This is a genomic window from Tistrella mobilis, from assembly GCF_039634785.1.
GTDB classification, from domain to species: domain Bacteria; phylum Pseudomonadota; class Alphaproteobacteria; order Tistrellales; family Tistrellaceae; genus Tistrella; species Tistrella mobilis.
Genome location: NZ_JBBIAB010000003.1, coordinates 341832 through 398508 on the forward strand (window position 1 = coordinate 341832; position 56677 = coordinate 398508).

Sequence of the window (56677 nt, forward strand, 5' to 3'; positions counted from 1 at the left end):
GAACGGCTGGCCGCAGCGCTTGCCGACGACATCGCCCGCGGCCGCATCGCCCCGGGCGACCGGCTGCCGGCCCATCGCGATCTGGCCTGGCGGCTGGAAATCGGCCTCGGCACGGTCACCCGCGCCTATGCCCTGCTGGAACGGCGCGGGCTGGTGGTGCCCGAACGCGGCCGCGGCATGTTCGTGGCGGTGCCGCCCGCCCAGCCCCCGGGGCCGGTGGATCTGTGCGTCAACACACCGCCGCGCATGCTCGATACCCAGGCGCTTCGTGCCTCTCTGGCCCGGCTGGCGGCACGGATCGACATGTCGGGTTTCGGCAGCTACACGCCATCAGCCGGCACGCCGCAGCATCGGGCGATGATGGCGCGCTGGCTGGCCCGCGACCGGCTGGAGCTGCCGCCGTCGCGGCTGATGCTCACCTCGGGCGCCCAGCATGCCCTGGCGGTGGCGATCGCCACCGCCACCGGCGGCCGGCCGGGCACGATCCTGACCGAAAGCCTGACCTATCCCGGCATCATCACCATCGCCCGCCATGCCGGCCACCGGCTGCAACCGGTCATGGTCGATGACCAGGGCATGTGCCCCGACGCGCTGGACCGCGCCCTTCACACGGCGATGCGGGATGGGCGCCCGGGACGACGGCTGATCTACATCACCCCCACCCTGCACAACCCCACCGCCGCCAGCATGAGCCGCGCCCGGCGCGAGGCGATATCGGGTGTCGCCGCCGCCCATGATGCGGTGATCGTGGAGGACGACGTCTATGGCGTCTTCGCCGCCGGGGACATGCCGCCGCTGACCGCGCTCGCGCCCGATCGCTGCCTCTATGTCTCGGGCCTGTCGAAGAGCCTGAGCCCGGGGCTGCGCATCGGCGCCCTGGCGGTGCCGCCCGCCTTCCTGGAAGCCGCGGCCGATGCGCTCGCCGCCGGCGCGACCATGGCCCCGCCGCTCGGCTGCCTGCTGATGGAAAGCTGGCTGGAAGACGGAACCGCAGAGGCCGTGGAGCAGGCCGTGCGGGCGGAAAGCCGCGCACGCACCGCCCTCGCCCGCCGGCTGCTCGGCAAACATGTCGCGCCCCAGGAAACACCCGGCTTTCACATCTGGCTGCCGATGCCGCGCCCGCGCGCCGAAGCCCTGGCAATGGCCGCCGCCACCCGCGGCATCCGCGTCACCCCGCCCTCGGCACCGATGGTCGATGATCGCCCGGGCGCCCCTGCGGGCCTGCGCCTCTGCCTGGGCGGGCCATCGCCCGAGGCACTGACCACCGCCCTCAACGACATCGCCCGTCTTGTTGAGGAACGGGACACGGATCCGGCTGCCTATGTTGCAGTTTAGGCCAGATAACGGGAAGAAGTGACGACTACTATACGTTATGATGCGTCGCAGGCCCCCGACGGATGGGACGATGAGCCCCAACAGCCTGCAAGGACATCATCATGCGCGGATCGATCAGACATCATGCGGCCGCAGCTGTCATGGGTGCGGCTGCATTCCTGCCGGCAGCCCCGGCCGATGCCAAAAGCCTGGATTTCGACGTCACCGCCTACACCGACAACCAGACGCTGCATCCAAGCTTCTATTGCGAGCAGACCGGCGGGTCCAACACCACCCTCTCCTATCCCTACAAGCCGTCGGGCATCGAGTTCATGGGGACCACAGAGTCGGGCACATGCGACGTCTCGACCTATCTGGAACCGCACAGCGCCTTCAATTTCCACGCCATGGCCGGCAACACCAGCGCCCGGGAAATCTCCTATCAGATCAATCTCTACAATGATGAGATCGAGGGTACCCAGATCACGCAGCAGGCGGCGCAGTTCTTCACCTACGGCAATGCGTCCTATGTGCTGAATTATGGCATCACCGACCTGCCGATGCCGTTCAACGACACCGCCTATCTCTATATCGGCAACGACCAGTCGGACTGGATGGCGGAACTGACCGGCAGCAGCGGCTATGCCGGCATCACCTTCGGTGATCTGCTCCTGCCCGCCGCGCATGATGCCGGCATGTTCCAGATTTCGGACAGCAACGCCGCCACCAGCAATCTGAAAGGGGTGTGCGGCACCAACGTGCCGGCCGAGTTCAACTTCCTGTGCCAGGAGGCGGAGTACGGCATAACCGCGCTTCAGAACGCATCGCTGACCCAGAAAGATGTGATTTACGACCAGCTGCGCATCGGCACCCGCTATTTCGACATCCGCCCGGGCTATCCGATCGGCGATGCCAAGGCCAACGACACCAACACCACCCATATCCACAATTTCATCCCCGGCGCGCCGCTTGCCGGCATGCTGGACGACGTCTCGCGCTTCCTGGGTGAACATACCGGCGAAATCGTCGTGCTGCGGATCCAGAGCAACGGCATCGATCACGGCTACTATCAATTCATCTCCAGCACGGATCTGACCGCGGCGCTGGATCGCCATATTGCGGCCGGCATCGGCTATCGCCTGGTCGATGACCTCTCGACCCTCTCGGCCCAGACGCTGAAATCCGTCGTCGGCGCCGGCAAGCGGGTGATCGTGGTCTATGGCGCGGAGAAATCCGCGACCAACCCGAACGGCATTCCCGACATCAACGACAGCTATAACGACAATGACTATCAGGCATCAATCCACAGCCCCACACCGGTCAACGGCGACGTTGCCACCACGCTGCAGGCCTGTTCCGGCGGTGGGGCCCAATACACGCTGCTGCAATTGCAGAACACCGCCAGCGGCGCATTGGTGCCTTTCTACACCCAGATACAGTACTCGCCGCTGATCCTCGATGCAGCAGAGGTGATCGGCAACAGCGATTTCGGCAACATCCTGCAGGGCACCAAGCCCTGGTTCGATGCCGTCAACTATCCCTGGCTGCAGAGCAGCGACGCGCTGGCAGGGCTGGTCGCCTGCCACATGCCGGTGGTGATCCAGAACGATTTCGTGGATGTGGCCCTCAGCTCGCATGCGATCGGCCTGTCCAAATACCGCCACGACAACTGAACCGGGCACCGGTCCTGGTGGTCAGGGCCCGCCGTCAGGACCGGTGGCACCGGGTGATCGCGCGATAATCCTTGCGCGGTCCCCGCACCCGGATGTCGGTGGAAAAGGTCTGCGGCAGGTTCAGCCGGATGGTCGCCTCGTAAAGATCGGCGCCGCAGAGATGGCTGTCGGCCGCCTGCAGGCCGCCCGCGTCATCGGCCGCGAAATCCAGCGTGACGAAGCGGGCGCCGGGGGTGGCGCCGTCGGCGAAATCGATCGCGATCCGGCCATCGCCCAGCAGCCGCCAGGTATAGGCGCGAAAGACATCGAGCCGGCGGCCATCGGGCAGTTCCAGCGTGCCGGTCTCGCGATACTGCAACGCCCTGCGGTCGTCGCCGGGGGTGAACACCGCCTCGCCGCTCATCCGGCCCTGATCGGGGATCTCTCGCGCCAGCCGCCAGAGCCCGGCCAGGCCTGCAAAGGCCGCCGCCACATCCACCCGTTTCAGTCCTCCTGCAGCCGACCGGCCCCTTCGTGGCCGAACACGTCCTGACCGAACAGCACCGCCACTTCGGCCAGGGTGCCGAGGGCGATGTCTGGCCGGGCATGCCGGCCGCTCAGCCGATATTGCGCCGGAAGCACCGGTCCATGCCAGAGGAAGCGGCCGAGCGCTGTGCCGTCATGAAGCAGATCGGGCATCACCCCCAGCTTTTCCGCCAGCGCATCACACATGGCGGGATAGTCGGCATGGGGGAATTGCGGCCGCGGCCGGGCATCGCGGATCGCCCGTTCCGCGGCAACGGCGCGCTCCAGGTCGAACGGATCGGGCCGGGGCAGTTTACCCGCCAGCACCGCCGCCGCCCAGCGGGCCTGAAGCTCCATCACCCCGAAATAGGGGCCGCGATACATGCCCACGAAGGCCAGATCGGGCACGCCCTCAGGGAAGACGCAATGGCCGAGCAGAACCGGCTGCAGCCGGTCATGAGGGTCGTGGCCGATCGCCTCCAGAATGCCTGGGGCCAGCATGGCGAGGGAGGGGCGGTAGCCGGTGGCGCAGATCAGCACGTCGAACCGGCTCTCGCGCCCGCCTTCCTGCAGGGTGAGCCTGGCCGGGTCGAAATCCGCCGCCCGCGCCAGCTCCAGCCGGCCCGACCGCACCGCCGCCGGCAGGGCATCCGAGATCACCATCGGCGCCGCCAGATCGTCCTCGGGCACATCGAGCAGCGGGTGCAAAAGGCGCTGATCACCGGCGATGCCGTCGAGCCAGGACCAGCGTTCCCGCCCGGCCGTCGCCCCGTCCAGCGCGGCCAGACGCTGGGCCCGGGCACGAGAATTGATCACCAGATCCATCGGCAGGCGCAGACGGACGCGGTCGTCGCCGGCATCGGCCGGCACGAAGCCTGCCTCGGGCAGCACCGGCACCGCCCGCGGCACATACCAGGCCGGCCGGCGCATCAGCATCACCGTGCGCTCGGCCACCCCGGCAATCTCGGCGGCGATGTCGGCCCCGGAAAAGGCGCTGCCCAGCACCGCCACCCGCTTTCCGGCAAAGGCGGCCGGGTCCCGATAGGCGGCGGCATGCATCACCGGCCCGCCGATCGTCAGCCCCTGGGGCATCAGCGCTTCGGCAAAGACGCCCGAGGCCACGATCACCGCATCGGTGTCGTGGGTCTCGATCCGTCCGTCCGCTTCGACCATCAGGCGGAAACCGGGGGTGCGCGGGATCACCGCCATCACCCGGTGGCCGGGGCGGATCGCCTCGTCCAGGCCGAAACGGGCAGCATAGCCGGCAAGATAGGCGGCAACCCGCCGCCCCTCGGGGAAAAGCGGCGTGGTCCGGTCGTGGGGATGGTCGGAAAAGACGCAGCTGTAGCGCGACAGATTGGTGCGGAGACTGTTCCAGACCAGACCGGGTTCTGTCCACAACCCGCCCGGCCGGTCCTTGGCTTCGAAGGCGACCGCTTCCAGCCCCTCTTCGCGCGCGGATTTGAGCGCGGCAAGACCTGCGGGCCCCGCCCCGATGATCGCGACCCTGCGTGCCAACTGCCCGTCCCTCATCCCTCGGTCGATGCCGTGTCCGGAAACCTCCGCCAAAAATCAGAGAGCCTGATCCTGAGGCGCGATCATCCGTGAACGATCATAAACCAGACGTCGCCAGAGATGCGAGAGCCGAGGGACGGGAAAGTTCAGCCGAGGCGCGCCAGGATCTGATCCTCGGCCACGGTGTCGCCCTCCGCGACCAGGATTTCGGTTACGGTGCCGTCCACCGGCGCATTGACCGGGATCTCCATCTTCATCGATTCCAGGATCAGGATCGGCTCGTCGGCCGCAACCCGGCCGCCGGCCGGCACCTCGATCTTCCACACCTTGCCGGCGATCTCGCTGCGGATCACTGTGTCAGCCATGGCACGTCTCCTCATTTCTTCTGGGGGGATAGTCTCTTCAAGCGGCCGGTCAGGACGCCAGGATCTCGGCCGTCAACCCGGTATGGACCCGACCGGCGCGGAAGGCCGGATGGCCGATGGCCCGGCGCAGGAAGGGGATGTTGGTCCGGATGCCTTCGATGACGAAGCCCGCCAGGGCGGCATCCAACCGGTCCAGCGCCTCGTCGCGGGTGGCGCCGCGCGCGATCACCTTGGCGACCAGCGGATCGTAGAACGGCGTCACCCGGCCGCCCTCGCGATAGCCGGAATAGACCCGGACGGCCTCGGCGACGGGGGGCACGAAGCGGGTCAGCCGGCCGGCCGAGGGCAGGAAGCGCACGGGATCTTCGGCATAGACGCGGGCCTGCACGGCATGGCCGCGCGCCTCGGGCCGTCGGGGCAGAACCTGGTCCAGCGGCTCGCCCAGGGCCAGGCGGATCTGGGCGGCGACGATGTCGGTGCCGGTCACCTCCTCGGTGACGGCGTGTTCCACCTGCAACCGGGTGTTGACCTCCAGGAAGGCGAAACCCGTGCCCTCTTCCCACAACATCTCGACCGTGCCGAGATTGTCGTAGCCGAGCGCCCCCATCATGCCGGCGATGCGATCGCCCAGTGCCCCGACCTCGGCCCGGTCGAGCCCGGGGGCCGGCGCCTCCTCGATCACCTTCTGGTGGCGGCGCTGCAGCGAGCAGTCCCGTTCGGACAGGCAGACCGCCCCGCCCCGGCCATCGGCCAGGATCTGGAATTCCACATGGCGCGGCCGTTCCATCAGCCGCTCCAGATAGATCTCGGCCGAGCCGAAACTGCGCGCGGCCATGGTCCGCGCCCGCTCCAGCGCCTTGTCGAGTTCCGCCGCATCGCGCGCCGCCAGCATGCCGATGCCGCCGCCGCCCTGGGCGGGCTTGACCAGCACCGGATAGCCGATGGCATCGGCGGCGGCACGGGCCTCGGCCGCGTCCGCGCCCAGAAGGCCGCTGCTCGCCCCCATCGGCATGCCCTGTCCTGCCATCAACCTGCGGGCTCCGGTCTTGTGGCCCATCGCTTCCAGCCAGCGGGCATCGGGACCGATGAAGCAGAGCCCGGCCGCGCGCACCGCGGTGGCGAAGGCGGGGTTTTCCGACAGGAAGCCATAGCCCGGATGCACCGCGGTCGCCCCGGTGGCGGCCGCCGCCTCCAGCAGTTTCGGGATCGACAGATAGCTGTCGGCCGGCGTCTCGCCGCCCAGCGCATAGACGTCGTCGGCCAGGTCCAGCCATGCCCCCTCGGCATCGGCATCGGAATGGACCACCGCCACGCCCAGCCCCAGGCGCCGGCAGCTTTCGATGACGCGCGGCACCACCGCGCCCCGATTGGCGATCAGGACCTTGGCAGACATGGGCGTTTCCCCGGCAGATTATTTTAAACGTTTGTTTGTCTTGAGAGGCTAGCCCATGCCCCGGGGTGAGACAAGCGCGATCCCCATCCCGCCACCGCCGGAATTGACAGAGAATATGTTATGTTATTACATTGCTCTTATGATCGATGCCACCGCCCTCCCCCATCCGGTTCCGCCCGGGGTCGCCATCCTGCATCCGCATGCAGGGGCGGCCTCGGCCCCGCTGCGCGCGCGACCGCCGCATCTGCCCGGCGTGGCGGTCACCGGCTGCGACCGGGCGCCGGGGCTGGCGCTGACCCTGCGCGACACCGCGATCGGCATCTGGTGGCGGGATCCGCCGCCGGTGGTGGCACTGCTGGATCAGGCCGCGGATGCCGCCCTGCCCGACGGGCGGCTGACCGTCGGGGCGGATCCCGCAATGATCGCCGCGGCCGCGGAGGACCTGGTCGGCACCGGCGGTCTGGCACTGCCGACGGCGCAGGCGCTGATCGCCGACCTGACCCAGGTGCTGACGCGCTTCGCCGCCGTCTCGCGGGCCCGTCATCTGGCGATCCGGCTGGAGGTGGTCTCGGGCCCCGCCTGCAGGCGCTTTCATCAGGACCATGTCCGGGCGCGGCTGCTGTGCAGCTATCGCGGCCCCGGCACAGAGCTGGCCCCACAGACGGTGGACAGGGATGCCGGGCCGGCGGCCCTGTGCCTCGGCACCGGCCATGTGGCGGTGCTGCGCGGCCATCGCCACCCGCTGGGCGCCGGCCGGGTGCTGCACCGGTCGCCCCAGGGGGTGAGCGCCCCCCGGCTGCTGCTGGCGGCCGATGCCGACCCGGACTGAAGCTGTTCCCCCGACTGCAGCTGTCAGTTGATCCGGGGCACCGGCTTCCCGAAAATGGCGGGGTCCGCCATCCAGGAAGGCCCCGGCATGAGTACCGCCCACGCACGGACGACGGCCCACAAGGCCGCCTCTTTCGGCGACCTGCTGCGCGACTGGCGCCAGCGCCGCCGGTTGAGCCAGCTGGCGCTGGCCAGCGAGGCCGAGATTTCCACCCGCCATCTCAGCTTCATGGAGACCGGCCGCGCCATGCCGAGCCGGACCATGGTCCTCAGGCTGGCCGAACAGCTGGAGGTGCCGCTGCGCGAGCGCAACGAGCTGCTGGTGGCGGCCGGCCATGCCCCGGAATTCGTCGAACGCCGGCTGGACGATCCGGCACTCGGCCCTGCCCGCCGGGCGGTCGAGCTGGTGCTGAAGGCCCATGAGCCCTTCCCCGCGATCGCGCTGGACCGGCACTGGACGATCATCGCCACCAATGATGCGGTGGCGCCGATACTGGAAGGGGTGGCGCCGCATCTTCTGACTGGCGCCATCAATGTGATGCGGCTGTCGCTGCACCCGGAAGGGCTGGCGCCGCGGATCCTGAACCTGGCCGAGGTCCGCGCCCATCTGCTCGACCGGCTGCGCCGGCAGATCGACATGAGCGCCGACCCGGTGCTGATCGATCTGATGGCCGAGGTGAAATCCTGGCCGGCGCCGATCCATATCGCAACCGCCGCCCTCGCCCACGACCCCTATGGCGGGCTGGTGGTGCCGGTGAAGCTGGCGAGCCCGGCCGGCCCGCTCACCCTGTTCAGCACCACCACCGTCTTCGGCTCGCCGCTCGACATCACGCTTGCCGAACTTGCGATCGAGACCTTCTTTCCCGGCGATGAAGCGACGGCCCGGGCCTTCCGCGGTCAGCGCCCGTAGCGCACCTCCAGCACGGCCTTGCCCAGCGCATGGGCGTTGGCGAAAAAGCCGATCAGCGCCGGCATGGCCTCGGGCGTCGCCACCGGCAGGGCCTCGATGCCCAGCGCCGTCAGCGTGAAGACATAGCGATGCTCGCGCCCCTCGGGCGGGCAGGCGCCGCCATAGCCGGGGACGCCGAAATCGGTGCGGGTTTCGACCGCACCGGCGGGCAGGCGTGTGGCATCGCCCGAGGCGCCGGTATCGAGGCCCTGCGCATCGGCCGGGATATTCGCCACCACCCAATGGGTCCAGCCGATACCGGTGGGGGCATCCGGATCATGCGCCGTCAGCACGAAGCTTCGGGTGCCCGCGGGCGCCCCCTCCCAGGTCAGCGCCGGAGACCGGTTGCCGCCGTCGCAGCCGAAGCCGTATGCGGCCGACAGCACCTGCGCGGCCGGCATCCGGCCATCGGGCATGTCGGGGCTGGTCAGGCGGAAGTCGCCGGCCGATGCAGGCATGGCGATCAGGGCCGCCATGGCGGCGGCTGCGACGGCGGAACAGATCCTGGCAGGCATGGGGGAGCACCTCACAGCGGGTTGTCATACTCGCGATGGTGCCCGTACATGCATGCCGTCGCGCGCCCGATCCGATCGTATCGCGTGCCGATCCGATCAGGCCGAGAGACGTGTCGGGGCCGGGGTCGGGGCCGAGGTCGGAGTCGGGGTCGGGGCCGGTACCGGCTCGGTCTGGTCGCGGATCGCTGCGGGCGGGTGGCCGAAGCGCTGGCGGAAACGGGCGGCGAAGCGCGAGGGGCTGTCATAGCCGACCAGGGCCGCGACGGTCGCCACCGGCTGGTCGGTCACCTGCAGCAGCATCAGCGCATGGGCCATGCGGGTCTCGGTCACCAGATCGGTGAGCGAGGTGCCCTCGGCCGCCAGCCTGCGGCGCAGTGTCGCCTCGCTCATGGCAAGCTGCGAGGCCACCTCCGCCGCCCGCCAGGGGGCCGCCAGATCGCCTGCGACCAGGACGCGGATCCGCTGCGCGATGGCCGGCGGCACCGGCGGCGGGAAGGCACCGCCATGATGGGCGATCCAGCCCAGAACCTCGCGCATCCGCTGCACGGCCACGGTTTCCGGCACCGCGGCCGGATCGGCGACCGCCGCCCGCGCCCGCTCATAGGCTTCCAGAAAATCCGGCGCCATGGCCGGGATGGCGAGGGCTCGGGCAATCGGCCGCACGGCGTCGGGCACCGCGAAGCCCGCGATCACGGCCTGATCGATGACCAGGAAATCGGCGGCATAAACCCCGCCGTCAGGCCGGTTGACCACGTCGAAGACCTCGCCGCCCGCAATCGCCGCCGCCCCGCCGGCCGGGATCACCGTCTCGGTCCCGGCCGCGCGCAACAGCTTGAGACCGCGGCGGACCACCATCAGGGTCGGCTGATCGACCGCGATCCGGGTCAGCAGCAATTCCCGGCGCTGCAGCACCCGGGCGATCACCCCCACCCCGTTGCGCAGAATCACCCGGCGATCCGTCAGCATGTCTTTCACCTCTCACCGCGCCTGCGATCGCCCCGGGGCGTGGCGACGGGGCTTCCCGTGCACGCCCGGCGCGCTATGCTGCGACCCCGACGAGATCCCTTGCCCGGGCCGATGCTGTCCGGACAGTCTTCCCCCGCCGGCACCGGCTTCGCAAGGCTTGCATGTTCATGGCGCTCTCCACACAGGCGCGCGGCACCGCGCTTGCCACCGCAGGCATTCTGACCCTTACACCAGACACGCTTCTGGTGCGGTTGATCGCCGCCGATCCCTGGCTGCTGCTGTTCTGGCGCGGCGGGCTGATGGCGCTGACCATCCTGATCGCCTGGTGGGCGGTGACCCGCGAACCGCCCTGGCGGGCGCTCACCCGCATCGGCCGCACCGGCTGGGCCTCGGGCATGGCGCTGGGGCTTGGATCCGTCTGCTTCATCCTGTCGCTGAACTACACCGCGGTCGCCAATACGCTGGTGATCATTTCCTCCGGCTCGCTGTTCGGCGCGCTGCTGTCGCGCGCCTTTCTGGGCGAGCCGGTGCCGCTGCGCACCTGGGCCGCCATCGGTGCGGCCCTGGCGGGCATCGCCCTTCTGGTCTTCGGCGGCCGGATCTTCGGCGACGATACGGCGGGCCAGACCGGCAGCCGGCTGGGCGACCTGATCGCGCTGGTCGCCGCCCTGCTGATGGCGATCCATCTGGTGATCCTGCGCGCCAGCGGCGGCCGCATCCCCTCAACCCCCGTGGTCGGGGTGGGCGGGCTGACCTGCTGCATCACCGGCCTTGCGGTCGCACTGGGCCTTGGCCTGCGGCCGCTGCTGCCGGATGCGGATGTCGTGCCGCTGGTGCTGGTCTACGGGCTGGTGGTGCTGCCGGTCTCTTTCGCGCTGATCTCGTCCGCGCCCCGCTACATTCCGGCGGCCGAGGTCAGCCTGATCATGCTGGCAGAGGCGGTGATCGGCCCGTTCTGGGTCTGGCTGGCGGTCGATGAAGTGCCGCCCACCGCCACCTTCGCCGGCGGCGCGGTGGTGCTGACCACCCTGGTCCTGCACGGCATCGCCGGTTTCCGCGCCGAGCGGCGCCGGCGTCTGGCCTGAGGGTCAGCCGGGGCTCCGGCGCATCAGCGCCGTGGCGAGCCCGGCCCCGATCATCAGCGTGCCGCCGGTGCGGTTGACCGCCCGCTGCACGGCCGGACGCCGGATCACCCGCCGCGCCCGCGCGGCCCCCAGCCCGTAGAGCGACACATTGAGGACGGCGAGGCCGATGAAAGTCGCCTCGAGGATCGCCATCTGCGGCAGCAGCGGCGCCGTGGGGTCGATGAATTGCGGCAGGAAGGCCACGAAGAACACGATGCCCTTGGGGTTGAGCGCGGTCACCAGCCAGGCATGCAGGAACACCCGGCCGAGCCGGGTTTCAGCGGGCGGCGCCTCGGCGACCAGCCCCGCCGCATCGACGGCGACCGGCGCCCGCCAGAGCTTCAGCCCCAGCCAGACCAGATAGGCGGCGCCCGCGATCTTCACGATGGTGAAGACGGTGGCCGAGGTGGCAAGCAGCGCCCCCATGCCGGCCATCGACGCCGTCATCGCGGTCAGATCCCCCAGCGCCACCCCGCCAACCACCGCACCGGCGGTGCGGCGGCCATGGGACAGCGCATAGGAGATGACCAGAAGCACGGTCGGCCCCGGCATGACGAGCAGCGCCGCCGAGGCGGCGGCGAAGGCGATCCAGGTTTCAGGCGACATAAAAAACTCCCCTCCCGATGGTCTCGGGAGAGGAGCAATCCACGGATCCGCGTCCGCGACAAGAGGCAGCTGGTCTCAGTCCGCGAAGGCAGAGCCCGGCCTCAGTCCGCGAAGGCAGAGCCCGGTCTCAGTCCGCGAAGGCAGAGCCCGGCCTTAATCCGCGAAGGCAGAGCCTTCGGGCCGCGGCTGGGTATAACCCAGGCGCAGGTTCAGCTTCTCCAGCAGGTCGATCGCCGCCTCGGCGATGACCGTGCCGGGCGGGTAGACCGCAGCGGCGCCGCCGTCCAGCAGGGCCTGGAAGTCCTGGGGCGGGATCACGCCGCCGACCACGATCATCACATTGTCCTTGCCCTGGGCATCCAGTTCCGCCCGCAGTTCCGGCACGAGCGTCAGATGACCGGCGGCGAGGGAGCTGGCACCCACGACATGGGCATCGGTTTCGGCCGCGGCCTTTGCTGCCTCTTCCGGGGTCTGGAACAGCGGGCCGATTTCGACGTCGAAGCCCAGATCCGAGAAGGCGGTGGCGATCACCTTCTGGCCGCGGTCATGGCCGTCCTGACCCATCTTGGCGAGCATGATCCGCGGCGCGCGGCCGTCCAGATCCTTGAAGGCGCGGATCATCTCGCGCGCCCGCTCGACCACCGCATTGCCCTCGCCCACTTCCGGCAGATAGATGCCGCTGTTGACGCGGATCTGTGCCGCATGGCGGTTGAAGACCTTCTCCAGTGCGAAGGAAATCTCGCCCACCGTCGCCTTGGCGCGGGCGGCCGCGACCGAGAGTTCCAGCAGGTTGCCATTGCTGCGGGCGCCGGCTTCCAGCGCGGCCAGCGCCGCATCGACATCGGCCTGGCTGCGCTCGGCCTTCAGCCGCGCAAGCTTTTCCAGCTGCTGGCGCCGCACACCCTCGTTGTCGACCTTCAGCACCGGAATGTCGTCTTCCTGATCCGGACGGTAGCGGTTGACGCCGACCACGCTTTGCCGGCCGCTGTCGATCCGGGCCTGGGTGCGCGCGGCGGATTCTTCGATCCGCAGCTTGGGCACGCCGGCCTCGATCGCCTTGGTCATGCCGCCCAGCGCCTCGACCTCTTCGATATGGGCCAGCGCGCGCTGCGCCAGATCATGGGTCAGCCGCTCGACATAATGGCTGCCGCCCCAGGCGTCGATCAGCCTGGTCAGGCCGCTTTCGGTCTGCAGGAACAGCTGGGTGTTGCGGGCGATGCGGGCCGAGAAATCGGTCGGCAGCGCGATCGCCTCGTCCAGCGAATTGGTGTGCAGGCTCTGGGTCTGGCCGGCGGCCGCCGCCATCGCCTCGACGCAGGTGCGCGCGACGTTGTTGAACACGTCCTGCGCCGCCAGCGACCAGCCCGAGGTCTGGCTGTGGGTGCGCAGCGACAGCGAGCGCGGATCCTTGGGATTGAAATGCTGCTTCACGAGCTTCGCCCAGAGCAGGCGCGCCGCCCGCATCTTGGCCGTCTCCATGAAGTAGTTCATCCCGATCGCCCAGAAGAAACTGAGCCGCGGCGCGAACCGGTCGACATCCATGCCGGCGGCGACACCGGCGCGGATGTATTCGATGCCGTCGGCCAGCGTATAGGCCAGTTCCAGATCGGCCGAGGCGCCGGCTTCCTGCATGTGGTAGCCGGAGATCGAGATCGAGTTGAAGCGCGGCATCTCCTTCGCCGTATAGGCGAAGATGTCCGAGATGATCCTCATCGACGGCGCGGGCGGATAGATATAGGTGTTCCGCACCATGAATTCTTTGAGGATGTCGTTCTGAACCGTGCCGGTCAGCTTGTCGTGCGGCACGCCCTGTTCTTCGGCCGCCACGATATAGAGCGCCATCACCGGCAGGATCGCGCCGTTCATGGTCATCGACACGCTCATCTGATCGAGCGGGATGCCGCTGAACAGGGTGCGCATGTCGTAGATCGAATCGATCGCGACACCGGCCATGCCGACATCGCCCTTCACCCGCGGATGATCGCTGTCATAGCCGCGATGGGTGGCAAGGTCGAAGGCGACCGACAGGCCCTTCTGGCCGGCCGCGAGATTGCGGCGGTAGAAGGCGTTGGAGTCTTCCGCGGTCGAAAAGCCCGCATACTGGCGGATCGTCCACGGATTGGTGGCATACATGGTGGGATAGGGGCCGCGCACATAGGGCGCCACACCCGGATAGGTGCCGGTGAAGTCGATGCCGGCCAGCGCATCGGGCCCGTAGGCCGGCTTCACCTCGATGCCTTCGGGCGTGACCCAGGGCTCGACCGCGGCCGCCACATCGGGGGCGGCGGCAGGGGTGACGGCGTCGAAATCCAGGGCGGCGAAATCGGGAAGCGTACGTGCCATCGGATCAGGCCTCCGTACCGGCGGAAGGGGTGGCCACGGCCGCATGGGCCTCGGCAAGCAAAGCGAGCGCATCCATGCCGGCGGCAAGGAAGCGCGAGACACCGGCCCCGGTCAGCGCCGCCTCCAGCTCGCCCGGGCGGCCGGCCAGCCAGACATGGGCGGCACCGGCCGCCTTCAGCGCGGCAGCCGCGGCTGCCGCCTCTTCGGCATAGCGGGCATCCGACGAGCAGAGCACGGCAAGGCGCGCATCGGCCGGCAGACCATCGATGCCGTCATGAATATCGGCATCGATACCGCCCGCGGCCAGCAGGTTGCGGGTGAAGGTCAGCCGGGCGGTATAGTCGGCCGGCGTACCCAGCGTCACCAGCAGCGCCTTCGGATACGAGCCGTCGGCCGTGAGGCCGCGGGCGGCCTCGCGCAGCCGCTCGTAAGGCTCGGCCAGGCGCATGGGGGCAAGCGGGGTGCAGGCGGATGCCGGGCCGTCGGCCGCGATCTCGGGCATCGGCCGGGCGAAGGACGCGGGGTCGACCTCGTCCATGGTGGGGGCGACATCGCCCAGATTGGGGAATTCCGAGACGCCGATCAGGCCGGTCTGGCGCTTCGCCACCGCGGCCTCGATCGCGGCCCGGGTGGCGGCGGCACGCTCCTGCACGATGCCGGCTTCCAGCGCCGCGATCAGGCCGCCGGCCTGCTCGATCGCCTGGAAGGCGGCCCAGCCGGCGCGGGCGAAGCCGTCGGTCAGCTGCTCCAGCGCCCAGGCGCCGGCGGCGGGGTCGGCAACCCGGCCCAGATGGCTTTCCTCCATCAGCACCAGCTGGGTGTTGCGGGCCTGGCGGCGGGCAAGCGCGCCCGGATGGCCGATCGCATCGGTGAAGGGGGCGAGCACGACCACATCGGCGCCGCCCACCGCACCGGCAAAGCCGGCCGCGGTCAGCCGCAGCAGGTTCACCCAGGGGTCGACCTTCGAAAGCATGCGTGCCGACGACCGCGCCTCGATCCGGGCCGGAACCTCCACGCCGGAGGCAGCGGTGATCCGCCCCCAGATCGCCCGCGCCGCACGCAGCTTGGCGAGCGAGGTGAAGTACTCGCCATCGACCGCAAGGCCAAGCGTGACGCGGGCGAAGGCCTCCTCGACCCCGAAGCCCGCCTCGACCAGCGCCTTCACGTAAAGCACGGCGGCCGCCGCCATCACGCCCAGTTCCTGGGCCTCGCCGCCGCCGGCCTCGTGGACCACCTGGCCCGAGGCGCGCAGGAAGCGGGCTTCCAGCAGATCCGGCGCCAGGCGCTTCGCCAGCGCCGCCGCCCGGGCGACCCGGGCCTGAACCGATCCGGGTGCGGTACCGCTGGCCGCAAAGGCCGAAACCGGATCCATGTTGAAGGCGAGCGGCGCGCGGATGGCGCCGGGCTGGCTGCGGGCGAAACCGGCGAGCCAGCCGGCCGCCTCGACATCGAGTGCGCCGGCATCGAGCCCGACCGGCGCCAGATCGATCATCACGCCGTCGAGCACCGTCGCCAGATCCTCGGCCGAGACCGCGGCGATGCCGTCGCGGCCGGTCGGGTCCAGGCGCAGCAGCACCGAGGCGGCGCCGTTCTCCAGATCCTCGAGCACCTGGGTATTGGCGGTGGCGGGATCGGGGTGGCGGATCAGCGTGCGCAGATCCCAGGGCCGCGCCGCATCACCCGTGGCGGGGCGCGGCAGCATCCGGGCGGCGATGCCGTCTTCGGGCGTGTAGAGCGGCTCGACGCTCAACCCCTCCCGGGTCTTCCAGCGCAGCTTCTTCTCGTAGGGTGCGCCCTTCAGCGTCTTCTCGACCAGGGCCATCCAGGCATCCCGCGACGGCGGATCGAAATCCGCGGCCAGCGGGGTGGCGGGTTCGAGGGGATTGCTCGTCTGCACAGGTTTCACCACGGTTTTTTCCGATCCGGCATCTTCTGGCGCCTTCGGACGCGGCCCCGCGGGCACTGCCTGCACGGGTCTGCCGAAGGCGGGTTCGGCGTTTCCTTATCCTTGCGTCCGGAACCGGGCAATGCACCGTCGTCCGGACATGGGTCGCAAGACATATACCGCAAAGCGGTAGCAGACTGGAAACACGAACCGCATCGCAGCAACACCCGGCACGTCGGGAACCGCGTGCGAATATGCACGGGCAGCGCGGCAGAGGGGGTCAGCGCAGCGTCGCCAGATCGGCTGCCAGCCCGTCCAGTGCCGCGCGGATCAGGGGGCCGCGCAGCCGCGCCTTGGTTGCGGCATAGGCGGCGGGCGACAGACGCTCGGCCAGATCCCGGGCCATGCGCTCCGCCCGGGCGACGGTGCTGGCGGGGTCGACCTCGATATCGTCGATCAGATTCTCGGCCAGCGCCGCCTCGGCCGAGAAGGCTTCGGCATGCAGCAGCGCCCGCGCCTCCAGATGCCGGGGCACCACGCTTTGCGCCACCATCAGCATCCAGGCCGGCAGCGGCATGCCGATCGCGGTCTCGTTCAATTGCAGCCGATAGGGGCCGGCGGTCATGCAGCGCATGTCGCAGGCATAGGCCAGGATCGCACCGCCGGCAATGGCATGGCCGGTCAGGGCGGCCACCGTCGGCAGGCCCAGCCCGTGCAGGCGCAGCACCAGCCGCGAGAACTGCTCGAAAAAGGCAATGAACCCGGGGCCGGACATGCCGGGCAGAATCTTCAGGTTCAGCCCGGCCGAAAACATGCCGTCGCGCCCGGCCAGCACCAGGGCGCGGGCCTCCGCCGCCTCGACCTCGTCCAGCGCCGCATCCAGCCGGGTGAACCAACCGACGTCGAGCGCATTGGCCTTGCCGTCGTCGAAGCGGACGGTGGCGACCCCGTCCCGGAAGCTGGTCTCCATGGAATGCGTCTCCTCCCTGACATGGCCTGAACGCCGATGGCCCCAACGACGGCGGCCCCCGCCCCGCCCTCTGATCCGGGGCGGGTTGCGGGGGCCGCTATCATAGCGCGTCCGGGTGGAAGCCGTCACGCGGGTGCGGGCCAAGTGGGTGCGGGCCAAGTGGGCGCACGCCAGGTGGGCGCACGCCGGAGAGGGGCCATCAGCTGCCGCGGCTGCGCGGCTGGATGCCCAGCCAGCCACCGCCGCCGGTGCCGCCGGCGCCGATGGTGTTGCCGTTGCCGCCGGTGCCTTCGACGCTGTCGGTCACGCCCTTCAGGATCGAGGTGGCGCGGTTGAAGCCGTCATCGGCGTGATAGGTGATGGTCACCACCTCGCCGCGCGCGACCTCGGTCATCCGCGGGTCGCCGATCAGGAAGGCGGTGCCGTCCATCAGGGTCAGGAAGGCGCCGTCGGCCTGATAGACCACGCCCTGCCTGGTGTGGGTGCCGGAGACATCGGCTGCCGCGGCGGTAAGCGGCGCGGCGGCGGCCTGCTCTGGCGTCACGGCATGGCGCTGATCATTGGCGGCACTGGCCATGCCGGCACCGGCAAGGGTGAAGGCGGCGACAAACAGGGGGAGGGACTTGCGCATGATCTTGGGTCCTCTGTTCCGGGGACGGTGCCGTCGGGCACCGCATGCCCCTCGAAACCACAGGCGCCCGCAGCCGTTCCCGGGGTCATGGTTTTGCCCCGATCTCGTCGCAGCCCCGCGCGCCGGCCATCAAAATGCCGCAGCCGACACGCGAACGCCCGCCATCCCGGGGGCAGTCCGGGATGACGGGCGTCCTCGATCGGCATCAGGGATGCCGAAAGGCATTGGCGGCTGACGGGTCAGCTGCCCTTGGCGCGGGGCTGGGCGCCCATCTGGCCGCCGCCGCCGGTCGCCGACGAGCCGGTGGTGGTCGAATCGGTGCCGGTGCCGCTCAGGCTGTCGGTCGCACCCTTGCGCACCGAGGTGGCCTTGTTGGTGCCGCCGTCCTGATTGTAGGTGACGGTGACCTTGTCACCGGCCTTCACGTCGCTCATCTGCGGGTCGTCGACCTGGAACTTCGTGCCGTCTTCCAGGGTCACGCTGTCGCCGCTGACGCTGGCGACGGTGCCCTGCCTGGTCATGGTGCCGGCGCCGGCACCCGTGCCGCCCGGAGCGGCAGCGCCCGAGCCGGTGCCGATGCCCGGCGTGGTGCCCGGATTGGTCGGATTGGCGTTCTGCGAGCTGCCGGTGGTTCCGCCGGCGCCGGACGGCGTGCCGGAGGTGCCGGCCGCGGTGGCGAGCGAGGCGCCGCCGAGCATGAGGGCGGTCACGAGAACGGGCAGGGTCTTACGCATCGGGGGAGGTCTCCATACTGAGCAAGGCAACTGCGTGCCTTGCCGGGGGTCTGAGGCGTGGCGGGGCGCCATCCGCCTCTTGCCCCCTTCAACGGATGGGGGCGACGACCGTTCCGCCCCCTGCCCGAATTATTCGCCAGGCCCCCTCCCCCCATCGACGGGCTTGGCATCGCCATCCTGCGCGAGTATGTTCACGCAATCTTGATAATAAGAATCATTCGCAATTTAGCGACGAGTCCCTTCCAACGAGAAAGGGATCGGTCCGAATGAACACCACACGGCTGACGAACGGCCTTGGCCATGGGCTGCTGGCCCTCTGCCTCACCCTGCCCGCCACCGCCTTCGGCCAGAGCGCGGCACAACCGGTGGCCGCAGAACGTGAAGACGACGACAGGACGGAAGGCGCAGACGCGCCGGCGGGCACAGGCGAAAGACTGCCGCCGCTGTCGGTGATCGCCACCCGCGGCACCCGGTCGGTCGACGACATCCCGGGTAATGTGACGGTGATCGACAGGCAGGAACTGGACCTGCGCATGGTGGAGGATATCGGCGAACTGGTCCGGCACCTGCCGGGCATCCAGGTCGACCGCCAGACCAGCGGCACCAACCCCTTCGGCGATCGCACCGGCTTCACCATCCGCGGCGTGTCGGGCAACCGCATCCTGACCCTGGTCGACGGCAGCCGGACCCTGGAGCGGATCACCGACAACACCCGCGACGTGGTCGAGCTGACCCATATGAAACGGGTGGAGATCCAACGCGGCCCGGCCTCGGCACTCTGGGGCAGCGATGCGCTGGGCGGCGTGGTGGCCTTCGAGACCATGGACCCGGAGGACTATCTGGCGGTCAGCGGCCGCGACACCGCCTTCCGCTTCGACACCACCCATTCGACGCTGGACGACGCGACCGGCGGCGTCGGGGCGGCGGCGCTGCGCTATGGCGATTTTGCGGCTTCGCTGTCGCTGGGCCGGCGTGTGGGCCACGAGCCCGAGAACCGCAATGCCCGCAGCTCCAAGGCGGCCGGGGCGGTCTGGGACTGCTATCGCAATCCCGGCGCCACGCCCTGCGGCCAGCTCGATCCGGCCGATATCCGCGCGGACAATGTGCTCGCCAAACTGGTCTGGACGCCCGGCAGCGATCATCGCATCGGCCTGACGCTGGAGCATTTCGAGCGCGAGACCGAGGTCGAGCAGCTTTACGACCACGGCTATGACGCGGCCGGCAATTTCGTCGCGAATTACGACCGGACCCAGACGCTCAGCCGGCAGCGCATCGCGCTGGAGCATGACTGGACGGTGGATTTCGGCCCGATCGAGACGATCCGCTGGCAGCTCTCGCATTCCCCGCAGAAGAGCAGGCGCGAGGGGACACGCGATCGCATCCTCGCCAACGGCAGCAGCGAAACCCGCCACGACTATCTGGAATACGAGGAAGCCTTCACAGAATTCGATGCCCAGTTCGATGGTGGTTTTGCGACCGGCCCGCTCAGCCACCGCCTGACCTGGGGTATCGACGGCGACTATACCGAAACCGATTACGAGCGCATCGACACCACGGTCAACCACACCACCGGCACCACCACGGTGGCCCGCGCCGGCGGCTTCAACTTCGCCAACGCCACCACGATCCGCGCCGATGCCTATGTCCAGGACGAGATCGGGCTCTGGAACGGAAGGTTGCGGGTGACCCCGGCGTTGCGCCTGGCGCATTACGCGATCGATCCCCATCCGAATGCCGATTACAAGCCGGTGGACGGGGCCGAACCGCGCAAGGTGACCGAGACCGAGCCGACCTGGAAACTGGGCGCGGTGCTGGATCTGGACGACAGCTATTCGGTCTATGCCCAGTATGCCGAGGGCTTCAAGATGCCGACGGCCCAGCAGCTTTATACCTCGCTGCCCAGCACGAGCTTCAACCTGGTCCCCAATCCGAACCTGCGCCCGGAATCGGTGAAGAATTACGAGGCGGGCCTGCGCGGGCGCTTCCGCGACGGCAGTTTCTCGGTGGGCGGCTTCTATGCCGACTATACCGATTTCATCCAGTCCTTCGTCTTCCTGCCCAATGGCGACATCACCTATGACAACCTGACCACGGTGAAGGTCTGGGGCCTGGAAGCCTCGGGCGAACTCTATCTGGACGATCTCTGGAGCGTGACCGGCGCGCTCTCGGCCCAGCGCGGCAAGCAGCAGGCCTCACCGGGTGAGGACACCACCGCCTTCGACGGCGCCATTCCGCTGGGTGGCACGCTGGGGCTGCATTACGACGACAGCGGGATGGGGCTGCGTGCCAGCCTTTACGGCACCTTCCAGCGCGGCGTGACCCGCACCGCCGGCAGCAATGCCTATAAGCCCGGCGGCTATGGCGTGTTCGATTTCGCCGCCGCCTGGACGCCCGCGCACTGGATCACGCTCCGCCTCGGCATCGACAACATCTTCGACAAGCGCTATTTCCCGAGTTCGGCCACGGCCTATGCCGCCCAGCCCTCCGGCACCTCGGTCGCCAACACCAACCCGATCGAGGCGCAGGTCCAGCCGGGCCGCGCGTTCTCGCTCGGCGCAACGCTGACCTTCTGACCCGATGACGGTCACCGCCGATCCCGGCCGCCCAGGCGGCCGGGCACGCGGCACCGCCCGCCGCCATCGCGGCGGGCGGCTGCGTTGTTTCCTGCGTCTGGCCCTGCCCTTCTTCCTCAGGCCTGCGGGCCGGGCGGCGGCGCTTAAATTCACCCTCGCCTTCGGCCTCGCCATCGCCGCGGTCTGGATCGGCTTCGAACGCAATGCCTGGAACCAGACCTTCTTCGGCGCGCTGGAGCGGCGCGATGCCGACGCCGTGTTTCGGGCGACGCTCGACTGGATCTGGCTGCTGGCGCTGCTGGTCGGTGTTTCGGTCCAGCGGGCCTATCTGGAACGCATGGTCGAGATCGAATGGCGGACCTGGCTGACCCGCCGCCTGCTCGACCGCTGGCTGGGGCGCGGCGGGCTCTGGCGACTGGAGAGCGCCGGCGGGATCGACAATCCGGACCAGCGTGTGGCAGAAGATGCCCGGCTGCTGTCGTCGCTGACCGTGGAACTGACGCTGCGGGTGCTGCTCGATGTGGTCGAGCTTGGCCTCTATATCGGCGTGCTCTGGTATCTGTCGGGCACGCTCGCTTTGCCGCTGCCGGGGGGCGGCAGCCTGGATCTGCCCGGCTATATGGTGATCGCGGCGGTGCTCTATGCCGGCATCGCCAATCTGGTCGCCCATCGTCTGGGCCGGCCGCTCGCCGGGCTCGCCGCCCGGCAGCAGCACCGCGAGGCCGATTTCCGCTTCGGCCTTGCACGGCTGCGCGATGCGGCGGTGGAGGTCGTCCTGCTCGGCGGCGGCCGACGCGAGGCCGGGCTTGCCGCCGGCCGGTTCGATGCCGTGCGCCGGAACGCGCTCGACCTTGCCCGCCGCCACCGGATCTATGCCCTGTTCCAGACCCCGTTCAGCTATACCGTGCTCAACATCTCGATGTTCGTAACGGCACCCGCCTATCTGGCCGGCCAGCTGGATCTGGGCGGCATGATGCAGGCGCGCGGCGCCTTCTCGACGGTGGTCGCAAGCTTCGCGACCCTGGTCTTCGTCTATCCGAAAGTCGCCGAACTGATGGCGGTGCTCGGGCGGCTGGAAGCCTTCGAACAGGCGCTGGCCGATCGCGGCCCCCGGCTCTGCCCGCATCCGGCCGGGCGTGCCGCAGCGACGGATGCGCTGATCCTGGAAAGGGTAGCCGTCACAACCCCCGACGGAAAACCGCTGACCCGGCCGATCGATCTGGTGCTGCGGCCGGGCGAGAAAGTCGCGCTCACCGGCGCGTCGGGCACGGGCAAAAGCCTGCTGCTTTCTGCCATCGCCGGCGCCTGGCCGCATGTCACCGGCAGGATCGAGCGGCCGCAGGCGGGCTGGCCGCCGGTGGTCGTGCCCCAGCGCCCCTATCTGCCCGGTCTCGCCCTCGGCGACGCCCTGCTCTATCCGGCAGAGGGGGGCAGCCGGGCGGACGCCGCAGGGCTGCTGGACGCCGTGGGGCTCGGCCGGCTGGTCGCCGATCTGGACGGCCCGCCCCGCGACTGGGACCGGCAGCTTTCACCCGGGGAGCGTCAGCGCCTGGCCCTGGTCCGCGCCCTGCTCCGCCGGCCGCGCTGGCTGCTGATCGACGAGGCGACCTCGGCGCTGGATGCCGAGGCCGAGACGCGGGTGCTGGCACTGATCGACCGGATGCACCCGCCGCCGGCGGTACTGATGGTGGCGCACCGCCCGGCGGCGATCGCCGCCTGCGACCGGGTGGTGGCGCTGCACCCGGCGGCAGATGTTCCGGCGGATCAGGCGCCGGCCTGATCCAGCGCCGTCATCTCTTCGGCGGTCAGCGACAGATCCAGCGCCTTAACCAGGCTGTTCAGCTGGGCGAGGCTGGTGGCGCTGGCGATCGGCGCGGTGACGCCGGGGCTGGCGATCATCCAGGCCAGCGCCACCTCGGCCGGGGTCGCGCCATGGGCCTCTGCGACCCGGTCGAGGGCGGCCAGGATGGCGAAGCCCCGCGGGTTCAGATATTTGCCGACCCGGCTGCCGCGCTGGCTCTGCGAGAGATCGGCCTCCGACCGGTACTTGCCCGAGAGGAAGCCCGAAGCCAGGCTGAAATAGGGAATGACGCCCAGCCCGCGGGCCATGCACAGATCCCTGAGCGGGCCTTCGAAGCTGCTGCGGTCATAGAGATTGTATTCCGGCTGCAACGTCTCATAACGGGCAAGCCCGCCGGCGGTGGAGATGTCGAGCGCTTCCGACAGCTGATCGGCCGTGAAGTTCGACGCGCCGATCGCCCGCACCTTGCCGGCCTTCACCAGCCGGTCGAAAGCTTCCAGCGTCTCGTCCTGGGGCGTGTCGGCATCGGGATAATGGGCCTGATAGAGATCGATATGGTCGGTCTGCAGGCGGCGGAGCGAGGCCTCGACGCAGCGCTCAATCCGCGCGGCCTTCAGGCCCTTGTCGTCGGGCCGCATCGGGGCGCCGACCTTGGTCAGGATCTTGACCTTCGCCCGCTTCGCCGGGTTGGCGGCCAGCCATCTGCCGATGATGGTCTCGGACTCGCCACCCTCATGCCCGTCGACCCAGACCGAATAGACGTCGGCGGTGTCGATCGCATCGATACCGGCATCGACCAGGGCATCGAGCAGGGTGAAGGAGGTCGGCTCGTCGGCGGTCCAGCCGAACACGTTGCCGCCGAAAACCAGCGGCACGATTTCAAGGCCGGACTGGCCGAGCTGGCGCGTCTGCATGGGGGAACCTCTCCTGATCCAGGAACGCCCGCAGATGCCGCCTCCCCGGAAAAGCTCCGGGGCCGGCTGCGGGCGACCCATGGTCGCGCGCCCCCGGCCCCGTATGCAAGCCGTCAGCGTCCCCAGCCCTCGCCACTCAGCATCGTCGGTCGCCGACGCGACCGACAAGCCGCCATTGCGGCGGCGGCCAAGGGTGCGGCAGCACCCGCCCGGCGAGGGTCAGACAAACTCACCCGCCCGGCGAGGGACCAGACAGACTCCTTCTCAGATGCAGCGCCCGCCATCGACTTCCATGCAGACGCCGGTCAGGAACGAAGCGGCATCCGAGGCGAGGAAGGCGGTGGCTTCGGCCACGTCGCGGGCCGAAGACAGGCGGCCGAGCGGAATGGTCTCGATGATCTTGGCGCGCGCCTCGGGCGTGTCGGGCTGGCCGAGGAAGGCGCTGGTCAGGCCGGTCGGGCCCATCACCGGGTTGACGGCGCAAACCCGGATGTTGTCGGGCGCCAGTTCCACCGCCATGGTCTTGGTGATGACCACGGCCGCGCCCTTGCTGCCGTTGTACCAGACCAGACCCGGGCGCGGACGCACGGCGGCGGTGGAGGCGATGTTGATCATCACGCCGCCCTTCTGGGCGCGGAACACCGGCACGGCATGCTTTGCCGCCCAGAACAGGCTCTTGACGTTGACGTCGAAGACCTTGTCGAAGGTCGCCTCGTCGACATCGGTCATGGGCCCGCGGTTGTGGGTATAGCCGGCATTGTTCACCAGCACGTCCAGCCGGCCGAAGGCATCGGTCGCCGCCTTGATCATGCCCGCGGTGCCGGCATCGGTCGCCACGTCGGCATGCACATAGACCGCCTCGGCGCCGGTCGCCTTGATCTCGGCCGTCACCCGCTCACCGCCGGCATCGTTGATGTCGGCGACCACGACTTTGGCGCCCTTCTCGGCGAACAGCCTGGCGATGCCCTCGCCGAAACCCGAACCGCCGCCGGTGACGATCGCAACCTTGCCCGTCAGGCTCATCTTCTGCTCCTCTCCTGGAACGATCGGCCGGTGCCCTACCGGCCACGGCATCCGGCCCCCGTCTGATGGTGCGGGCGGGGTTTCCGGACCGGCCTCCGATCTCCCGTCCACCTCCGGCGACGGGGCGTCCACTCTCGGAAAACGCGAGCGGACAGCGAAGACATTCGCGGACAATAGCACGTCGGACGGCGCTGGGAAGAGCCTGCCAGCGCCTCTGAACCCAAGGAAATCCGCCGATGCCCGCCTTGCGCGGAGCGTGCGGCGCACCATTCCCGCCGCAGTCCCTGGGCACAACTATTCGTTTCAAATTGACACAGAAACTTGCCGCCCGCACAGTCGACCGCAACGGCCCGAAGCAGCGGCCGGCAGAATAGGGAGAACACGTCTGATGGCGATCCGCGCCCCGCATTTCCCCACCGACGGCGTCACCTGGTTCAATCTCGCAGGCCCGCCGCCAACCCTGCAGGACCTGCGCGGCCGGCTGGTGATCCTGGATTTCTGGACCTTCTGCTGCATCAACTGCATGCATGTGCTGCCGGTGCTGGCCGAGATCGAGCGGCGCTATCCCGACACCGTGGCGGTGATCGGCGTCCACAGCCCGAAATTCACCGCCGAGCGCGACCCCGCCAAGGTCGCCGGCGCGATCGCCCGCTACGGCATCACCCATCCTGTGATCCACGACCCCGAGATGCGGATGTGGCGCGAATATGCCATCCGCGCCTGGCCGACGCTGGGTTTCATCGGCCCCGACGGCGCCTATCTGGGGGCGGCCCCCGGCGAGCCGGCGCTGGAGAAGCTGGTGGAACTGGTCGATCGGGTGCTTGAAGAGGCGCGCGAGGGCGGCAGTCTCGCGCCCGCCACGCTCGATCTGGCGCCGGCCCCCGAACCCGCGCGGCTGCTGCGCCACCCGGCGAAGCTCAAGGAATTCCGCTATGGCCGCGGCTCTGCCGGCTGGGCGATCGCCGATGCCGGCCATCACCAGATCGCGCTGTTCGACAATGCCGGCAACGAGATCCGCCGCGTGGGATCGGGCGAGCCCGGGCTGGTCGACGGGCCGGCCGAGAGCGCACGCTTCCAGCGGCCGCAGGGGCTGATCGCCGCCGATGGCGCGATCTTCGTCGCCGACACCTGGAACCACGCCGTGCGCCGGATCGATGTGGCGAGCGGCGAGGTCACCACCATCGCCGGCACCGGCCGGCGTGGCCCGATCCTGAAGGTCGCCGCCCCCGCCATCGATACCGCCCTGGCCAGCCCCTGGGATCTGGAATATCGCGAGGGCGTGCTGTATGTCGCCAATGCCGGCACCCATCAGCTGGCGCGGATCGATCTTGAGACCGGCGTGCTGGAACCGCTGGCCGGCACCGGCGCCGAGGCGCTGGTCGACGGCCCGGCCGATCAGGCGGCGCTGGCCCAGCCCTCGGCGCTGGCGCTGAAGGAAGATCAGCTCTGGTTCATCGATGCCGAAACCTCCAGCCTGCGGCGGCTGGATCTTACAGGCGGCATGGTCTCGACCCTGGTCGGTGACGGGCTGTTCGAGTTCGGCATGGTCGACGGGCCGGCCCGGACCGCGCGCTTTCAGCACCCGCTGGGCCTCTGTTTCGACATGAACGGCAACATCCTCGTCGCCGACGCCTATAATGATGCGATCCGGGTGGTGGATCCGGAAACCGGCATGGTCTCCAGCCTCGACGATCCGCCCTATGACTGTTTCGACGATCTCTGCCGCCCGCTGTCGGAACCGGCAGGCGTTGCGGTGGATGATGACGGGGTGGTCTTCGTGGCCGATACCGGCAATGACCGGATTTTCCTGTATCACGACGTGTTCCGGACCAGCCGGACGTGGGCCGAATGACGCAGACGGGGGGCGGAATGACGCAGACGGGGGCCGAATGACGCAGACCAGGCCCCGGGCGGATGACCTGCTGATCCGCCCCGCCCGCCCCGACGAGGCGGCGGCGCTGGCCGCGATCGAGGATGCCGCGGCGGCACAATTCGCCCGGATCGGGATGGATCTGGGTGCTGCTGCCTCGGATCCGGCCGCCATCGCCGCACGGGCGGCCGAGGGGGCCGTGCTGGCCGCAAGCCTGGGCGGCCGGCTGACGGGCTTTGCCATCGTCACCGTGGTGGACGGCAACGCGCATCTTGCGGAACTCGACGTGGCGCCGGATGTCCAGCGCCGGGGCATCGGCCGCCGCCTGATCGAGGCCGTGGCCGATCGGGCGCGTGCGGCAGGCCATCACCGCCTCACCCTCACCACCTTTCGCGACGTGCCCTGGAACGGCCCCTGGTACCGCCGGCTGGGGTTCACGGAGATTGCCCCCGCCGCCCAGGGGCCGGCGCTCAGACAGATCCGGCAGGACGAGGCCCGGCGGATCGACCCGCTCGGACCGCGGATCGCCATGGCAAGACCGCTCTGATCCGGCTCAGAGCCGGCCGAGCAGTTCGTCGACGAAAGCGGGGACGATCAGGCTTGCCGGGCCGTAGCGGGTTTCGGTGAACAGGCTGGCGCCCTCCGACGGCTCAAGGTTCAGTTCCAGCGTATGGGCCATGCCGCGATGGCGGACATCGGCCACGAAACCCGCCGCCGGATAGACCGTGCCCGAGGTGCCGACCGAGACGAACAGCCCGCACTCGGCCAGCGCCGCCCAGATCCGCTCCATCTCGAACGGCATTTCGCCGAACCAGACGATATGCGGCCGCATCCGCCCGGTCGATCCGCAGCCGCCGCAGGCCGAGGCCTCGTCGAGATCGGCCAGGTGATGGGCGACCGCCTCGCACTCCAGACAGCGCACCTTGGCCAGTTCGCCATGCATATGGATCAGATTGCGGCTGCCGGCCCGCTCGTGCAGGTCGTCGACATTCTGGGTCACCACCAGAACCCCGCCCGGCCAGGCCGCCTCCAGCCGGGCCAGCGCCTGATGCGCGGGATTGGGCTGAACGCTCGCCAGCTGGGTGCGCCGGCTGTTGTAGAAGCCCTGGACCAGGGCGGGGTTGCGGGCAAAACCTTCGGGCGTCGCCAGGTCTTCCAGGCTGTGGCGCCGCCACACCCCGTCGGCATCGCGGAAGGTGTCGAGCCCGCTTTCCTTCGAAATGCCGGCCCCCGTCAGCACCACGATCGGCAGGTCGGGGGTCACGTCGTCCAGGCTCGTCTCAGGGTCGAAACGGTCGATCCAGCGCATCGGGGCTCACTCGCGAGAAGAGGACGAGAGGAAAAATGCGGCACTGCGGCTCAACGCCGCAGCACCTGCCGGCAGTCGGGCCGGCGGTCCTGCCAGCCCTGGCGCTCCAGCTCCGGCACCTCCTGCTCATCGGCCGCCCGGCCGAGACACAGATAGCCGATGAAGCCCCAGCCGGCCGGCACATCCAGCAGCTGCACCACCGGTGCGGGATCCAGGATCGAGACCCAGCCCAACCCCACATCATGGGCACGTGCCGCCAGCCATAATGTATGGATGGCGAGCACCGCCGAATAGGCCACGGTTTCGGGCATGGTCCGGCGGCCGAGCCCGTGGCCCTGTTCAGGATCGGTGACCGCGAAGACCGCAAGCTGCAGCGGCGCCTTGTCGAGCCCTTCCAGTTTCAGCGCCCGATAGGCGGCGCGGCGCGGATCGGCCTGGGCGGTCGCCGCGGCCTCGTTCGCCTTCAGCACCTCGGCGCGGATGGCGGCACGCAAAGCCGGCGTGTCGACCCGCACGAAGCGCCAGGGCTGGGAATTGCCCACGGAGGGCGCGAGACAGGCGAGATCGAGCAGCCGGTCGATCAGCTCTTCAGGCAGCGGATCGGTGCGGAACCGGCGCACATCCCGGCGCCAGCGCAGCAGCGTCTCCAGCATCGCCTGGAAGTCGGGATCGAAAACCGGTGCTGCGCTCGCCATTCATCAGCTCTCCGTCAGTCAGCGCCCATCGACCCGTCAGCGCCCGTCGATGATCGACCCGCGGCGGACGCGGAACTGCGTGCCGTCATCCAGCTTGTGCAGCCCGTCCTCCAGCCGGCGGCGGGTGCCGTCGGGGTTCATCACCGTCGCCTGCATGCGGAACTCGGTCGCGTATTGCGAGGGGCCGATCATGACGGTGCGGCCGTCGGACAGCATGCGGATCACCGTGTTGGGCGGCAGCGGCGGCGGCACCTCGGCCTCGCCGGGCGCGGCCGGGCCTCCGGGGACCGCCGGCGTCGTCGGCTGCGGCTGAAGGTTGCGGTCCGGCGGGATCTGGGCGGCGGCAGGGGCCATCCAAAGACAGGTGATCGTCAAAAGTGCAGAAAAGATCAGCGGCAGGCGGCTCGGGGAGGAACCGGGACGGGCGAGCATGGGTGATGCGACCATTCGACAGACTTGGGGGCGCGGCAGGATCCGCCGGCGACCGGCGGATCAACCATTGATGCATAGCATTTAGATGTCGGCGCCGCGAATCTTCTGCAAGCTCTCGATCAGGGGATCGTCACCATCCTCGTCGCTCTCGTCCTCCTCGCCCCCATCCTCGTCGCCGTCATCCTCGCCGACAGGGGGCAGGCCACCGCCGGTTTCGGTCACAAGCCGCCAGGCCGGCAACAGCACCCGGACCGTGGTTCCGACCCCGGGCTCGCTTTCCAGCACCACCTCGCCGTCATGCAGGTCGACCATCGCCTTGACCAGCGACATGCCGAGCCCGGTGCCCTCGTAGCGGCGCGACAGCGAACTGTCGACCTGTTCGAAGGGCTGGAAGACCCGCGGGATATCGTCTTCGGCGATGCCGATGCCGGTATCGGCGACATAGAGTTCGATCGTGCCGCCCTCGCCCTCGGCCGCCCCCGGCACGGCCGGGCCGGGATTGCGGCGCACGCCCAGCTCGACCCGTCCGCCCGGATCGGTGAACTTCACCGCATTGGACAACAGGTTCAGCAGCACCTGGGTCAGCTTGCGCTCATCGGCCTTCAGATCGGCGCGGCGCAGTTCATCGGGCAGTTCCACCACCAGATCCAGACCGCCACGCCGGGCGCGCTCGGCCACCATCCGGCGGCTGCGCTCCAGCAGGAAGCGGATCGGAACCTCGCTTTCCTCGACCGCAAGCTTGCCCGCCTCGGCCTTGGACAGATCCAGGATGTCGTTGATCAGCGACAGCAGATGCTGGCCCGACTGGCGGATGTCGGCGACATATTCTTCCTGCTTGGCGCTCATCGGCCCGAACAGCCCCGACTGGAGCATTTCCGAAAAGCCCAGAATCGCATTCAGGGGCGTGCGCAGCTCGTGGCTCATATTGGCCAGAAACTCGGCTTTGCTGCGTGCGGCCGCCAGCGCCGCATCGCGGGCCAGACTCATGCCTTCGGCCAGTTCCACCAGCCGGGCGGTCTGCTCCTCCAGCCGCTCGCGCGTGTCCTGCAGCTCGTGCAGGTTCTCCTCGAGCTGGCGTTCCTTGACCTTGATGTCGGTCGCATCGACATGCACGCCGACCACCAGCCCGCCGCTCATCAGCCGTTCGCGGATCTGCAGCCAGCGGCCGTCGACATTGCGCTGCTCGATGATGCCGATCGGGTTGCGGTGCTTGCGCACGCGTTGGGCGATCCAGGCCTCCCGATCGGCCAGACCCACGTCGATCCGGCCGGAATCGATCTCTTCCCGCAGCATGTCGACGAAGGGCGTGCCTGGCCGGGTCAGGTGGTCCGGCACGCCATAGAATTCGCGATAGCGGCTGTTGCAGAACACCAGCCGGTCCTCGGCGTCGAACAGGACCAGCCCGGCCGACATGGCGTCCAGCGCCTCGTCGAGCACGCGATGGGTGCGCTCGGCCGCCTGGGTCTCGCGGCGCTGGTCGGAAATGTCGATCAGGGTCCAGGCGATGCGGTCCAGCCGGCCGTCCTGCAGACGATCGGCCATCGCGGTGATCCGCAGCCAGCGCACCTCCGTGCTGGCGCCGAGCTGGCATTCCACCGACAGCCGGTCGCGGGTGCCGCGGCGCATCTCGTCGAGCAGCCCGGCCAGCCGCTCGCCCACCACCCCCATGCGTGCCAGCAGATCGGCGAAGGATTCGGCCCGGCCCGCCCAAGACAACAGCGTCCGGGCCCGCTTGTCCGAAACCCGGACCCGCCCGTCGGCATCGGTGACGACCAGCCCCACCTCGGCGGCTTCCACGTCCAGCCCCATTTCGGGGTCGGCCAGAAAGTCCTGCGGGACGGCGGCGAGTGTCGAGGCCATGGCTTCGGGCAGGTCGATGGCGATACCGCGCAGCGTGGCGACACCGGTCGCCGACATCACCGGCGCGCCAAGCGCCACGATCACTCCGCCGCCCATCCAGCGCCGGGGCGCATCGGGCAGAAAGGCGCGGCGCAGCATGTCTTCAAGGTCGCCGGCCAGCACGGCCGGGCAAAGCCGGCGGGCAAGATCGGCCAGCGGCAGCGGGCGCTGCGGCTGATCGGCAAGATGACCGACGGGAACATCGCCAGCCACGCCCGGCCGGGCAACCAGCACAAAGCCGCAACCGGGCGCCGCCCCGCCATCGAGGCCGGAGCCGCCCGTCGTCGCCACCATGCGGACCTCGTCGGTCCGCGCCACATCGCAAGCCGTTACCGACGCTTTATCGCCCATGCCCTCGTTCACACCGTCTCACCCCAACCCACCGTGGCACGGCGGGGATCCGGATCACCTGACCGTTCATCCGCAAGTGTATTGTCCTTACGGAAGCGAGGCCACATGAACCGGAATGCGCGGGGGTGATTCCGGTCCCGTCAGGCCGCCCGGTCGCCGGATGCCAGGCGGCTGATCAGATAGTCGAGATTATCGCTGTCGATGCCCTCGACCTGGGTCAGCACACGCTCGATCAGGGTCGAGCGGTATCTGATCCGGTCTCCAGGCCGGCCGTCATACTGCATTTCACGCGCCACGTCGATGGCCGTCATCATCGCATGCGCCAGCGCGTCCGGAATCCGGGCGGTCTGCAGCAGGCGCTCCAGCCCCTTGCGGCCCGGATCGTCGATCAGCCGCTGGGCATTCATCAGCGCCACGCCGGCCAGACGCGCGATGCCGCGGTCGAAAAAGCCCCGATCGCCGATGCACAGCGCCCGGAACAGGATGGTGGGCGTCAGCCGGCGGGCGGCATAAAGCACGTCGATCAGCTCGTCCGGATCCTCGGCACGGGACGGATCGACCAGGCCGATCACCGCCCGTTCGCGGCCGGCGAGCGCCAGATCCAGCGCCAGGCCCGCAGGCACGTCGGGCCGCTTGACCAGCTGGGTGCGCAGCCGATCGGACACGACCGAGACCAGCCGCTCCGACACCTTCACCGGCAGCACCGGCCGGGCGATGACGCCAGCCTGAACGTTTTCGCTGGCCGGGAAACGGTCGATGGCGGTCAGCAGGGTCTTTTCGCCCAGCTCGGCCCCGGGATTGCCCACCACCGTCGCGACGGCGCCTTCGGCACCATGGCGGACGATCGTGTCCCCCAGTTCAGCCGAGATGGTCTTGCGACGGGCCACCGCTTCCTGTGCCGCACCGGTCTGGGCACGGACGATTTCGATCAGATCCTCGTCGGTCAGAACCTCCGAGAATTCCAGGATCGGCGTCGCCACCGGCACGACGTCACGCGCCAGCGTGCGGGCAACATCGCTGGGCACACCCGGATTGTCCTTCAGGGCCTCGGCGAGGGCGGAGCGGACCCGCACCTCGGCATCACGCAGCATCAGCCGGAAAATATCCTCGGCCAGCCGGCGCTCGCTGTCGCTGAGTTCTCCGTCGGCATGAACGGCGGCGACTTTGCGGGCAACGTCTTCGCGCCGCGCAGCCGTTGGCTCGGACAGCAGCTTGCGGATGTCTTCTTCGCTCAATTTAGCCATGACGACCTCCCCCGTTCCGTCGCGCCGCCGGACGATCTGCCCCATGCGGGCGGGCGATCCCCGGGCTTCGGTCACGGCGTGAACGCCTACAGCTTACGCGATTGGCCGGGACAGCGCCACGCAGGACAGGGTTAACACGTTCTTCACGATGTTTTCGTCAAGAATACCCGGCAAAAATACCCGGAAAACGGGTGTGCCGCCCCGCCCCTGCCGCCGCCCTGCGGTGATAGGACGCACAGTCGACCCCGATGGCTTATTCTAGATTGGCGCCCGAGAGACAGCCGTGATCCGCCGGGGCAACGGCGTGCGCGGCCGAGACGCAGATACATGAGGATGAGACAAGATCAATGAAGACCCGTTTCCGCATCGCAGCCAGCTTCCGCATCGCAACCAGCTTCCGCATCGCAACCCTGGCCGGCCTCGCCGGCCTGATGCTCGCCGCAGGCCCCGCCGCCGCCGAGGGTGACGCCGCCAAGGGCGAGAAGATCTTCGCCCGCTGCAAGGCCTGCCACACCATCGAGGCCGGCGGCCCCAACCGCGTCGGCCCCAATCTCCACGGCGTCTACGGCCGCGAGGCCGGCAAGGCCGAGGGCTTCAAGTATTCGAATGCCGTGGCCGAGTCCGGCGTGGTCTGGACCCCTGAAAACCTCGACACCTACCTCACGGCCCCCGCAAAGTTCATCAAGGGCAACCGCATGGCCTTCGCCGGGCTTGCAAAGCCGGAAGAACGCGCCGACATCATCGCCTATCTCGCCAGCCAGAAATGAGCCGGAGCGCCCCAAGCGGTCACCGGCCCGGAAGGATCATTGACCGACAGCGCCGGACCTGACGTCTTCACCGCCGCCGCCCTGGCCCGACATCTGGGCCGGGTGATCGCCGCCCCCACCAACGCCGATGCCGGGGCGCATGCCACCCTGGAGGCGGCGGTGACGGCGGCGCGCGGCTGTACGCTCTGTGCGCCGCATCTGCCGCGCGGCCCCCGCCCGGTGCTTCGGGCCGGCGCGAGCGCCCGCATTCTGATCGTCGGGCAGGCGCCGGGCACGAAGGTTCACGAGACCGGTCTGCCCTGGAACGATGCCAGCGGCGACCGGCTGCGCGACTGGACCGGGCTCGATCGCGAGGTCTTTTACGATCCGGCCCGCATCGCCATCATACCCATGGGGTTCTGCTATCCGGGCCGCGGCACCGGCGGCGACCTGCCGCCCCGGCCGGAATGCGCCCCGGCCTGGCATCCGCGGCTGCTGCCGCATCTGCCCGAACTGCGCCTGGTGATCCTGGCCGGCGCCTATGCGATCGGCGCCTATGCCCGGCCGCTGCTCGGCCCTGCCTTCGCACGTGCACCACTCTCGGACGTGGTCGCAGCCTGGGAAACCCTGCCCCCGGGCATCATGCCCCTGCCCCATCCCTCCCCCCGCAACCGACGCTGGCTGCGCGACCGGCCCTGGTTCGAAGACCGTGTGGTGCCGGCGCTAAAGCAGCGGGTGGATCATGCGCTCGGGCGATGACGCAGCGCAGTCTTTCGTGTCGCACTGCAAGAAAAACCGGTAACACGACGTCGTCACAGATCAGCCTTTTCCATTTATTTCAAGACCATGCATGCAGGCTTCTTGTGCCGTTTCTGTCGCACGGCGCCTGAAACTGCGTTAGGATTTCACCCAGAGAGAGACGATCGCCGGCATGACCGGCGCCACGTCTCCGATCCTGGGGAGGACCTACACGATGGTGGCCATGCATGTGCGGGACCATATCGAGGAAGTCGTGCGTGTCGTCTCGACCGAGACGCCTGAGCCCGGCACTGCGGCGCGGGTCCCTCGGGGCCTTGCCCGGCCGCAGCTGCGCGCCTCCCCCTTCCGTGATGCGCAGCGGGGCGACATCCCGCTGCGCGACGGGCTGATCCGCGACAGCTGGCGGCGCTGTGTCGCGACCCACGGCCTTGACCCCACCCGGCTGCAGGAAGCCCGCATCCTGCCCGAGGCACGGGTGCGCGAGCATCGCGAACGGCTGGAAGACCTGATCCGCACCGCCCGCTTCGGCCTGGAAAGCCTGCATCGTCGCATCGCCGGCCAGGGCTATGTGCTGCTGCTGTCGGATGCGCGCGGGGTGACGGTCGATTTCATGGGCGATCCCACTTTCGACAATCATCTGCGCCGGGCGGGGCTGTATCTGGGATCGGACTGGAACGAGGCCCATGCCGGCACCTGTGGCGTGGGGCTGTGCATCGCCTCGGGCGAGGCGCTGACCGTGCATCAGACCGATCATTTCGACGCCACCCATGTCGGGCTGACCTGCACCTGTGCGCCGATCCACGATGTCGACGGCCGCCTCGCCGCCGTGCTCGACATCTCGGCCCTGCGTTCCCCCACGCCTAAGGACAGCCAGCATCTGGCCCTGCAGCTGGTGCAGGACTACGCCCATACCATCGAAATGGCCAATCTGGAGCGGCGCTTCCGCGACCGCTGGCTGGTCCGCTTCAGCCTGTCGCCGGATTTCGTCGAGGCCGACCCGGATTGTGCGGTGGCGCTGGACGATGACGGCCGCATCCTGGGCATGACCGACCGGGCCCGCCGTCTGCTCGCCGGCCAGAGCGACGGCAGCGCCCGCGACCCTTCGGCAGTGATCGGGCGGCATTTCAACGAGTTGGTCGATTTCGACGTCGAGCGCCTGGGCGAGCTGGGCCGCGGGGCTGCGACCGAATCCTGCGGCATCGAGGTCCGCTCGGGCCGCATGCTCTATGCCCATGCCGCCCCGCCCGGCCCGGCCCCCGCCGCCCGCAGCCGCCCCGACACGCTCCGCCGCGGCACCCATGGCCTGCCGGCACCGCTCGCCGCCCTCACCGGCGGCGACCCTGCCATCCTGGCCATGCTGGGCCGCGCCGCCCGGCTGGTCGAGGCGCCGGTCGCGATCATGATCCGCGGCGAAACCGGCACGGGGAAGGAATATCTCGCCAAGGCGCTGCACCAGTCGCGCCGCAAGCCCGGCCCCTTCGTGGCGGTCAACTGCGCAGCCCTGCCCGAAAGCCTGATCGAAAGCGAGCTGTTCGGCCATGTCCCCGGCGCCTTCACCGGCGCCCGCGCCCGCGGCCATGCCGGACTGATCCGCGAGGCATCGGGCGGCACGCTGTTCCTGGACGAAATCGGCGACATGCCGCTCGCCCTTCAGGGGCGGCTGCTCAGGGTGCTGGCCGAACGCGAGGTGCTGCCGGTCGGCGGCGCCCGGCCGGTGCCGGTCGACATCCGGGTGATCTCGGCCAGCCATCGCGACCTGATGGCCGAGGTACGCGCCGGCCGCTTCCGCGAAGATCTGTACTACCGCCTGAACGGCGCCCTGCTGACCCTGCCACCGCTCAGGGAACGCGCCGATCTGGACTGGCTGGTCGGCCGGATGCTGGCCGACGGCGCGACCGATCCCGCCGGCCACCGCCTGGACCCGCAGGCCCGGCTGCGCCTGCGCGCCCATCACTGGCCGGGCAATCTGCGGGAACTGGCCAATGCGCTGGTCTGCGCCCGGGCGGTCTCCACCGGCGGCGTGATCCGGGTCACCGACCTGCCCGAAGACCTGCAGGCCCCGGCACTCAGCGCCCAGGCCCATGCCATCGGCCCCCATCCGCGGGCGCGGGAAGATGCCGAGATGCTGCGCATGGTGCTGAAATCCCACCGCTGGAACGTCTCGGCCGCCGCCCGGGCGCTCGGCATCGACCGCACCACCGTCCACCGCCGCATGCGCCGCCTGGGCATCCGCCCGCCGCATCGGGTGGAGGGGTGAGGCGCGGCAGGCCATAAACTCCTGCCCCGCCCGCAATCCGCCGCGGGAACAGCCTGCTTACAGCTCGTCGAGTGATACTCTGACGACCGGGGCATTCGCCCGTGCGTCTGCAATCGCGCCAAGTTCCAGATCTTCCAGACAGTCTTGCAACGCCTCGTAGCCGGCAGCCGACAGGCAATAGAACATCACCCTGCCGTTTTCCAGAACGGCGACGGGACGATCCCCATATGCAGCGATCGCTGCCTTCGGGTCCCTTTTCAGATCGCAGAGGGTGATCGTCGCGATATTGGTTTCCAGATCAGCCATCCGCATCCCCTCACCCCAAAAGCGCACATTGTTCTGCATGTCTCGCGTCGCGATTATGGCCCAGATCGGCGCGCCCGCCAACCTGCGGCACCCGCATCGCCCGTGGCGCCACAGCTGTGGCAGGGTGCACGCGACACGCCACAGCGGCATTCGCCCAAGCATTTGATTCTGCTCAAAACATAGAACTGGCCCGCCTTTTGCCACTCTCAGCCCGGACCGCACCGTCAGATGTGCGGCGTCAAGATGGATGAGGGGCATGGAAACGCGACGAGACGACGCAGCGCCGCCTGCGGGCGCGCCGCTGGTGGGTGTGATCGCCAATCCGGTCTCCGCGCGGGATATCCGCCGGGTGATCGCCAACGCCACCAGCCTGCAGATCGCCGACCGGGCCAATATCGTGCTCCGGATTCTGGCCTGTCTGCGCCATTTCGGCATCAGCCGGGTGGTGATGATGCCGGATACAGGCGGGGTGCGGTCGCATGTGAAGCGCGGCCTGCACCAATCGGCCAATCGTGGCGACGGCCGCTTCCCGGCGGTCGAGTGGCTGGACATGGCCGTCACCGCCACCGCCGACGACAGCATCGAGGCCGCCCGGCGCATGGCCGCCATGGGTGTGGCGGTGATCGTGGTTCTGGGCGGCGACGGCACCCATCGCGCCGTTGCCTCGGCCTGCGGCCGCGTGCCGATCGCCGGCGTGTCGACCGGTACCAACAACGCCTTTCCCGACACCCGCGAGGCCACCGTCACCGGGCTGGCCGTGGGGCTGGCCGCCGCAGGCCTGGTACCGGCCGAGGTGGCCTTCCGCCCCAACAAGCGTCTGGAGGTGACCGTCGCCGGCCGCACCGAAACCGCGCTGGTCGATGTGGCGGTGGTGGCAGAACGCTATGTGGGGGCCCGCGCGCTCTGGCGGACGGAAAGCTTCCGCGAGCTTTTCGTCACCTTCGGCGACCCGCGCACCATCGGCATGTCGGCCATCGCCGGGCTTTCGGCGCCGGTCGACCGCGAGGCCCCCTTCGGTCGCCATCTGCGCTTCGCCGACCCCGCCCATGCGGAACGGGTGCTGCATGCCCCGATCGCCCCCGGGCTGATCCTGCCGGTCGGCATCGATGCCATCGCCCGGCTGGATCCCGACCAGCCGGTGCGGGTGACGGCCGAGGCCGGCTCTCTCGCCTTCGACGGCGAGCGCGAAATCGCCTTCACCGCAGCGGACGCCCCCACCGTCACGCTGCGCACCGATGCCTTCCGCACCGTCGATGTCGAGGCCTGCATGGCCCATGCCGCGGCGGAAGGCCTGTTCTTCGACAGGATGCGGGCACCGGCTGCCAGCCCCCACACCTGACAACACCCCCCGCACCTGACGACACCCCCGCACCTGATCTCAACCACGAAGGCGGACACACCGCCACCATCCAGGGAGGATGACCGATGCCGGATTCAAAGCCCGCCCGTCCCGACGGGCCGCTGCCGCTCGATCACGACCGGCTGCTCCACGCCTACCGGATCATGCGCACCATCCGCGATTTCGAGGAACGCCTGCATGTCGATTTCGGCCGCGGCGACATCCCCGGCTTCGTGCATCTCTATGCCGGCGAAGAGGCGACGGCCGCCGGCATCATGATGCATCTGAACGATCAGGACCGCATCGCCTCCACCCATCGCGGCCATGGCCATTGCATCGCCAAGGGCGTCGACGTGATGGGCATGATGGCCGAGATCTACGGCAAGACCACCGGATCCTGCCGCGGCAAGGGCGGCTCCATGCACATCGCCGACCTGTCCAAGGGCATGATGGGCGCCAACGGCATCCTCGGCGCCGGTGCGCCGCTGGTCTGCGGCGCGGCGCTGGCCGCCAAGGTGCTGGGCCACAAGGGTGTCGGCATCAGCTTCGTCGGCGACGGCGCCTCCAACCAGGGCACCTTCCTTGAAAGCCTGAACCTGGCCGCCGTCTGGAATCTGCCGGCGATCTTCGTGGTCGAGAACAACGGCTATGCCGAAAGCACCGCCTTCGAATGGGCGGTCGCGGCCGACAGCTATGTCGACCGAGCGACCGGCTTCGGCCTGCCCGGCGTCACCGTCGATGGCACCGATTTCTTTGCGGTCTACGAGGCGGCGGGCGAGGTGATCGCCCGGGCGCGCGAGGGCGGCGGGCCGTCGCTGCTGGAATGCAAGATGGTCCGCTTCTTCGGCCATTTCGAAGGTGATGCCCAGACCTATCGCGCCAAGGGCGAGCTGGAGCGTATCCGCGCCGAGCAGGACTGCATCCGGATCTTCCGCAGCCGCGTCACCGGTGCGGGCGTGGTGACCGATGCCGAATGCGACGCGATCGATGCCGAGGTGGCAGAGCTGATCGAGCGCGCCGTGCAGGCCGCCAAGGACGCGCCGATGCCGTCCCCGGCGGATCTCCTCACCGACGTCTACGTCTCGTATTGAGCCGGTCCGGCTCTTCTTCCGGAGGATTTCCGTCATGGCCCGCAAGATCAGCATGAAAGATGCCATCAACGAGGCGCTGGACCAGGAGATGACCCGCGACCCCACTGTCATCATGATGGGTGAGGACATCGTGGGCGGCACCGGTGCCAGCGGCGAGGCCGACGCCTGGGGCGGCGTTCTGGGCGTCACCAAGGGGCTCTACGCCAAGCATGGCGACCGGCTGATGGATACGCCGCTGTCTGAAAGCGCCTATGTCGGCGCTGCGATCGGCGCCGCCACCTGCGGTCTGCGCCCCGTCGCGGAGCTGATGTTCATCGACTTCATGGGCGTGTGCTTCGACCAGATCTACAACCAGGCCGCCAAGTTCCGCTACATGTTCGGCGGCAAGGCCGAAACGCCGGTCACCATCCGCGCCATGGTCGGCGGCGGCTTCCGGGCGGCGGCACAGCACAGCCAGATGCTGACCCCGCTGTTCACCCACATCCCCGGGCTCAAGGTCGTCTGCCCGTCGAATGCCTATGACGCCAAGGGCCTGCTGATCCAGTCGATCCGCGACAACGACCCGGTGATCTTCTGCGAGCACAAGGCGCTCTACGGCCACGAGACCGACGTGCCGGCCGAATCCTATGCCATCCCCTTCGCCGAGGCGGCGGTGGTGCGCGAGGGCGGCGACGTCACCATCGTGACCTACGGCCTGATGGTCCATCGCGCCCAGGAGGCCGCCGCCCTGCTGGCGAAGGACGGGATCGAGGCCGAGATCATCGATCTGCGCACGCTCTCGCCGCTCGACATGGACACCGTTCTGGAAAGCGTCGAGGCGACCGGCCGGCTGGTGGTGGTCGACGAGGCGCATCCGCGCTGCTCGATCGCGACCGACATCGCCGCCCGGGTGACGCAGGACGCCTTCAAGGCGCTGAAGGCCGCGCCGCGCATGGTGACCGCACCCCATACCCCGGTGCCGTTCTCGCCCACCCTCGAAGACCTGTTCCTGCCCTCGGGCCAGGCGATCGCCGAGGCCGCCCGCGCGACCATCGGCCGCTGACCAGGAGACGAAACCGCAATGAGTGACGACCGCATCAAGCCGCTGGTGATGCCGAAATGGGGCCTGTCCATGCAGGAGGGCCGCCTCGCCGCCTGGCTGGTCGAGGAAGGGGCCGACATGTCGGTCGGCGACGAGATCATGGAGGTCGAGACCGACAAGATCACCAATGTCGTGGAGGCGGCCGATGCCGGCCGTCTCCGCCGCCGGGTCGGCCAGGAGGGCGAGGTCTATCCGGTGAAGGCCCTGCTGGGCGTGCTGGCCCCGCCCGAGGTCGACGATGCCGCGATCGATGCCTTCGTCGCCGCCTATGAGGTGCCGGCCGCGGGCGGTGACGACGAGGACACGGCCCCCGCCCATGCCTTCGTCGACACCCCGGCCGGCCGGCTGCGCCATGCCAGCCGCGGCGACAGCGGCCCCCATGTCGTGCTGATCCACGGCTTCGGCGGCGATCTCGACAACTGGCTGTTCAACATCGACGATCTGGCCGGCGCCGCCCGGGTTCATGCCCTCGACCTGCCCGGCCATGGCCAGTCCTCCAAGGATGTGGGGACCGGCGATCTGGAGGCACTGGCCACCGCGGTGCTCGCCTTCATGGACAGCCAGGAGATCGAGGCCGCCCATCTGGTCGGCCATTCGATGGGGGGTGCGGTCTCGGCCCATATCGCCACCACAAGGCCCGGGCGCGCCCGGTCCCTGACCCTGATCGCCTCGGCCGGGCTGGGGGACGACATCGACCAGGGCTATATCGACGGCTTCGTCACCGCGGCCTCGCGCCGCGATCTGAAGCCCGTGCTCTCCAAGCTCTTCGCCGACCAGGCCCTGGTCGGGCGGCGGCTGGTCGACGACCTGCTGAAATACAAGCGCCTCGACGGGGTCGATGCGGCGCTGGCGAAGCTCCGCGACGGGCTGTTCGCGGGCGGACGCCAGAAGACCCCGCTCGCCGGTGCCATCGCCGCCGCCGATCTGCCGGTGCTGGTGATCTGGGGCACAGAGGACCGGGTGATCCCGGCCGCCCATGCCACTGCCGTGCCCGGGGCCACGGTCGAGGTCCTGCCCGATGCCGGCCACATGGTCCAGATGGAAGCGGCTGCCCGGGTCAACGAACTGATCCGGCGCCATATCGGAGGATGATCCCATGACCGCCTCTCTCCCCCTTTCCGGTCGCCGCACGGTGGTGACCGGCGCCGGCCGCGGCATCGGTGCCGCCATCGCCCGCGGGCTTGCCGCCCAGGGTGCGGCGGTGATGATCGCCGATCTCAACCCCGACACCGCCGCCGGCGTGGCGGACGAGATCCGCAAGGCCGGCGGCAAGGCCGCCTCCACCGCGGTCGACGTGCGCGAGCGGGCCTCGGTCGCGGCCATGCTCGACCGGACGATCGCGGAATTCGGCGGGCTGGACGTGGTGTTCAACAATGCCGGCATCGCCCAGGTCCGCCCCTTCCTCGCCATCACCGAAGACGACTGGCGGACGGTGATGGACGTGAACGGGCTGGGCGTGCTGATCGGCATGCAGGAAGCGATCACCCGCCTGCGCACCCAGGGCACGGGCGGTGCGATCATCAACACCGCCTCCATCGCCGGCAAGCAGGGCTACGAACCGCTGGCCCATTATTCCGCCAGCAAGTTCGCGGTCGTCGCCCTGACCCAGGCGGCGGCGCGGGCCTTCGGGGCGGAGAATATCCGGGTGAATGCGATCTGCCCCGGCGTGGTCGCGACCGATATGTGGAAGCTGATCGATCAGGGCTTCCGCGACTCAGGCCTCACCGGCCGCGAGAACGAGGCCTTCGATCAGTTCGCCGCCGGCGCCGTGCTCGGCCGCCCCTCCAGGGCCGAGGATCTGGTGGGCGTGGCCTGTTTCCTGGCATCCGATGCCGCCGCCTTCATGACCGGCCAGACCCTGCTGGTCGACGGCGGGATGGTGATGGACTGACCTCCCGGATCCACACCTTCTTCCCCACCGCCGTCCCCGCCCCGCCCCGGCTCCACCCGGGGCGGGGTTTTCATGTCTTGTCCTTTAAACGACCGGTTCCCCACCTCGTCGCACAACGCTAATGTTGCGCTTCAATGACGCCGGGTGACGATGCGGCAACCTTCAGGAGCGCATGAATGCGGATCTTGCGACAGGGATCTCTGACGTTCCGGATCACCGCCGGCATGGCCACGGTGCTGGTGATCTCGGTCGTGGCCATCGCGGTCACCCTGCTCTCCCTGTCGCGTCAGGCCGCCGAAGACGCGGCCATGGCCCATCTTGCGGAACTCGCCACCGGTCAGGCGGCGGTGATCCGCGCCGATATCGGCCAGGCGGTCGACGACGCCCGCGCGCTCGCCCGTGCTGTCGCCGTGGAACAGGCGCGCCCCGCCCCCGACCGGCGGGTGGTCGATGCCCATCTGGCGCGCCTTGCCGGCGAACGGCCGGCCTATGCCGGTGTCTGGGTGGACATGGCGCCCGACGCCTTCGACCGCCGTGATGCCGAATATGCTGCGGCCCGTGCCGCGGCAGGGGATGCACCGGCGGAAATCCTGGCACTGCCAGGCACCGGCCGGATGAGCCTGCTCTGGTATCCGGACGAAACGACGGGGCGCCCGGTCGCCGATGCCACCGACGGCGCCGCCTTCGACGAGGTGATGACCAAGGAATATTACCGCGCCGCCGCCCGGGCCCGCGGCGCCGCCGTCACCCTGCCCTATCTCGACGACTTCACCAGGGCGCTGATGACCAGCACGGTGATGCCGGTGATGGCCGGGGGGAAAATCCTCGGGGTTGCGGGCGTGGACATCACGCTCGCCGGCATCGCCGAACGACTGTCGGCTATCCGGCCCTATGGCACGGGCTGGCTGGCGGTGGTGGCAAGCGACGGCAGCTATGTCGCCCATCCGGACCCGGCCCGGCTCTCGCATGCCGATGACGACCTGCCCGGCGCGCTCCGGCAGGCGATTGCGGCCGGCCGCAGCATGACTGCGGCCGCTGAACTGGATGGCACGCCCCATCACCTGCACCTTGAACCGCTCACCTTCAACGAGGCGGCGGGGCGCTGGACCCTGGTCGTCGCCGTGCCGCGCGACGCCTTCATGGCCGAGGCCGACCGGCTGCTGATCAGCTGCCTTGCAGCCGGCGGGCTGGCGCTGCTGCTGGGGCTGATCATCGCCTGGCTGCTGGGCCGCGGCATTTCGCGCCCGGTTCAGGCGATGACCGGCGTGATGGGCCGGCTGGCCGGCGGAGACCTGACGGTCGACATCCCGGCCCGCGGCCAGCGCGACGAGCTGGGCGACATGGCCCGGGCGCTCGACCTGTTCCGCGAGACGGCCCTGCATGCCCGCGATCTCGACGCCGCCGACCGCGCCGCCCGCACCCGGAGCGAGGCGCGGGCCGCCGCCCTTGCCGAGGCCCAGGCGGAATTCGACAGCCGGGCCGGCGCCCTGGTCGAGGTTCTGGCCCGCTCCGCGGCCGACCTCAACGATACCGCCCATGCCCTGTCGGGCATCGCCGAGGCCACGCGTGGGCGGTCCGACGAGGTGGCGGAGGAAGCCGAACGGGCGACCCGCAGTGTCGAAACCGTGGCCGGTGCCACGGCCGACCTTGCCCGGACCTTCGAAGACATCCGCCGCCGGGTCGACCGCTCGGTGGGTGATGCCGAAGCCGCCGAGGCCGAAACCCGGCGCACCGATATGGCCGTCGCCCGGCTGACCGAGAATGCCGGCCGGATCGGCGAGGTGGTCGATATGATCCGCGGCATCGCCGAGCAGACCAATCTTCTGGCCCTCAACGCCACGATCGAGGCGGCACGGGCCGGCGAGGCCGGCAAGGGCTTCGCGGTGGTGGCCGCCGAGGTGAAGCAACTGGCCGACCAGACCGCGCGGCTGACCGACGACATTCTGGTGCAGGTGACCGGCATCCGCGATGCCACGACCGAGACCGCCCGGTCGATTTCCGCCGTCGGCAGCGCCATCGACGGGTTGACCGGCACCGCCCGCGACATCCGCGCGGCCGTGGAAGAACAGGACCGCGCCACCCGCGACATCGCCCGCAACCTTCAGGACGCCGCCGGCGCGACCCGTCAGGCTGCCGGGCGCATGGCCGATATCCGGGCGGCTGCGGGGGAAACCGGCACCGCCGCCGGCCGCGTTCTGGCCGCCGCAGAGGCCGTCGGCCGCGATTCGGCCGGGCTTGCCGCGGAAGTCCGGCGCTTCGGCGAGATCACCCGCGATTGAGACGACGTGCCTTGTGACGTCGTCATCCGTTCAGATCAGGCTGGGAGGCCCGCCGGTCGTTAGGTGACCATCAGGCCGAAACCGACGCAATTCCCGCGGCGACGATATCCGCCTCGCTCATGCCCCTGCGCCAGTGGGAGAAGGCGATCATGCGATCGGCGGGGATGCCGAGCTCCGCCTTCAGAAAGCCGCGCATCTCGCGGAAGGCGGTGTATTCGGCACCGATCCAGGCGAAGATGTCGCCGTGATCGGCCGGCACCGCCACCTGCCGCAGGGCATCGATCAGCAGGCTTGTGGTCCCCGGCGCCGCGGCACCGCGATGCAGCCAGCGGATCTGCACCCCGGGCGGGGCGGCGATCGCCTGTTCCTCGGCGGCATCGGCGACCTCGATCAGCGCCACGCCCTCAACCGCGGCCGGCAGCCCTTCCAGGATCCGGGCCATGCCGGGCAGGCCGGTTTCGTCACCGGCCAGCAGATACCACCCGGCCGGCTTCGGCCCGTTGGCGGCCGGGCCCAGAATGCCCACGACATCCCCCGGCGCCGCATCCCGCGCCCAGGCGGCGCCGGGGCCCGCACCGTCATGGAGCACGAAATCGATGTCGAGCAGGCCGGCCGCGGCATCGATCCGGCGGATGGTGAAGATGCGAGAGGGCAGCACCCCGCTGTCGGGCCAGAGGATCCGGCCGTGATCGTCCAGTTCGGGCCAGCGCGGGGCGGTGACGCCCTTTTCCTGAAACAACAGCCGGCAATGGATCTGGTCGGGCACCGCGTAGCGGCCCAGATCCCGGCCGGCGAAGGTGATCCGGCGCATGCGCGGCGTCAGCTGCGCAACGGTGCGGACGGTCAGCACGCGCAGATCCTGCGGCAAAGCGGCGCCCACGGTATCGCCGGTCCAGGCGATCCGAAGCCCTTCGGGCCGGGCGACGAAATCGATCAGCCCGGTCAGCTCGTGCTTCAGGCGGTTGAAGGCCGCGGGATCCGAGGCTTCGACCAGCAGCCGCAGCACCCCCTGCCCCGGCATCAGCCGGGCCCGGCCGAAACCGGCCTCGACCACATGATCATTCCCCTCGGCCCTGAGCGTCATGTTATGGGCCGAGAGCGAGGCGATGATGGTGTCGAAATACCGGTCGAGACTGGCAAAGGCGATCTCGGCCTCGGCCTTGAAGCGTGGCATGGGGCTCGTCCTTCAGATTGTCTTGTTTTTCGAGCGGGTCTCAGCCCGCAAGGCTCACCCAGCAGGGGCCGGGCAGCGGTTCGGCAAGGAAGCGGCGGCCGATCTCGTCGAGCGTCGCCGCAGGGTCGAGATCGGCGAACAGCGCCGGATGCAGCCAGGTGGCGGCAATCTCGACGAACAGGATGTTGAGCGGAGCGACCGTCAGCAGCCCCGTCCACACCCCATGCACCCGCCGGTCGCGGACGGCCGGCAGCGTCTCGAAACCGGTGCGCGCGACCAGCCGGGCAAGGCCGGCGCGCGCGGCTGCCGGGTCGAGCCCCGGGCCGATGCCCGGCCGGATATCGCCGCCATAGGCACCGCCCGAGGCGATATAGACCGCCGGCGCCTCGGTCATCAGCTGCTCGATCGGCAGCTTGACGTACCAGGACGCCTGAACGGCCGAGAGGTTGCTGCCGCCGGCAAGGGCCAGAAGGTCGCCCCAGATCCGCCGCCCGGCCGCCCAGCAGCAATCGTCATAGGTCGACTGAACCTCCAGATAGGCGCGGGTCGGCGCCACGCCGGCAAGGCGGCCGGTCACCCGCGCCAGGCGGTCGGCGACGAAATCCGTGAAGGCGCGGGCGCGGGCGGGCACACCCAGCACATCGCCCCACATCCGCATCGCCCGGCCCATGTCGCCGATCGGGTCGCCGGCCGCACCTGCCGGCGGTGCGGCATTGCTGGCGGCATTGCTGAACACCACCGGAATGCCGGCGGCGGCCAGCTGGCCGACCAGCCGCCCCTCGCCCAGCTCCGGCACCATAAAGGCGGAGGCGACCACCAGATCGGGGGTGAGCGACAGGATATGCTCCACCGACAGCGTGTCGGGCGTCTGGCCGCCGACCTCGGCGATCAGGCTGCCATCGGGCCGCGTTTCATAACGCCGGCGCAGAAGATCGCTGTCGAACCTGGCCACATCCGCCCAGCCGACCACCAGCCGCGACGGATCGGGGTGCAGCAGGGCCATGCTGATCACGTCGCGCGCATCCAGCAGCACGATGCGCGCCACCGGCCTCGCCAGTTCGACCCTCCGGCCGATCACGTCGGTGACGACCATCCCGCCGCCTGCGGCGCGGGCGAGCGTCGGGGCTGCGGCAGCCGCCCCCAGCAGGGCCAGAAAACTGCGGCGATCGAGATCCATCAGAGACCGGCCCCTCACCAGCTGTAGCGCAGCCCGGCCAGCACCTCGGTGCCGTTGCCGTACTGGCAGTAAAAGCCGCTGGTGCAGCTCGTGTAATAGGTCTTGTCGAACAGGTTGGTGGCATTCAGCGTCACCTGGGTGCCCTGCAGCGACGGGGACAGCCGGGCCAGATCATAGCGCAGCGCCACATCGACCAGGGTGAAGCCGTCGGCCTTGAAGCTGTTGATGTCGTCGGCATAGCTGCTGCCGACCACACGCACACCCGCCCCCAGGGTCAGACCGTCGAGCGCGCCGGCATCGACGGCGTAATTGGCCCAGACCGACCCGTGATAGGCCGGCACCGCCTGCGGGCGCTTGCCGATATTGGCAGCGACCGTCGATTTCGTGACCTCGGTGTCGAGCAGGGTGAGGGCTGCGATCACCTCCAGACTGGCCGTCACATTGCCGCGGGCTTCGAACTCGACGCCCCGCGAACGGACCTCGCCCTGCTGGACATTGAAGCCGGGCGTGCTGCCGGGGGTGAGAACATTCTCCTGCCGGATCTGGAAGGCGGAGACGGTGAACAGCGCCTTCATGAACTCCGGCTCGTACTTCACCCCCACTTCCCACTGCTCGGCCTCGGTCGGATCGAAGGGCCGGCCCGACGCATCGACGCCGATCACCGGCTCGAACGAGGTCGAATAGCTGACATAGGGGGCGATGCCGTTGTCGAACCGATAGAGCAGGCCGGCCCGATAGCTCGGCGACCGGCTCGACTGGTCGCTGGTGGTGCCGGCCAGGCGGTTCCGGCTCTCCTGCTCCGTCCAGTCATAGCGCGCGCCCAGCAGCAGGCGCCAGCCGCCCAGGCTCATCTGGTCCTGCAGATAGACGCCCGTCTGCTCCAGGGTCTGGCGGCTGTCGATGACGGCCGCAAGCGCCCCCACCGGCAGGCCATAGCGCGGATTGCCCAGATCCAGCGGCTCGGCCGCCCCCATCTCATAGGTCCAGTCGCTCACCGCATGCTGATAGTCGACGCCGATGATCGTCTGATGCCCCACGGCACCCGTGGCGAAATCGACCTGCGCCCGGTTGTCGGTGGCGACACCTTCAACCGTTTCTGTCGAGCGCAGGGCGACGCGCGGCAGCAGCCCGCCCGCCGTGATCCCGCCCGCCATCTGCAGGCTCTGGAAATCCAGGTCGATTTCGGAATAGCGGGTCTTCGAGCTGACGCTCACCATGTCGTTGATCCGATGGTCGAAACTGTAGCCGATGGCGCGCTGGGTGCGGTCATAGCTGTCGAAAGCCGGATCGCCGACATTGTCGTCGCGGCCGAGCCCGCCCTTCCAGGCATCCGGCGCCAGTTCCTGCGGATAGGTGGAGTTGAAATAGCCGCCCTTCGGATCGGTCTGATAAAAGCCCTGAAGGGTGAGCTGCGTCTCCGCATCGGGCTGCCAGCGCAGCTGGGGCGCGATGGACAGCCGCTCCTCCTCGACGTCGTCATAGCGGGTGTCGGCCCGCCGGCCCATGGCGGCGATGCCGTATTGCCACTGCCCCTCGGCATCGATCCGGCCCTGGCTGGCGATGCCGCCCTGCAGCCGGCCATGGCTGCCGCCCTCGATCCGGGCCTCACCCGATGCGGTGGCAGAGGGGCTGCGGCTCAGCTGATTGACCAGCCCGCCCGGGCTGGTCTGGCCATAGAGCACCGCCGAGGGCCCCTTGAGCACATCGATCCGGTCGAGCAGGAAGGGATCGATCGAGGGCAGCGCAAAGGCCTGGCCGCGGGGCAGGCGCAGCCCGTCGAGGAAGTCGACGATCCGGGTCGAGGTGCCGAAACCGCCGAAACCGCGCAGGAACAGGCTGTCATAGCGACCGGTGGCATCGGGGGTGGACAACACCCCGGCGCTATAGGTCAGCGCATCCTTGACCGTGCGCGCATTCTGGTCGTCGAGCTGCCGGCGGGTGACGGTGCTGATCGATTGCGGGGTCTCCAGCACGGGGGTGCCGGTCTTGGTGGCGCTGGTGGCGACCGGCGCCAGATAGGCATCGGCCGTGGTCGCCGCCGGTGCCTCGCCTTCGATCTGGAGCGAGGGCAGCGTGGTCGCCGTCTCGTCGGCCACCGCACCCATCGGTGCCAGCACGGCCGCTGCGGCGATCACCCCGGCGCCACCCCGTCTTGAGAACACCCCCGTCATGCCTCCGTCCTTCCCCGTCTCCGTCGCCCGCCCGGGCGGATCTGCCCCCGAGCGGATCTGTCAATCAATGCGAATGCGCATCATTCGCGATAACCGCAGCTATAAAACAAACGGGACGGTCCCGTCCAGTTAATTGATGCCGCGTTCGGAACTGGTCGGGATCGGTCCGGGTGAGGTACAACTGTCCCGTCCGACCCAGGGTGGTTTCGCCGCCCCGGTCATGCGGACCAGCCCCGGCGCGACCCGCAGGCAGACCGGGGCAGACGCAGACACGGGCGGGAGATGAGGATGACATCGGGACGATGACCAGCGCAGCGCCGCAGCAGCAGGCGGGCCAGCCGGATCGGAACCGGCCCCGCCGGGGCCGGCCGTCGAAGGAGGATGCGGCCGAAACCTCGGGCCGGATCATCGAGACGGCGGCGCAGCTTTTTGCCGCGCAGGGTTTCGCCGCGACCTCGATCGAACAGGTCGCGGCTGCGTGCAGCGCCGGCAAGGACACGATCTACCGGCGCTTCCCGTCGAAAATGGCGCTGTTCGAAGCGGTGGTCGACAGCCTGCGGACCCGGACGCTGGCACGGCTGGAGCAGGAAATCCGCTCGGCCGGCGGCGCAGGCGACGCGCTGGCACGGCTGAAGCGCATCGCCCGCTGGTTTCTGGACGTCAACCTGGATCCGGAGATGATCGCCTTCAACCGCATCGCACTCAGCGAGGCGGTGGTCTTCGGCGACGGCCGGCACGATCAGTGGGAAACGGATCCGATCCTGGACCGGCTGGTCGCCCTGGTGCAGGAAGCCCAGGGCGCCGGAGCGCTCGCCACCGGCGACGCCCGGATGATCGCCACGCATCTTCTGCATGCGATCGTCTTTGGCCCCGCCACCGACGCCATGATGGGCCGTACCGGCTGGTCAACCCCCGCCGCCCGCGACCGGTTCTTCGATCAGGCCTGGACGCTGTTCCTGCGCGGGGCCGGCAGCTGACGGCCGGCCATCAATCCTCGGACATCACCCCCCGGCCGTGACCCAGCGGGCGACGTCCTGCCAGACCAGCGGGCCGTGCAGGTCGCGCAGCAGCATGTGCCAGCCCTGGGGGTAGGTATTAATCTGCAGGTCGTCGCGGCCATGGGCGATCAGCTTTTCGCGGAAGTTCTTCACCGCCCGGCGCGGCAGCACCTGTTCGTTGCGGCCATAGAGCGCCAGCACCGGCAGGTCAAGCGAGCCCGCCGCCTCCGTCGCCCGTTCCATCAGGTCGACCAGGCCGAAGATCGCATCGGCACGGGTCGTCTTCAGCACCAGCGGGTCGCGGCCCAGCGCATAGAGCATGGCGTCGTTGTCCGACGGCCGGATGCCGAGCCCGCCGCCATCGAGCGGCAGCCAGGGCATGGCATGGGCGGTGGTCCACAGCATCCAGCGCTGATAGGGCTGAAGCGTCGACCAGCCCCAGACCGCAGGCGCGACCAGGATCAGCCCGGCGGGCCTGAGTTCGGCGGGCAGTTCACGGGCCATGCGGGCCGCGGCCGACATCACCACGGCCCCGCCCATGCTCTCGCCCAGCCAGTAGACCGGTACCCCCGGATGGCGGGCGGCGATGGCGCGGGTGGCGTCTTCCAGATCGCGGATCAGGGCAGAAGTGCCCGGCCAGATGCCGGCACGCGGCGCCTCGCCGAAGCCGCGCTGGTCATAGGCATAGGTCTCGATCCCCCGGGCGGCCCACCAGGGGGCCGGCAGGGCGAAGGCGCGGCGATAATCGTTGAAGCCGTGCAGACCGATGATCACCGCCCGGGTCCGGGTGCCGGCCGGCGGGGCCCAGTGCCAGAGCGGCAGGGCCGTGCCGTCGGCCATGGTCAGCGTCAGCGCCTGCGGCGCCACCTCCGCCCCGGCCGAGATCGCCGCCGGGCTGGTCGGCGTCGCCAGCACCAGCTGCGTCTCTTTCCAGGCGATCGCCGCCGCCTCGGGCGAGGGATGGCGGCCCTTCAGAGAGGCCGGCGGCATGTCGCCCGCCGCATCGATATCGCCCACCGCCGGCCGCGGATCGGCTGCGATCGCGACCGCATGACGGTCGGGGCCGCGGCCGATCGCAAGCGGGGCGCAGCCCGCCGCGGCGGCCGCCGCCATCAGGAATGCCAGCATCAGACCCCGCCTCCCAGAACGGCCACGCCGCGTCACCCCATCCGCTGCCCGCGGCCCCCCACCCGCTGCGCGCGGTACCATCTTCAGCGGCCTTCGTAACCCGGCTTGCGCTTGGCCAGGAAGGCGCCCAGACCCTCGTCGAAATCATGGGTGCGGCTGTTGGCGACGAAAGCCTCCTGCTCGCGCGCCAGCTGCTGGCCCAGCGGGTTGTCCAGGCTTTCCGAAACCAGGCGCCGGGTGCGGGCATAGGAAAGCGTCGGGCCGGCCGCCAGCTTCTTCGCCAGCTTCATCGCCTCGGCCGGCACCTCGGCCGCGGGCACGATGCGGTTGACCAGGCCCCAGGCCCGGGCGGTTTCGGCATCGACCGGCTCGTTCAGCAGCAGCATTTCCATCGCGAGCTTGGGCCCGATCAGCCGCGGCAGCGCGAAGGTGGAGCCGCCATCGGGCGTGGCGCCGATGCCGGTATAGGCCATCACCAGCTTGGCCTCTGCCGCCATCACCACCAGATCGCAGGCCATGGCCATGGAAACGCCCGCGCCGGCCGCAACGCCGTTGATGCCGGCCACGATCGGCTTCGACAGCCGGGCCATGGCCAGCACGATTTCATGGAAGGCGCCGACCAGGGCATTGGCGGCCCGCGGCCGTTCCTCGCCCGTGGCACCATGCAGATGGGCCAGATCGCCGCCGGCCATGAAAGCGCGCCCCGATCCGGTCAGCAGCACCGCCCGGACCGCGGTATCGCCGTCGACGGTCAGCAGGGCTTCGAGCAGATCCGCCCCCATCGCCGGGTTGAAGGCGTGCAGCACCTCCGGCCGGTTGAGCGTGATGGTCGCAACACCGTCGGCGACGGCGAGGGTGACGGTTCCCGAACCGATCGGGCGGGCGGTCTCGGTCATTGGGGCGCTCTCTCCGGATCAAGGTCCCCCGGCGATACGGCATCCGCCGGCCGCCGGGGGCTTCTTCTACTTCAGGGCGAGCACTGTATCAGCACTCGCGCGGGTCGTCAGCGGGCGACGTTTTCGTACAGCACCGCCATGCCCTGCCCGGCGCCCATGCACATCGAGACGATGGCATAGCGCTGGCCGGTGTTGACCAGATGGTTCATCGCCGTGATGGTCATGCGGGCACCGGTCGCTCCCGGAGGATGGCCGATCGAGATGCCGCTGCCATAAAGGTTGGTGACGTCGCGCGGGATGCCCAGCTTCGCCTCGGCATGCAGGTTCACCGCCGCAAAGGCCTCGTTGATCTCGTAATAGTCGATATCCGAGACCTTGAGACCGCGCCGGTCGAGCAGCGCCTGAATGGCCGGCACCGGGCCGCAGCCCATGATGCGCGGCGGCACGCCGACGATCGCCCAGTCGACCAGACGCACCACCGGGGCGACGCCCTCGGCTTCCAGCGCCGCGCGATCGCCGACCACCACGAAGGCGGCACCGTCGGTCACGCCGCTCGAATTGCCGGGGGTGACGCGGCCGCCCTTGCGGAAGACCGGGTTCAGCTTCGCCAGCTTCTCAAGCGTCACGTCCGGGCGCGGGAACTCGTCCATCTCCATCAGACGGGTCTTGCGGCCCTCGGGCACCTCGATCGGCTTGATCTGGGCGGCCAGGAAGCCGCTCTTCATCGCCTCGCCGGCGCGCTGCTGGCTCATCAGCGCCCATTCGTCCATGGCCTCGCGGGTATAGCCATAGTCGTCGGCCAGATTCTCGGCGGTCTCACCCATCAGCTCGCGGCTGAACGGGTCGCGATAGGCCCAGTCCAGGGTGTCGATCACCTGGCCGGGACCGCGCTTCATGCCCCAGCGCGCGCCGGTCATGACATAGGGCCCGCGGCTGAAATTCTCGCCGCCGCCGGCCAGCGCCATGCGGCCATGGCCCGAGATGATCTGCTCAGCGGCGGTCAGGATCGCCTGGGTGCCCGAGCCGCAGGCGCGGCTGACGTTCAGCGCCGCCGAATGCTCGGCCATGCCGACCTTGAGCGCGATCGCCCGGCTGGCGAAATAGCCGTCATGATCCACGGGCAGCACATTGCCCCAGACCAGATGGTCCATCTTGTCCGCGCCGATGCCGGCCTTTTCAAGGCAGGCGCTCGCCGCATGGACGCCGAGGTCGACCATCGGCACGTCCTTGAGCGACTTGCCGTAGTCGCCGAACGGCGTGCGCATGCCGCCGGCCAGCACGATCTCGGTCATCGGTTTCTCCCTGAGTTTCTGGTTCATGATCCACGGATCACCCGGACATGCGGGAGTCCGTTCCGCGGCAGAGCATCCGCCAGCCGGCGCCCGAGGGCAACCCCGATGAATCCGCATTCATCGCGGGCGTTTTCGCCCCCGTCAGGTCGTGGCCGCGATCGTACTTCAAACACTCGTTTGTTTGAAGTAGGCTGACCCACAGCTTCGACAAGCGCCCCGCGGCTTCTACCGGGGCGCGATGCCCACCCCTGACGAGAGACGAGAGATGACCCAGAACCGCCGCATCATCCTGGCCTCGCGCCCTGTCGGCATGCCGACCTCCGCGAACCTGCCGATCGAGACCCAGACCCTGGCCGAGCCGGCCGAGGGCCAGATCCTGGTCAAGGTCATCTACCTGTCGCTGGACCCCTATATGCGCGGCCGCATGAATGCCGGCCGGTCCTATGCCGCCAATGTGGCCGAGGGTGACGTGATGGTCGGTGGCGCCGCCGGCCGGGTGGTCGCCTCGAAGAGCCCGAAGTTCAAGGAAGGCGACTACGTCTTCGGCATGTTCGGGTGGCAGGAATATTATCTGGGCGATGCGGCCGGCGTGCGGAAGCTCGATCCCGCCCAGGCGCCGATCAGCACCTCGCTCGGCGTGCTCGGCATGCCGGGCATGACCGCCTATGTCGGCCTGCTCGACAAGGGCCAGCCCAAGGAAGGCGAGACGGTGGTGGTTTCGGCCGCCAGCGGTGCGGTCGGCGGCGTGGTCGGCCAGATCGCGAAGATCAAGGGCTGCCGCGCGGTCGGCATCGCCGGCGGGCCCGAGAAGTGCGCTTATGTGGTGGACGAGCTGGGCTTCGATGCCTGCGTCGACTACAAGGCGCCGGACTTCCTGGAGGCCTTCAAGGCGGCGGTGCCCAAGGGCGTCGACGTCTATTTCGAGAATGTCGGCGGCAGGGTCGCCGATGCGGTGTTCTCGCGCATGAACGATTTCGGCCGCGTCGCGCTCTGCGGCCTGATCGCCCATTACAACGACACCGGCGCGCCGGAAGGCCCCGACAACCTGCCGCGCTTCATGTTCAACCTGCTCTCGCGGCGCCTGTCGGTGAACGGTTTCATCGTCAGCGACCATCCCGATCGGGCGGGCGACTTCTTCCGCGACGTGTCGGGCTGGATCCGCGACGGCCAGCTGCGCTATCGCGAGGACATCGTCGAAGGCGGGCTGGACGCGACGGTGGAGGCCTTCCAGGGCCTGCTGACCGGTCGCAATTTCGGCAAGCTGATCGTGAAGATTTCCGAGGACACCAGCCGCGCCGGCTGACCGCGGAAGGGTTGCGGAGCGGGGCGTGGACAACCGCGCCCCGTTCATCTGTAGATCGTGTCTAAATCTTAATTTTTCTGACTTATAGATGTAGCTCGGCGGTCGATCGGGCGTTTTTCGCCCGGGCAGGGCGCCGCAACAGTGGCAGAGGACTGCGCTTTCCCGTCATAGTGAACGTGGTCCGCCCCACCCGATGCGAGTTTTGTCGACCGATGCCAACCCGCCGACACCGCACCCCCCGCCCCGTTTTCGCGGACATCAGGCCATGACCGGCGTGCTCACCGACGGTCAGGTGGAGACCGGAGCCGATGCCCCGCAGGATGCCGCCGAGACGGTCGTCGCGGCCGCGTCCGAAGCCATGCTGATCACCGATGGCGAAACCCGCTCGGGCTTCCTCAACAATGCCGCCTGCCGTCTGATCGGCAGCGATCGCCGCCGCCTGGGTTTCGTGCGGCTGATCGCGCTCGTGAACGGCATGGTTCAGCGGGCAGCCAGCGACCGGTCGTTTCGCAGCCATATCGAGCTGCTCGGCAACGACCGGCAATCGGCCCATGCCTCGGTGCTGCGCATGCGGGGCGTGACGCCACGCAGCTTTTCGATCACCTCGCAGCCCGTCGATCCGCAAGGCCGGCGTCAGCTCTGGATCGTGCGCGACGAGACGGTTCTGTCCCGTCAGGCCATGGATTGCCGCAGCTGTGCGGGCGAGGCCCGATCGATCCACGACGCCCTGCTCGCCCGCACCCGGGCATTGAGCGAGGCACGCGATCTGGCCGATGCCAGCCGGATGGTCGCCGAACAGGCAAGCCGGGCGAAGAGCGAGTTCATGGCCCATCTGAGCCACGAACTGCGCACGCCGCTGAATGCCGTTCTGGGCTTCTCCGAAGTCATCGCCCGCGAATTGCTGGGCCCTGCCGCCGTGCCGGCCTATGTCGACTATGCCCGCAGCATCCACGAAAGCGGAAGCACCCTGCTCGGCCTGATCGACGACATCCTGGATCTGTCGCAGGTGGAAACCGGCCGGGTTCAGGTGCGGCTGCGCCCCACCGATCTGAACGAGCTGGTGAACGGGCTGGACCTGGATGAAGACCTGCGGCCCGGCGTGCGGCTTGCCACCGACCTGCCCCAGGGGCGGATCGTCATTCCGGGCGATCCCGACATTCTTGTCCGGGCCGTGCTGCATCTGGTCGAGGTATCGGCCAATGTCGCGCCGGCCGGATCGGCGGTCACCATCCGCACCTTCGACACCGGCACCCATGCCGGGATCGAGGTCATCGATGCCGGATCGGTGATGAGCGCGGTCGAGATCGAGAATGCGCTAGCCGCCTTCGGCGACACCGACAGCCAGATCGCCCGCAGCGGCCGCGGCCGCGGTGTCGGGCTGTCGCTGGCCGATGCGCTGATCCGCCTGCATGGTGGCCGTCTGGTCATCGCCCCGCGCGGCAATGGCGGCATGGTCACCCGGGTTCTGCTGCCGCGCGGCTGAAGCCCGCCCCTCGCCCGTACCCGCCCCCGGCCGTCACTGCATATCCTTGCCGGGATCCGGCGCGCTGGCATCGTCGACCGCACGGAAGCCCATCTTCCGGCCGTCGGAGGTGACGATGGTCAGACGGTTGCCCTCTACCTCTGCCTGGCGGGCGGCGAGCAGGCCGTCGATCAGGTCCATCTCGGCATCGGTCTTCTGCCGGTCGCAGGCCATGCGCGTGGCGCCGATGCCGCCGAAACGCAGGCTGCCCGGCAGGTCGTCGACCCCGGTCTGATAGCGGCCGAACATGCGGTTGCAGGGGCCGCGCGCCGACATGCGGCCATCGTCGTGAAATCTGAACCGGGCGGCTTCCGCCCCCGGTGCCGCCGGATCGGGTGCCCAGACCGTGCCGGTCAGCGGCAGATCGGGCCGGCCGCCACCGCCCTCTCCCTGCATGCCGGCGCAGGCCCCCAGCGCCAGCGGCACGGCCACAGCCGCCATCAGGCGCAGAGACCGGAAGCGGCGGGGTCCGAAACGCAGAGACGGGCACCCGGCCGATACGGGGCGATGCGCGGGTGCGGAACTGGCGGGCATGACGGATCCTCCTGGGGCCTGGCTGGTCGCGGCGTCTTTGAACGTCGCGACACCGATCCTGCCCGCACGGATCGCGGCTTCCCAGCGGCAATACCGTGACATGGCCGTCACGGAAACGGCCTGCGACAGGATCAGGCCGTCACCGGATCGGTCACCACATCGAAATCCATGGGCGCCGGGCTGCGATCGGCCAGGGGCGGGCGGCCGTGGCCGATGGGGCGGCGGGCGATGCTGCCGGGGGCCTGAAGCTGGTCGGCCTGGGCATCGGCCTGGCGGAGGATGGTCATCCGGGTGTCCTCGGTGGAAG

The 56677-nt window shown here is 69.3% G+C and carries 49 protein-coding genes (2 of these 49 only partly in view); 21 read left to right on the forward strand and 28 right to left on the reverse strand.

Going from position 1 to position 56677, the window contains the following annotated elements; translation table 11 throughout:
* Together WI697_RS06290 and WI697_RS06295 are read left to right on the forward strand one after the other, a co-directional pair.
* Nucleotides 1-1335: the 3' portion of an aminotransferase-like domain-containing protein gene (locus tag WI697_RS06290; RefSeq protein WP_345957836.1), read on the forward strand. Its footprint begins 57 nt before the window's first position; only the last 1335 of its 1392 coding nucleotides appear in the window; its start codon lies off the left edge, out of view; the stop codon is at nucleotides 1333-1335.
* A gap of 140 nt (nucleotides 1336-1475) precedes the next feature.
* Nucleotides 1476-2987 carry a PI-PLC domain-containing protein gene (locus WI697_RS06295; RefSeq protein WP_345957837.1) on the forward strand — a complete coding sequence of 504 codons (1512 nt, stop codon included), beginning with the start codon at nucleotides 1476-1478 and terminating at the stop codon, nucleotides 2985-2987.
* 34 nt (nucleotides 2988-3021) lie between these two features.
* Here WI697_RS06295 and WI697_RS06300 read toward each other — a convergent pair whose 3' ends face one another.
* The 4 genes from WI697_RS06300 to WI697_RS06315 form a co-directional block, all read right to left on the reverse strand.
* Nucleotides 3022-3465, reverse strand: a complete 444-nt coding sequence (locus WI697_RS06300; protein WP_345957838.1) for a DUF6314 family protein — start codon at nucleotides 3463-3465, stop codon at nucleotides 3022-3024.
* 5 nt (nucleotides 3466-3470) lie between these two features.
* Entirely contained in the window at nucleotides 3471-5009 is a 1539-nt protein-coding gene (locus WI697_RS06305) for a flavin-containing monooxygenase (protein ID WP_345957839.1), read from the reverse strand.
* Between the two features lie 143 nt (nucleotides 5010-5152).
* Complete coding sequence (locus WI697_RS06310) at nucleotides 5153-5371, reverse strand: acyl-CoA carboxylase biotin carboxyl carrier protein subunit (protein WP_014748422.1); 219 nt, start codon at nucleotides 5369-5371, stop codon at nucleotides 5153-5155.
* A 49-nt stretch (nucleotides 5372-5420) separates the two neighbouring features.
* Nucleotides 5421-6764: an acetyl-CoA carboxylase biotin carboxylase subunit gene (locus WI697_RS06315; protein WP_345957840.1), complete on the reverse strand. Its 1344-nt coding sequence runs from the start codon at nucleotides 6762-6764 to the stop codon at nucleotides 5421-5423.
* A gap of 139 nt (nucleotides 6765-6903) precedes the next feature.
* On the opposite strand from WI697_RS06315, the gene WI697_RS06320 reads away from it, so the two are divergent.
* Together WI697_RS06320 and WI697_RS06325 are read left to right on the forward strand one after the other, a co-directional pair.
* Nucleotides 6904-7593, forward strand: coding sequence for a DUF1826 domain-containing protein (locus WI697_RS06320; RefSeq protein ID WP_345957841.1), 690 nt, complete (start codon nucleotides 6904-6906; stop codon nucleotides 7591-7593).
* Between the two features lie 87 nt (nucleotides 7594-7680).
* Nucleotides 7681-8502 carry a helix-turn-helix domain-containing protein gene (locus tag WI697_RS06325; protein WP_345957842.1) on the forward strand — a complete coding sequence of 274 codons (822 nt, stop codon included), beginning with the start codon at nucleotides 7681-7683 and terminating at the stop codon, nucleotides 8500-8502.
* Here the strand turns inward: WI697_RS06325 and WI697_RS06330 are convergent.
* Both WI697_RS06330 and WI697_RS06335 read right to left on the reverse strand, forming a co-directional pair.
* Nucleotides 8490-9056, reverse strand: a complete 567-nt coding sequence (locus WI697_RS06330) for a YbhB/YbcL family Raf kinase inhibitor-like protein (RefSeq protein ID WP_345957843.1) — start codon at nucleotides 9054-9056, stop codon at nucleotides 8490-8492. The genes WI697_RS06325 and WI697_RS06330 overlap by 13 nt on opposite strands.
* 96 nt (nucleotides 9057-9152) lie before the next feature.
* Nucleotides 9153-10022, reverse strand: coding sequence for a helix-turn-helix transcriptional regulator (locus tag WI697_RS06335; protein WP_345957844.1), 870 nt, complete (start codon nucleotides 10020-10022; stop codon nucleotides 9153-9155).
* A 167-nt stretch (nucleotides 10023-10189) separates the two neighbouring features.
* Here WI697_RS06335 and WI697_RS06340 point away from each other — a divergent pair, with 167 nt between their 5' ends.
* On the forward strand, nucleotides 10190-11107 hold the full coding sequence (locus tag WI697_RS06340) for a DMT family transporter (RefSeq protein ID WP_345957845.1): 918 nt from the start codon (nucleotides 10190-10192) through the stop codon (nucleotides 11105-11107).
* Nucleotides 11108-11110: 3 nt separating this feature from the next.
* Here the strand turns inward: WI697_RS06340 and WI697_RS06345 are convergent, their stop codons facing one another.
* From WI697_RS06345 to WI697_RS06370, 6 genes are all read right to left on the reverse strand, one after another.
* On the reverse strand, nucleotides 11111-11752 hold the full coding sequence (locus tag WI697_RS06345) for a LysE family translocator (protein WP_296714459.1): 642 nt from the start codon (nucleotides 11750-11752) through the stop codon (nucleotides 11111-11113).
* Nucleotides 11753-11905: 153 nt separating this feature from the next.
* Entirely contained in the window at nucleotides 11906-14095 is a 2190-nt protein-coding gene (gene scpA, locus WI697_RS06350) for a methylmalonyl-CoA mutase (RefSeq protein ID WP_345957846.1), read from the reverse strand.
* A gap of 4 nt (nucleotides 14096-14099) precedes the next feature.
* A complete protein-coding gene (locus tag WI697_RS06355) occupies nucleotides 14100-16001 on the reverse strand; it encodes a methylmalonyl-CoA mutase family protein (RefSeq protein ID WP_345957847.1) in 1902 nt (633 codons plus the stop codon).
* 259 nt (nucleotides 16002-16260) lie between these two features.
* Nucleotides 16261-16950 carry an enoyl-CoA hydratase-related protein gene (locus WI697_RS06360; RefSeq protein WP_345957848.1) on the reverse strand — a complete coding sequence of 230 codons (690 nt, stop codon included), beginning with the start codon at nucleotides 16948-16950 and terminating at the stop codon, nucleotides 16261-16263.
* 199 nt (nucleotides 16951-17149) lie between these two features.
* Nucleotides 17150-17581, reverse strand: a complete 432-nt coding sequence (locus WI697_RS06365; RefSeq protein WP_345957849.1) for a hypothetical protein — start codon at nucleotides 17579-17581, stop codon at nucleotides 17150-17152.
* Nucleotides 17582-17820: 239 nt separating this feature from the next.
* A complete protein-coding gene (locus WI697_RS06370; RefSeq protein WP_062767036.1) occupies nucleotides 17821-18315 on the reverse strand; it encodes a DUF1344 domain-containing protein in 495 nt (164 codons plus the stop codon).
* Nucleotides 18316-18581: 266 nt separating this feature from the next.
* Here WI697_RS06370 and WI697_RS06375 point away from each other — a divergent pair, with 266 nt between their 5' ends.
* Both WI697_RS06375 and WI697_RS06380 read left to right on the forward strand, forming a co-directional pair.
* Complete coding sequence (locus WI697_RS06375) at nucleotides 18582-20888, forward strand: TonB-dependent hemoglobin/transferrin/lactoferrin family receptor (RefSeq protein ID WP_345957850.1); 2307 nt, start codon at nucleotides 18582-18584, stop codon at nucleotides 20886-20888.
* 4 nt (nucleotides 20889-20892) lie between these two features.
* Nucleotides 20893-22668, forward strand: a complete 1776-nt coding sequence (locus tag WI697_RS06380; RefSeq protein ID WP_345957851.1) for an ABC transporter ATP-binding protein/permease — start codon at nucleotides 20893-20895, stop codon at nucleotides 22666-22668.
* Here the strand turns inward: WI697_RS06380 and WI697_RS06385 are convergent.
* Together WI697_RS06385 and WI697_RS06390 are read right to left on the reverse strand one after the other, a co-directional pair.
* Nucleotides 22653-23603, reverse strand: coding sequence for an aldo/keto reductase (locus WI697_RS06385; protein WP_062767043.1), 951 nt, complete (start codon nucleotides 23601-23603; stop codon nucleotides 22653-22655). The genes WI697_RS06380 and WI697_RS06385 overlap by 16 nt on opposite strands.
* 264 nt (nucleotides 23604-23867) lie before the next feature.
* Nucleotides 23868-24626 carry a glucose 1-dehydrogenase gene (locus tag WI697_RS06390; protein ID WP_014748438.1) on the reverse strand — a complete coding sequence of 253 codons (759 nt, stop codon included), beginning with the start codon at nucleotides 24624-24626 and terminating at the stop codon, nucleotides 23868-23870.
* 388 nt (nucleotides 24627-25014) lie between these two features.
* Between WI697_RS06390 and WI697_RS06395 the strand changes: the two genes are divergently transcribed.
* Nucleotides 25015-26478, forward strand: coding sequence for a thioredoxin-like domain-containing protein (locus WI697_RS06395; RefSeq protein WP_345957852.1), 1464 nt, complete (start codon nucleotides 25015-25017; stop codon nucleotides 26476-26478).
* 37 nt (nucleotides 26479-26515) lie between these two features.
* On the forward strand, nucleotides 26516-27043 hold the full coding sequence (locus tag WI697_RS06400) for a GNAT family N-acetyltransferase (protein WP_345957853.1): 528 nt from the start codon (nucleotides 26516-26518) through the stop codon (nucleotides 27041-27043).
* A 6-nt stretch (nucleotides 27044-27049) separates the two neighbouring features.
* Here the strand turns inward: WI697_RS06400 and WI697_RS06405 are convergent, their stop codons facing one another.
* The 5 genes from WI697_RS06405 to WI697_RS06425 all read right to left on the reverse strand — a co-directional run bounded on the left by WI697_RS06405 (nucleotide 27050) and on the right by WI697_RS06425 (nucleotide 32426).
* The gene (locus WI697_RS06405) at nucleotides 27050-27805 is read right to left on the reverse strand and encodes an NAD-dependent deacylase (RefSeq protein WP_345957854.1); all 756 of its coding nucleotides are present in this window, start codon (nucleotides 27803-27805) and stop codon (nucleotides 27050-27052) included.
* A 50-nt stretch (nucleotides 27806-27855) separates the two neighbouring features.
* A complete protein-coding gene (bluB, locus tag WI697_RS06410; RefSeq protein ID WP_296713200.1) occupies nucleotides 27856-28500 on the reverse strand; it encodes a 5,6-dimethylbenzimidazole synthase in 645 nt (214 codons plus the stop codon).
* A 36-nt stretch (nucleotides 28501-28536) separates the two neighbouring features.
* Nucleotides 28537-28854: a hypothetical protein gene (locus tag WI697_RS06415; RefSeq protein WP_296713203.1), complete on the reverse strand. Its 318-nt coding sequence runs from the start codon at nucleotides 28852-28854 to the stop codon at nucleotides 28537-28539.
* 159 nt (nucleotides 28855-29013) lie between these two features.
* Nucleotides 29014-31125, reverse strand: a complete 2112-nt coding sequence (locus tag WI697_RS06420) for a sensor histidine kinase (RefSeq protein WP_345957855.1) — start codon at nucleotides 31123-31125, stop codon at nucleotides 29014-29016.
* Nucleotides 31126-31322: 197 nt separating this feature from the next.
* Nucleotides 31323-32426: a DUF2336 domain-containing protein gene (locus tag WI697_RS06425; protein WP_345957856.1), complete on the reverse strand. Its 1104-nt coding sequence runs from the start codon at nucleotides 32424-32426 to the stop codon at nucleotides 31323-31325.
* A 347-nt stretch (nucleotides 32427-32773) separates the two neighbouring features.
* Between WI697_RS06425 and WI697_RS06430 the strand changes: the two genes are divergently transcribed.
* From WI697_RS06430 to WI697_RS06440, 3 genes are all read left to right on the forward strand, one after another.
* Nucleotides 32774-33193, forward strand: coding sequence for a c-type cytochrome (locus WI697_RS06430; protein WP_345957857.1), 420 nt, complete (start codon nucleotides 32774-32776; stop codon nucleotides 33191-33193).
* A gap of 39 nt (nucleotides 33194-33232) precedes the next feature.
* Nucleotides 33233-33931, forward strand: a complete 699-nt coding sequence (locus WI697_RS06435) for a uracil-DNA glycosylase family protein (RefSeq protein ID WP_385997749.1) — start codon at nucleotides 33233-33235, stop codon at nucleotides 33929-33931.
* Between the two features lie 214 nt (nucleotides 33932-34145).
* A complete protein-coding gene (locus WI697_RS06440) occupies nucleotides 34146-36188 on the forward strand; it encodes a sigma-54-dependent Fis family transcriptional regulator (protein WP_345957858.1) in 2043 nt (680 codons plus the stop codon).
* A gap of 57 nt (nucleotides 36189-36245) precedes the next feature.
* On the opposite strand, the gene WI697_RS06445 is transcribed toward WI697_RS06440, so the two are convergent.
* Entirely contained in the window at nucleotides 36246-36494 is a 249-nt protein-coding gene (locus tag WI697_RS06445; protein ID WP_345957859.1) for a plasmid stabilization protein, read from the reverse strand.
* Nucleotides 36495-36750: 256 nt separating this feature from the next.
* On the opposite strand from WI697_RS06445, the gene WI697_RS06450 reads away from it, so the two are divergent.
* The 6 genes from WI697_RS06450 (at nucleotide 36751) to WI697_RS06475 (ending at nucleotide 44175) form a co-directional block, all read left to right on the forward strand.
* Nucleotides 36751-37833, forward strand: coding sequence for an ATP-NAD kinase family protein (locus WI697_RS06450; protein ID WP_345957860.1), 1083 nt, complete (start codon nucleotides 36751-36753; stop codon nucleotides 37831-37833).
* Between the two features lie 86 nt (nucleotides 37834-37919).
* Nucleotides 37920-38924 carry a thiamine pyrophosphate-dependent dehydrogenase E1 component subunit alpha gene (locus tag WI697_RS06455; protein ID WP_062767073.1) on the forward strand — a complete coding sequence of 335 codons (1005 nt, stop codon included), beginning with the start codon at nucleotides 37920-37922 and terminating at the stop codon, nucleotides 38922-38924.
* Between the two features lie 34 nt (nucleotides 38925-38958).
* On the forward strand, nucleotides 38959-39966 hold the full coding sequence (locus WI697_RS06460) for an alpha-ketoacid dehydrogenase subunit beta (protein ID WP_062767076.1): 1008 nt from the start codon (nucleotides 38959-38961) through the stop codon (nucleotides 39964-39966).
* 18 nt (nucleotides 39967-39984) lie between these two features.
* Nucleotides 39985-41097: an acetoin dehydrogenase dihydrolipoyllysine-residue acetyltransferase subunit gene (locus WI697_RS06465; RefSeq protein ID WP_345957861.1), complete on the forward strand. Its 1113-nt coding sequence runs from the start codon at nucleotides 39985-39987 to the stop codon at nucleotides 41095-41097.
* Nucleotides 41098-41101: 4 nt separating this feature from the next.
* On the forward strand, nucleotides 41102-41896 hold the full coding sequence (locus WI697_RS06470) for an SDR family NAD(P)-dependent oxidoreductase (RefSeq protein WP_345957862.1): 795 nt from the start codon (nucleotides 41102-41104) through the stop codon (nucleotides 41894-41896).
* A 224-nt stretch (nucleotides 41897-42120) separates the two neighbouring features.
* Nucleotides 42121-44175 (forward strand): methyl-accepting chemotaxis protein, encoded by a 2055-nt coding sequence (locus tag WI697_RS06475; RefSeq protein WP_345957863.1) that lies wholly within the window; start codon nucleotides 42121-42123, stop codon nucleotides 44173-44175.
* Between the two features lie 70 nt (nucleotides 44176-44245).
* Here WI697_RS06475 and WI697_RS06480 read toward each other — a convergent pair whose 3' ends face one another.
* From WI697_RS06480 to WI697_RS06490, 3 genes are read right to left on the reverse strand one after another with little or no spacing between them, the layout of a single operon-like run.
* Nucleotides 44246-45349, reverse strand: coding sequence for a siderophore-interacting protein (locus WI697_RS06480; RefSeq protein ID WP_345957864.1), 1104 nt, complete (start codon nucleotides 45347-45349; stop codon nucleotides 44246-44248).
* Between the two features lie 40 nt (nucleotides 45350-45389).
* Nucleotides 45390-46526: an ABC transporter substrate-binding protein gene (locus WI697_RS06485; protein WP_345957865.1), complete on the reverse strand. Its 1137-nt coding sequence runs from the start codon at nucleotides 46524-46526 to the stop codon at nucleotides 45390-45392.
* Nucleotides 46527-46540: 14 nt separating this feature from the next.
* Nucleotides 46541-48697 carry a TonB-dependent siderophore receptor gene (locus tag WI697_RS06490; RefSeq protein WP_345957866.1) on the reverse strand — a complete coding sequence of 719 codons (2157 nt, stop codon included), beginning with the start codon at nucleotides 48695-48697 and terminating at the stop codon, nucleotides 46541-46543.
* Between the two features lie 302 nt (nucleotides 48698-48999).
* On the opposite strand from WI697_RS06490, the gene WI697_RS06495 reads away from it, so the two are divergent.
* Nucleotides 49000-49674, forward strand: a complete 675-nt coding sequence (locus WI697_RS06495) for a TetR/AcrR family transcriptional regulator (protein ID WP_345957867.1) — start codon at nucleotides 49000-49002, stop codon at nucleotides 49672-49674.
* Between the two features lie 24 nt (nucleotides 49675-49698).
* Here WI697_RS06495 and WI697_RS06500 read toward each other — a convergent pair whose 3' ends face one another.
* The 3 genes from WI697_RS06500 to WI697_RS06510 form a co-directional block, all read right to left on the reverse strand.
* Nucleotides 49699-50823 (reverse strand): alpha/beta hydrolase, encoded by a 1125-nt coding sequence (locus tag WI697_RS06500; RefSeq protein ID WP_345957868.1) that lies wholly within the window; start codon nucleotides 50821-50823, stop codon nucleotides 49699-49701.
* Between the two features lie 83 nt (nucleotides 50824-50906).
* A complete protein-coding gene (locus WI697_RS06505) occupies nucleotides 50907-51719 on the reverse strand; it encodes an enoyl-CoA hydratase/isomerase family protein (RefSeq protein ID WP_345957869.1) in 813 nt (270 codons plus the stop codon).
* Between the two features lie 107 nt (nucleotides 51720-51826).
* Nucleotides 51827-53011 (reverse strand): thiolase family protein, encoded by a 1185-nt coding sequence (locus WI697_RS06510; RefSeq protein WP_345957870.1) that lies wholly within the window; start codon nucleotides 53009-53011, stop codon nucleotides 51827-51829.
* Nucleotides 53012-53276: 265 nt separating this feature from the next.
* Here WI697_RS06510 and WI697_RS06515 point away from each other — a divergent pair, with 265 nt between their 5' ends.
* Together WI697_RS06515 and WI697_RS06520 are read left to right on the forward strand one after the other, a co-directional pair.
* On the forward strand, nucleotides 53277-54314 hold the full coding sequence (locus WI697_RS06515) for an NADP-dependent oxidoreductase (protein WP_345957871.1): 1038 nt from the start codon (nucleotides 53277-53279) through the stop codon (nucleotides 54312-54314).
* Nucleotides 54315-54579: 265 nt separating this feature from the next.
* Nucleotides 54580-55797 (forward strand): sensor histidine kinase, encoded by a 1218-nt coding sequence (locus tag WI697_RS06520; RefSeq protein WP_296713249.1) that lies wholly within the window; start codon nucleotides 54580-54582, stop codon nucleotides 55795-55797.
* Nucleotides 55798-55830: 33 nt separating this feature from the next.
* On the opposite strand, the gene WI697_RS06525 is transcribed toward WI697_RS06520, so the two are convergent.
* Together WI697_RS06525 and WI697_RS06530 are read right to left on the reverse strand one after the other, a co-directional pair.
* A complete protein-coding gene (locus tag WI697_RS06525; RefSeq protein WP_231889481.1) occupies nucleotides 55831-56370 on the reverse strand; it encodes an META domain-containing protein in 540 nt (179 codons plus the stop codon).
* 131 nt (nucleotides 56371-56501) lie between these two features.
* Nucleotides 56502-56677, reverse strand: the 3' portion of a protein-coding gene (locus WI697_RS06530) for a hypothetical protein (protein WP_345957872.1). It continues 16 nt past the right edge of the window; the window shows 176 of its 192 coding nt (coding positions 17-192); its start codon lies beyond the right edge, outside the window; it ends in the stop codon at nucleotides 56502-56504.

What these genes read in the sequence shown, in the direction of transcription:
- WI697_RS06310 (WP_014748422.1), bottom strand. Translation starts at nt 5,371, where the DNA reads ATGGCTGACACAGTGATCCGCAGCGAGATCGCCGGCAAGGTGTGGAAG.
- WI697_RS06510 (WP_345957870.1), bottom strand. Translation starts at nt 53,011, where the DNA reads ATGACCGAGATCGTGCTGGCCGGCGGCATGCGCACGCCGTTCGGCGAC.
- bluB (WP_296713200.1), bottom strand. Translation starts at nt 28,500, where the DNA reads ATGGCGAGCGCAGCACCGGTTTTCGATCCCGACTTCCAGGCGATGCTG.
- WI697_RS06495 (WP_345957867.1), top strand. Translation starts at nt 49,000, where the DNA reads ATGACCAGCGCAGCGCCGCAGCAGCAGGCGGGCCAGCCGGATCGGAAC.
- WI697_RS06370 (WP_062767036.1), bottom strand. Translation starts at nt 18,315, where the DNA reads ATGCGTAAGACCCTGCCCGTTCTCGTGACCGCCCTCATGCTCGGCGGC.
- WI697_RS06500 (WP_345957868.1), bottom strand. Translation starts at nt 50,823, where the DNA reads ATGCTGGCATTCCTGATGGCGGCGGCCGCCGCGGCGGGCTGCGCCCCG.
- WI697_RS06465 (WP_345957861.1), top strand. Translation starts at nt 39,985, where the DNA reads ATGAGTGACGACCGCATCAAGCCGCTGGTGATGCCGAAATGGGGCCTG.
- WI697_RS06490 (WP_345957866.1), bottom strand. Translation starts at nt 48,697, where the DNA reads ATGACGGGGGTGTTCTCAAGACGGGGTGGCGCCGGGGTGATCGCCGCA.
- WI697_RS06430 (WP_345957857.1), top strand. Translation starts at nt 32,774, where the DNA reads ATGAAGACCCGTTTCCGCATCGCAGCCAGCTTCCGCATCGCAACCAGC.
- WI697_RS06295 (WP_345957837.1), top strand. Translation starts at nt 1,476, where the DNA reads ATGGGTGCGGCTGCATTCCTGCCGGCAGCCCCGGCCGATGCCAAAAGC.
- WI697_RS06335 (WP_345957844.1), bottom strand. Translation starts at nt 10,022, where the DNA reads ATGCTGACGGATCGCCGGGTGATTCTGCGCAACGGGGTGGGGGTGATC.
- WI697_RS06330 (WP_345957843.1), bottom strand. Translation starts at nt 9,056, where the DNA reads ATGCCTGCCAGGATCTGTTCCGCCGTCGCAGCCGCCGCCATGGCGGCC.
- WI697_RS06400 (WP_345957853.1), top strand. Translation starts at nt 26,516, where the DNA reads ATGACGCAGACCAGGCCCCGGGCGGATGACCTGCTGATCCGCCCCGCC.
- WI697_RS06345 (WP_296714459.1), bottom strand. Translation starts at nt 11,752, where the DNA reads ATGTCGCCTGAAACCTGGATCGCCTTCGCCGCCGCCTCGGCGGCGCTG.
- WI697_RS06485 (WP_345957865.1), bottom strand. Translation starts at nt 46,526, where the DNA reads ATGGATCTCGATCGCCGCAGTTTTCTGGCCCTGCTGGGGGCGGCTGCC.
- WI697_RS06360 (WP_345957848.1), bottom strand. Translation starts at nt 16,950, where the DNA reads ATGGAGACCAGCTTCCGGGACGGGGTCGCCACCGTCCGCTTCGACGAC.
- WI697_RS06405 (WP_345957854.1), bottom strand. Translation starts at nt 27,805, where the DNA reads ATGCGCTGGATCGACCGTTTCGACCCTGAGACGAGCCTGGACGACGTG.
- WI697_RS06515 (WP_345957871.1), top strand. Translation starts at nt 53,277, where the DNA reads ATGACCCAGAACCGCCGCATCATCCTGGCCTCGCGCCCTGTCGGCATG.
- WI697_RS06420 (WP_345957855.1), bottom strand. Translation starts at nt 31,125, where the DNA reads ATGGTGGCGACGACGGGCGGCTCCGGCCTCGATGGCGGGGCGGCGCCC.
- WI697_RS06380 (WP_345957851.1), top strand. Translation starts at nt 20,893, where the DNA reads ATGACGGTCACCGCCGATCCCGGCCGCCCAGGCGGCCGGGCACGCGGC.
- WI697_RS06475 (WP_345957863.1), top strand. Translation starts at nt 42,121, where the DNA reads ATGGCCACGGTGCTGGTGATCTCGGTCGTGGCCATCGCGGTCACCCTG.
- WI697_RS06460 (WP_062767076.1), top strand. Translation starts at nt 38,959, where the DNA reads ATGGCCCGCAAGATCAGCATGAAAGATGCCATCAACGAGGCGCTGGAC.
- WI697_RS06415 (WP_296713203.1), bottom strand. Translation starts at nt 28,854, where the DNA reads ATGGCCCCTGCCGCCGCCCAGATCCCGCCGGACCGCAACCTTCAGCCG.
- WI697_RS06445 (WP_345957859.1), bottom strand. Translation starts at nt 36,494, where the DNA reads ATGGCTGATCTGGAAACCAATATCGCGACGATCACCCTCTGCGATCTG.
- WI697_RS06395 (WP_345957852.1), top strand. Translation starts at nt 25,015, where the DNA reads ATGGCGATCCGCGCCCCGCATTTCCCCACCGACGGCGTCACCTGGTTC.
- WI697_RS06425 (WP_345957856.1), bottom strand. Translation starts at nt 32,426, where the DNA reads ATGGCTAAATTGAGCGAAGAAGACATCCGCAAGCTGCTGTCCGAGCCA.
- WI697_RS06455 (WP_062767073.1), top strand. Translation starts at nt 37,920, where the DNA reads ATGCCGGATTCAAAGCCCGCCCGTCCCGACGGGCCGCTGCCGCTCGAT.
- scpA (WP_345957846.1), bottom strand. Translation starts at nt 14,095, where the DNA reads ATGGCACGTACGCTTCCCGATTTCGCCGCCCTGGATTTCGACGCCGTC.
- WI697_RS06365 (WP_345957849.1), bottom strand. Translation starts at nt 17,581, where the DNA reads ATGCGCAAGTCCCTCCCCCTGTTTGTCGCCGCCTTCACCCTTGCCGGT.
- WI697_RS06325 (WP_345957842.1), top strand. Translation starts at nt 7,681, where the DNA reads ATGAGTACCGCCCACGCACGGACGACGGCCCACAAGGCCGCCTCTTTC.
- WI697_RS06440 (WP_345957858.1), top strand. Translation starts at nt 34,146, where the DNA reads ATGGTGGCCATGCATGTGCGGGACCATATCGAGGAAGTCGTGCGTGTC.
- WI697_RS06315 (WP_345957840.1), bottom strand. Translation starts at nt 6,764, where the DNA reads ATGTCTGCCAAGGTCCTGATCGCCAATCGGGGCGCGGTGGTGCCGCGC.
- WI697_RS06340 (WP_345957845.1), top strand. Translation starts at nt 10,190, where the DNA reads ATGGCGCTCTCCACACAGGCGCGCGGCACCGCGCTTGCCACCGCAGGC.
- WI697_RS06385 (WP_062767043.1), bottom strand. Translation starts at nt 23,603, where the DNA reads ATGCAGACGCGCCAGCTCGGCCAGTCCGGCCTTGAAATCGTGCCGCTG.
- WI697_RS06450 (WP_345957860.1), top strand. Translation starts at nt 36,751, where the DNA reads ATGGAAACGCGACGAGACGACGCAGCGCCGCCTGCGGGCGCGCCGCTG.
- WI697_RS06470 (WP_345957862.1), top strand. Translation starts at nt 41,102, where the DNA reads ATGACCGCCTCTCTCCCCCTTTCCGGTCGCCGCACGGTGGTGACCGGC.
- WI697_RS06375 (WP_345957850.1), top strand. Translation starts at nt 18,582, where the DNA reads ATGAACACCACACGGCTGACGAACGGCCTTGGCCATGGGCTGCTGGCC.
- WI697_RS06505 (WP_345957869.1), bottom strand. Translation starts at nt 51,719, where the DNA reads ATGACCGAGACCGCCCGCCCGATCGGTTCGGGAACCGTCACCCTCGCC.
- WI697_RS06520 (WP_296713249.1), top strand. Translation starts at nt 54,580, where the DNA reads ATGACCGGCGTGCTCACCGACGGTCAGGTGGAGACCGGAGCCGATGCC.
- WI697_RS06390 (WP_014748438.1), bottom strand. Translation starts at nt 24,626, where the DNA reads ATGAGCCTGACGGGCAAGGTTGCGATCGTCACCGGCGGCGGTTCGGGT.
- WI697_RS06525 (WP_231889481.1), bottom strand. Translation starts at nt 56,370, where the DNA reads ATGCCCGCCAGTTCCGCACCCGCGCATCGCCCCGTATCGGCCGGGTGC.
- WI697_RS06320 (WP_345957841.1), top strand. Translation starts at nt 6,904, where the DNA reads ATGATCGATGCCACCGCCCTCCCCCATCCGGTTCCGCCCGGGGTCGCC.
- WI697_RS06480 (WP_345957864.1), bottom strand. Translation starts at nt 45,349, where the DNA reads ATGCCACGCTTCAAGGCCGAGGCCGAGATCGCCTTTGCCAGTCTCGAC.